Source organism: Caloramator sp. E03 (assembly GCF_006016075.1).
Classification (GTDB): domain Bacteria; phylum Bacillota; class Clostridia; order Clostridiales; family Caloramatoraceae; genus Caloramator_B.
Genome location: NZ_CP040093.1, coordinates 1,499,458 through 1,540,000 on the forward strand (window position 1 = coordinate 1,499,458; position 40,543 = coordinate 1,540,000).

The 40,543-nt window shown below is 34.7% G+C and carries 31 protein-coding genes, 6 tRNA genes, 6 rRNA genes and 2 other annotated features (2 of these 45 running past the window's edge); of the genes, 5 read left to right on the forward strand and 38 right to left on the reverse strand.

Annotated elements, in window-relative coordinates:
• From araD to ulaG, 7 genes are all read right to left on the reverse strand, one after another.
• Window positions 1–139 carry the start of an L-ribulose-5-phosphate 4-epimerase gene (araD, locus tag FDN13_RS07430; protein WP_138979630.1) on the reverse strand. It extends 551 nt beyond the left edge of the window, so only the first 139 of its 690 coding nucleotides appear in the window; it begins with the start codon at window positions 137–139; its stop codon lies off the left edge, out of view.
• Window positions 140–165: 26 nt separating this feature from the next.
• Window positions 166–1,020: an L-ribulose-5-phosphate 3-epimerase gene (locus FDN13_RS07435; protein WP_138979631.1), complete on the reverse strand. Its 855-nt coding sequence runs from the start codon at window positions 1,018–1,020 to the stop codon at window positions 166–168.
• Window positions 1,021–1,040: 20 nt separating this feature from the next.
• On the reverse strand, window positions 1,041–2,078 hold the full coding sequence (locus FDN13_RS07440; RefSeq protein ID WP_138979632.1) for a hypothetical protein: 1,038 nt from the start codon (window positions 2,076–2,078) through the stop codon (window positions 1,041–1,043).
• Between the two features lie 73 nt (window positions 2,079–2,151).
• Entirely contained in the window at window positions 2,152–2,445 is a 294-nt protein-coding gene (locus FDN13_RS07445) for a PTS sugar transporter subunit IIB (RefSeq protein ID WP_138979633.1), read from the reverse strand.
• Between the two features lie 28 nt (window positions 2,446–2,473).
• The gene (locus FDN13_RS07450; protein WP_138979634.1) at window positions 2,474–3,925 is read right to left on the reverse strand and encodes a PTS ascorbate transporter subunit IIC; all 1,452 of its coding nucleotides are present in this window, start codon (window positions 3,923–3,925) and stop codon (window positions 2,474–2,476) included.
• A 61-nt stretch (window positions 3,926–3,986) separates the two neighbouring features.
• Window positions 3,987–4,421: a PTS sugar transporter subunit IIA gene (locus FDN13_RS07455; protein ID WP_138979635.1), complete on the reverse strand. Its 435-nt coding sequence runs from the start codon at window positions 4,419–4,421 to the stop codon at window positions 3,987–3,989.
• 28 nt (window positions 4,422–4,449) lie between these two features.
• Complete coding sequence (gene ulaG / locus FDN13_RS07460; RefSeq protein WP_138979636.1) at window positions 4,450–5,514, reverse strand: L-ascorbate 6-phosphate lactonase; 1,065 nt, start codon at window positions 5,512–5,514, stop codon at window positions 4,450–4,452.
• Between the two features lie 375 nt (window positions 5,515–5,889).
• Between ulaG and FDN13_RS07465 the strand changes: the two genes are divergently transcribed.
• A complete protein-coding gene (locus tag FDN13_RS07465) occupies window positions 5,890–6,711 on the forward strand; it encodes a DeoR/GlpR family DNA-binding transcription regulator (protein WP_138979637.1) in 822 nt (273 codons plus the stop codon).
• A 95-nt stretch (window positions 6,712–6,806) separates the two neighbouring features.
• Here FDN13_RS07465 and FDN13_RS07470 read toward each other — a convergent pair whose 3' ends face one another.
• Genes FDN13_RS07470 through FDN13_RS07480 form a run of 3 tightly spaced genes read right to left on the reverse strand, consistent with a single transcriptional unit; the run spans window position 6,807 to window position 9,901 of the window.
• Complete coding sequence (locus FDN13_RS07470; protein ID WP_138979638.1) at window positions 6,807–7,655, reverse strand: acetyl-CoA hydrolase; 849 nt, start codon at window positions 7,653–7,655, stop codon at window positions 6,807–6,809.
• Window positions 7,656–7,690: 35 nt separating this feature from the next.
• On the reverse strand, window positions 7,691–8,515 hold the full coding sequence (locus FDN13_RS14540) for a methyl-accepting chemotaxis protein (RefSeq protein WP_138979639.1): 825 nt from the start codon (window positions 8,513–8,515) through the stop codon (window positions 7,691–7,693).
• A gap of 36 nt (window positions 8,516–8,551) precedes the next feature.
• Window positions 8,552–9,901: an LVIVD repeat-containing protein gene (locus FDN13_RS07480; RefSeq protein ID WP_138979640.1), complete on the reverse strand. Its 1,350-nt coding sequence runs from the start codon at window positions 9,899–9,901 to the stop codon at window positions 8,552–8,554.
• Window positions 9,902–10,113: 212 nt separating this feature from the next.
• Between FDN13_RS07480 and FDN13_RS07485 the strand changes: the two genes are divergently transcribed.
• A complete protein-coding gene (locus FDN13_RS07485; RefSeq protein ID WP_138979641.1) occupies window positions 10,114–10,995 on the forward strand; it encodes a LysR family transcriptional regulator in 882 nt (293 codons plus the stop codon).
• Between the two features lie 85 nt (window positions 10,996–11,080).
• On the opposite strand, the gene FDN13_RS07490 is transcribed toward FDN13_RS07485, so the two are convergent.
• Complete coding sequence (locus FDN13_RS07490) at window positions 11,081–11,995, reverse strand: branched-chain amino acid transaminase (protein ID WP_138979642.1); 915 nt, start codon at window positions 11,993–11,995, stop codon at window positions 11,081–11,083.
• A 60-nt stretch (window positions 11,996–12,055) separates the two neighbouring features.
• Window positions 12,056–12,328, reverse strand: a binding site (T-box leader).
• 515 nt (window positions 12,329–12,843) lie between these two features.
• On the opposite strand from FDN13_RS07490, the gene FDN13_RS07495 reads away from it, so the two are divergent.
• Entirely contained in the window at window positions 12,844–14,244 is a 1,401-nt protein-coding gene (locus tag FDN13_RS07495; protein ID WP_138979643.1) for an alanine/glycine:cation symporter family protein, read from the forward strand.
• 155 nt (window positions 14,245–14,399) lie between these two features.
• On the opposite strand, the gene FDN13_RS07500 is transcribed toward FDN13_RS07495, so the two are convergent.
• The 4 genes from FDN13_RS07500 to serS all read right to left on the reverse strand — a co-directional run bounded on the left by FDN13_RS07500 (window position 14,400) and on the right by serS (window position 16,119).
• Window positions 14,400–14,476: transfer RNA gene (locus FDN13_RS07500), tRNA-Arg, on the reverse strand.
• An 88-nt stretch (window positions 14,477–14,564) separates the two neighbouring features.
• A tRNA-Ser gene (locus FDN13_RS07505) sits at window positions 14,565–14,655 on the reverse strand.
• Between the two features lie 16 nt (window positions 14,656–14,671).
• A tRNA-Ser gene (locus tag FDN13_RS07510) sits at window positions 14,672–14,762 on the reverse strand.
• A 73-nt stretch (window positions 14,763–14,835) separates the two neighbouring features.
• On the reverse strand, window positions 14,836–16,119 hold the full coding sequence (gene serS / locus FDN13_RS07515; RefSeq protein WP_138979644.1) for a serine--tRNA ligase: 1,284 nt from the start codon (window positions 16,117–16,119) through the stop codon (window positions 14,836–14,838).
• A gap of 50 nt (window positions 16,120–16,169) precedes the next feature.
• Window positions 16,170–16,369 (reverse strand) — a binding site (T-box leader).
• Between the two features lie 91 nt (window positions 16,370–16,460).
• Here serS and FDN13_RS07520 point away from each other — a divergent pair.
• Window positions 16,461–16,640, forward strand: a complete 180-nt coding sequence (locus FDN13_RS07520) for a hypothetical protein (RefSeq protein WP_138979645.1) — start codon at window positions 16,461–16,463, stop codon at window positions 16,638–16,640.
• 272 nt (window positions 16,641–16,912) lie between these two features.
• Here FDN13_RS07520 and FDN13_RS07525 read toward each other — a convergent pair whose 3' ends face one another.
• Window positions 16,913–17,953 (reverse strand): IS6 family transposase, encoded by a 1,041-nt coding sequence (locus tag FDN13_RS07525; protein ID WP_138979478.1) that lies wholly within the window; start codon window positions 17,951–17,953, stop codon window positions 16,913–16,915.
• Window positions 17,954–18,075: 122 nt separating this feature from the next.
• Between FDN13_RS07525 and FDN13_RS07530 the strand changes: the two genes are divergently transcribed.
• The gene (locus FDN13_RS07530; protein WP_138979646.1) at window positions 18,076–18,954 is read left to right on the forward strand and encodes a DMT family transporter; all 879 of its coding nucleotides are present in this window, start codon (window positions 18,076–18,078) and stop codon (window positions 18,952–18,954) included.
• Window position 18,955: 1 nt separating this feature from the next.
• Here FDN13_RS07530 and FDN13_RS07535 read toward each other — a convergent pair whose 3' ends face one another.
• From FDN13_RS07535 to FDN13_RS07640, 22 genes are all read right to left on the reverse strand, one after another.
• The gene (locus FDN13_RS07535) at window positions 18,956–21,631 is read right to left on the reverse strand and encodes a UPF0182 family membrane protein (protein WP_138979647.1); all 2,676 of its coding nucleotides are present in this window, start codon (window positions 21,629–21,631) and stop codon (window positions 18,956–18,958) included.
• A 4-nt stretch (window positions 21,632–21,635) separates the two neighbouring features.
• On the reverse strand, window positions 21,636–22,157 hold the full coding sequence (locus tag FDN13_RS07540) for a transcription repressor NadR (protein ID WP_138979648.1): 522 nt from the start codon (window positions 22,155–22,157) through the stop codon (window positions 21,636–21,638).
• 97 nt (window positions 22,158–22,254) lie between these two features.
• On the reverse strand, window positions 22,255–23,109 hold the full coding sequence (locus tag FDN13_RS07545) for a GerMN domain-containing protein (RefSeq protein ID WP_138979649.1): 855 nt from the start codon (window positions 23,107–23,109) through the stop codon (window positions 22,255–22,257).
• Between the two features lie 14 nt (window positions 23,110–23,123).
• A complete protein-coding gene (locus FDN13_RS07550) occupies window positions 23,124–24,542 on the reverse strand; it encodes a sensor histidine kinase (RefSeq protein WP_138979650.1) in 1,419 nt (472 codons plus the stop codon).
• Window positions 24,520–25,203 carry a response regulator transcription factor gene (locus FDN13_RS07555; protein WP_138979651.1) on the reverse strand — a complete coding sequence of 228 codons (684 nt, stop codon included), beginning with the start codon at window positions 25,201–25,203 and terminating at the stop codon, window positions 24,520–24,522. Before FDN13_RS07555 ends, FDN13_RS07550 begins: the two co-directional genes overlap by 23 nt.
• A 73-nt stretch (window positions 25,204–25,276) precedes the next feature.
• Window positions 25,277–25,762, reverse strand: coding sequence for an HD domain-containing protein (locus FDN13_RS07560; RefSeq protein WP_168190109.1), 486 nt, complete (start codon window positions 25,760–25,762; stop codon window positions 25,277–25,279).
• Between the two features lie 249 nt (window positions 25,763–26,011).
• A 5S ribosomal RNA gene (gene rrf, locus FDN13_RS07565) occupies window positions 26,012–26,128 on the reverse strand.
• 234 nt (window positions 26,129–26,362) lie between these two features.
• Window positions 26,363–29,250 (reverse strand): 23S ribosomal RNA (locus FDN13_RS07570).
• Window positions 29,251–29,478: 228 nt separating this feature from the next.
• A 16S ribosomal RNA gene (locus tag FDN13_RS07575) occupies window positions 29,479–30,999 on the reverse strand.
• Together the 16S, 23S and 5S rRNA genes with 1 tRNA gene alongside form the textbook arrangement of a ribosomal RNA operon.
• Window positions 31,000–31,493: 494 nt before the next feature.
• Window positions 31,494–31,569, reverse strand: a tRNA-Lys gene (locus FDN13_RS07580).
• Window positions 31,570–31,680: 111 nt separating this feature from the next.
• Complete coding sequence (locus FDN13_RS07585; RefSeq protein WP_138979653.1) at window positions 31,681–32,124, reverse strand: VanZ family protein; 444 nt, start codon at window positions 32,122–32,124, stop codon at window positions 31,681–31,683.
• A gap of 99 nt (window positions 32,125–32,223) precedes the next feature.
• Window positions 32,224–33,606, reverse strand: coding sequence for a sodium-dependent transporter (locus tag FDN13_RS07590; RefSeq protein WP_138979654.1), 1,383 nt, complete (start codon window positions 33,604–33,606; stop codon window positions 32,224–32,226).
• A gap of 180 nt (window positions 33,607–33,786) precedes the next feature.
• The gene (gene murD / locus FDN13_RS07595; protein WP_371414809.1) at window positions 33,787–35,154 is read right to left on the reverse strand and encodes a UDP-N-acetylmuramoyl-L-alanine--D-glutamate ligase; all 1,368 of its coding nucleotides are present in this window, start codon (window positions 35,152–35,154) and stop codon (window positions 33,787–33,789) included.
• A complete protein-coding gene (locus FDN13_RS07600) occupies window positions 35,144–35,743 on the reverse strand; it encodes a uracil-DNA glycosylase (RefSeq protein ID WP_138979656.1) in 600 nt (199 codons plus the stop codon). Before FDN13_RS07600 ends, murD begins: the two co-directional genes overlap by 11 nt.
• A gap of 151 nt (window positions 35,744–35,894) precedes the next feature.
• Complete coding sequence (locus tag FDN13_RS07605; RefSeq protein WP_138979657.1) at window positions 35,895–36,110, reverse strand: DUF3892 domain-containing protein; 216 nt, start codon at window positions 36,108–36,110, stop codon at window positions 35,895–35,897.
• An 8-nt stretch (window positions 36,111–36,118) separates the two neighbouring features.
• The gene (locus tag FDN13_RS07610; RefSeq protein ID WP_371414843.1) at window positions 36,119–36,334 is read right to left on the reverse strand and encodes a DUF3892 domain-containing protein; all 216 of its coding nucleotides are present in this window, start codon (window positions 36,332–36,334) and stop codon (window positions 36,119–36,121) included.
• Between the two features lie 93 nt (window positions 36,335–36,427).
• Window positions 36,428–36,979, reverse strand: coding sequence for a uracil-DNA glycosylase (locus tag FDN13_RS07615; protein ID WP_371414810.1), 552 nt, complete (start codon window positions 36,977–36,979; stop codon window positions 36,428–36,430).
• Window positions 36,980–37,581: 602 nt separating this feature from the next.
• Window positions 37,582–37,698, reverse strand: a 5S ribosomal RNA gene (gene rrf, locus FDN13_RS07620).
• 6 nt (window positions 37,699–37,704) lie between these two features.
• A tRNA-Ala gene (locus FDN13_RS07625) sits at window positions 37,705–37,780 on the reverse strand.
• A gap of 17 nt (window positions 37,781–37,797) precedes the next feature.
• Window positions 37,798–37,874: transfer RNA gene (locus tag FDN13_RS07630), tRNA-Ile, on the reverse strand.
• A 4-nt stretch (window positions 37,875–37,878) separates the two neighbouring features.
• Window positions 37,879–37,995: ribosomal RNA gene (gene rrf / locus FDN13_RS07635) — 5S ribosomal RNA — on the reverse strand.
• A 30-nt stretch (window positions 37,996–38,025) separates the two neighbouring features.
• Window positions 38,026–40,543 (reverse strand): 23S ribosomal RNA (locus FDN13_RS07640) (it continues 375 nt past the right edge of the window).

The window sequence follows — 40,543 nt, forward strand, 5'->3', positions numbered from 1 at the left end:
CTACTCCACTTGGCTTTATTACAATTAGACCTTTTTCTCTATCTATTTCACTTACATTTCCCCATGTATAGATAACAAGATTTCTCTTTGGCAATTCAAGATTAGCTTTCAATACTCTCTCCTTTATATGCTCAAGCATATTAATGCCTCCTTAAATTAATCTTTTTAAGCATATTCCTTTAAAGCTCTTTTAAACTTTTCATCCATAAATCTTCTTGCATTTTTAATATCATCCATCCAATTCTCATTTCCTGTATACCAAAACTCTGCAACATATTTTCTAACTCCTAAAGCCCATGAAGTTTTAATTATATTTTCAAAATCAACATGGCCTGTACCAAAAGGAATCTCTCTAAATTTATTAGGTATAGTTTCTTTTAAATGCACAGCAGCAATATGCCCTTTTCCAGCTTTTATATCTTCAAATACACAATTGTTGTATAATACTGCTGCATTTGTTATATTGCCTGCATCAGGATATATCTGCAAGTATGGAGAATTTATTTTATTTACATAATGCATCGCTTTGCTAACAGTATTCATAAATTCCGTTTCCATGGTTTCAAACGCAAGTATTACTCCTTTTTTTGCTGCCATTTCAACGCACTTTTCAAGATTTATTAAAAAATATTCCTTTGTCTTGCTGTTTGATTCCTCATAGTATACATCATAACCTGCAATTTGAATTATTCTTATTCCTATATCACAGGCAAGATCAATTGCTTTTTCCATTATTTCAATGCTTTTTTCTCTTACAGCTTCATTAGAGCTTCCAATGGGATATTTTCTGTGACCACTCAAACACATAGTGCGTATTGGAATTCCAACCTCATAGATATCTTTTATAATTTCAAATCTTTCACTTTTTTTACTATCAAGTCTTGCAAGTTTTTCATCGGTTTCATCTATGCTCATTTCAACAAAATCAAAGCCTGCTTCCTTTGCACAAGTAAGTTTTTCTTTCCATGAAAGATAATTTGGCATCGATTTTTCATAAAGTCCAAGCAAGTAATCCTTCATAGTACCACCTTCTATTCCAATTAATCTGTTACAAAGTATAATGCTGCTTCTCCTATTTCACGATTTGCAGAAACTATAATATCTCTATCCTTATCATTTATTACATAAATATTACTTGGGCCTGTCCCAGCCTCGATAACACCTGTTTTAAAGGTCAATGGATTTTTGCTTTCACATTGAATATAGAAAAGCTCCTTTTCAAATCTTCTATATCCACCTATTATCGTTGGAATTCCTCTTAGCATTCCACCCCATACTACATGTCCAAAATCCATTTCCTTTGGGTATTTATAAACAATCTCATATTTGTCTCCAATTTTCTTATTTATAACGAAATTTCCTCCATGAAAGGGCTCAATAGTTACAAGCTCATCAATTCCATCACCATCTATATCAATTACTGCAATATCGCTTACAGGCCTTTCTAATACAGTTTCAATAGTCCACCCTTCTCCTTTTGATTTTGGAGGAATAACAGCAAAAACTCCTTCTTCACATGTTACCATTCCTGCAGTCTTTCCATTCCAAACAGCCCTGCAATATCCATGGTTCTTTGTTAATCCTTCCTTTATAACCGTAAGCTCAATTGGCTGTGAAAGATCATCAGGAAGCACACCAACATATATTTTACCAGGATCTGACCAGTCATCCTTGTCCTTCTTTGATGTGCATAAAGTTGCTCCAATAAAATAATTAACTCCTCCCGATGTTAATATATCAAAACGATGAACATAAGGAAGATTAAGAACAGTTTTTACATCCCATTCTCCATTTTCTAATGGTTTTCCCCATACAATAGTTGCATTTTCTGACCTGAATGTTGGGAAAAAGTTTTGAACTGCAAGAAAATCTCCATTTTTCCCCGGAATAGGCACAATGGACATAGTTCCTCCTGGCCCATCCCATACTGTTGATTGTTTAAAATCAGAACCTGAGAACATATAGCATGGTCCCTCTCCCTCGGTTGCAAAAAATATTTTTCTTTCAGAATTTACATCAAAACTGCTTACAGCATAGCATCTATGAAGGTTTGCTAGAATTTTCTTCTCAAATTTCATATTGTCAGCTCCTTTTTATTTTATAAATGCTTCATCGGAACATTAAATGTTCCGATGAAGCATAAAGTAATAATCATTTTTTATTAACAATGTTTTCAATAATCTTTTGCTCTATTTCCTGTTCAGATAATAGATTTTTAAGTCCTATTACTATAGTTCCATTTGCAGCAGCATTCGCAAAATTTCCTTTTAGCGCCTCAGAGCAAAATACAACATCGTAATTTGATGCAAGGTTTTTTGCTTCACTAACACTGCTGTGATGAATTTGAACAGATATTCCAAGTTTCTTAAAAATCTTTTCTATTTTCATTTTTATAATCTGGCTTGATCCCATTCCGCTTCCGCAAGCTGCTATAACTTTTAACATTTTTATACCTCCAAAATAATTTTATATCTTACTTTGATATACTTGCTGCATAAGATTCATAATCTTCAGCAATTGTAAAATAATGTTCTTTATTCTTTCTATATTGGAATTGAGGAATAGCAAGAAGTAAAAGGATTACAACAGCAACACCTGCATATTTACCGTATTTCATTAAAACTCCTATAACTGGCCATACTGTATCCCAGTCAAAATTACCATGCCATCCTCCAAATTTAGCAAGTTCAAAGAAATATGCTGCAAATGCTCCTCCTAATACTTGTAATATACCAGATAGGAAAGGAATAATCGCTGCTGCCTTTAAGCCACCCTTTTTATTTGCAAATACTGCAAAGGTAGCGTTATCAAAGAATACTGGAACGAATCCTGTAATTATTAATACTGGGCTCTTGAATACTATAAGTCCTATTATCATTAAAAATTGTCCCAAAGCTCCAAATAAGAATCCTATTGTTATTGCATTTGGATGACCAAATCCATAAGTTGCTGCACAGTCAACGGCAGGTATTGAACCTGGAAGAAGTCTGTTTGATATACCTTGGAAGGATTCTGTAAGCTCTGAAACGAACATCCTAACTCCAAGCTGTAATATACATAAGTAAACTGCAAAATTAAAGGATTTTTCAATTATATAGAAATAGAAGTTTTGAGTCTTGCCAAAGGTATTATCTATTTTATGAAGCAGTTCAGGTCCTAATATGGTCATAATAATTCCAAAGAATAGGAGCATTAAAATTCCTGTTGCAACAACATTTTCATTAAATATTGATAAAAATCCTGGAAGCTCTAAATCCTCTATTTTCTTTCCTTTTTTGCCTATTTTGCCTGCTATCTTATCTGTAAGCCAAATTCCAAACATCTGCTGATGACCAACTGCAAATCCGCCGCCTTCAGTAAGCTCCTGACATGCCTCAACTGTAAGGTTTGAAGCAACTGCCCAGTATGTTCCAAGTAAAAGTCCAAGCATAGTTACAACACCAGCATTGCTAAGCTGTGGGAAACAGAAAAATACCATCCAAAGTGCTGTTGAAGACTGCTGTACCATTATATGTCCTGTAATAAACACTGTACGTACTTTTGTCCATTTTCTAAGAAGAACAAGTACTATGTTGAATATAAATGCTATAAGAAGAACTACCATCATCATGGAAAATGCTTTTCCAGACTTTTCAACTGCAGCCTGAGCAGCTGCCTGACCAAAATATGGGTCTATAACTGCTGCTGTTAAGTTAAATCTATCTTTTAGTGCTGCAAGTATTGGCCTGAAATTGTTAACAAGTCCGCCAGCTGCAACATTTAAAATAAGATAACCAACTGTTGCCTTAATAAACCCTGCTAATGCTTCGTAAAAAGGACGCCTTAAAAGAAGGTAGCCGATTAAAACTATAAAACCAACGAAAAAGGCCGGCTTTGTGAGGATATTATTCTGGAAAAATCCCCATACTGTCATAATAATGTTCATAAATTTTCCCCCTCCATTATTTTTTTATTTTGAAGTTATAATATAACTTTAATTAACATTTTTAAAAAAGATTTTTAATATCTTCAATAGATTCTGCTTCAAGAAGCTTTTTAACAATGTTTTCATCTGATAGATATTCAACAAGTTCTGCAAGGTTTTGCAAGTGAATACTATTATCTGTTGAAGCTAATACGAAAAACAATCGAGCATCATGTTCAGGGCTGTCGCTAAAATGCACAGGTCTTTTAGTTTTCATAAAGCATACAGCTGTTTCATTTACTCCTTTTCCTTCCTGTGCATGAGGAATGCAAATATCAGGGGCTATTACTATATAAGGTCCATACTCTTTTACATTTTTTATAATTAAATCTATATATTCTTCAAGTATTGCACCATCCTTTATAAGAGGCTGGCATGCTGCTACTATTGCTTCTTCCCATGATTCAAATCCGTCATGAAAGGAATATCTTTTTTTCTCTATTAGTTCCTTAAACATTTTATCCTCCAATCAATTAATATTTCTATTATAGGAATGAAGTAAAAGGAATGTTTATATCGTTTTCAAAGCAATCATCAAAACCTCTTGGATAATGGTACTCTCTATTATCTTTATCATCTGGGAATACAAACTTTCCTCCAACCTGCCATATAAATGGTTTGAATTTATATTGAAGTCTGTGCTTTTTCATCTCATAAAGCATAGTTATTTCAGCTGGATCAGCCTGAAAATTAGACCATATATCATGATGGAAAGGAATTATTACCTTTGTGTTTAAAGCTTCTGCCATTCTCAAAATATCAGATGCAGTCATTTTATCTGTTACTCCTCTTGGGTTTTCTCCAAAGGAACCTAAAGCAACATCTATCTCATAGTCATTTCCATGTTTAGCATAATAATTTGAATAATGGGAATCACCGCTGTGATATATATTTCCTCCAGGAGTTTTTATAAGGAAATTAACTGCCTTTTCATCCATATCATCAGGCATTCTGCCTCTTATATCACCATCTGGAGGTGATGTAATAAGTGCTGTACGGTCAAAGGACTCTAAAGCTACTATCTCAATGTCTTTTATTTTTACAACATCACCAGGCTTAACTGTTATGCAACGTTCCCTTGGTACTCCCCATTCTATCCATTTTTCAACTGAATACTTTGGTCCTATAAAGGGAACATCCTTTGAACAGTTTTTCATAACTGCTGCTGCAACATTAACATCTATATGATCATTATGATAATGAGTAGATAATACCGCATCTATTTCTTTTATTGCAAAAGGATCAAGTACACAGGGTGAAACCCTAAGATTAGGCTGAAGTTTTTTTCCTCCGCACATTCTTGCCATCTGGTGCTGTGGATCTATATATGGATTTGCTTTTGTTTTTTTGCCGCTTCCACACCAGAAATCAATACATATATTAGTATTTCCTTCTGTTTTTACCCAGATACCTGTACATCCAAGCCACCACATGGCAAAGGTTCCTGGTTTTACTACTTCCTGTTCAATCTCTTCATTTAGCCATGTACCCCATTCTGGGAATGTACTTAGAATCCATGATTCTCTTGTAATTTGATCAATTTTAGCCATTTATTATCCTCCTTAATCGTTCATATAATTTATTTTTTGTTCTTTTACACATTGTTCCTAACATACTTAATTTTAAAAGTTGAATTTTAGTTCTTGCGTGTAAAACAATCATAAATTATTTGATATATGAATGATTTATATGTTTTATGATTGTTTACACTTCAATAATAACTAATTTTTTGAATTATTTCAATATAAAATTTTCATATTATTATTAAATATTTTTAAAAACTATGATTTTTGTTTATTTTATGTTTGAAATCAATCATAAAATAAAATATAATATAAGTATAAGAGATCATTTGTTCATTTTATGTATTGAAAAATTACTGTATTAATGTTTTAGTTTATTTAATATTAATTATGGAGGGCATTATGAAAAATAGTAAAGGTGTAGTATGCAAAAGGCAACAATTAATACTCCAATATTTAAATGAGCACAAAACAGCAAAGGTAGAAACTCTTTCCGAATTGCTTAATGTATCTCCTATCACTATAAGGCGCGATCTTCAGATATTTGAAGAAAAGGGAATAGTAGAAAGGTTTCATGGAGGTGCAACCTTAATCGAAGGTGCGTTAGGAGATGATCCAAGCCTTAGCGATTCATCAAAAAACTATATTCTCCAAAAGCTTGCAATAGCAAAAATGGCTGCAAGTTTAATTAATGATGGTGATACTATATTTATGAACTCAAGTTCAACAGCATTACTTGTACTAAAATATCTGCATAACAAACATGTAATAGTAATTACAAACAATGGTAAAGCACTACAAGTACAAAAAGATCCAAAGGTTGAACTTGTTTTAACCGGAGGAGAAGTTTATGAGAGAAAACAATCAATGGTTGGAGAGTTTGCAACTCATATACTATCAAAGGTTGTTGCAAATAAGTGTATCATGGGTGTAAGTGGTATAAACATTAAAACTGGTATTACAACATCTGTACTTCAAGAAACAGCAGTAAATCAGATGATGCTAAAAAGGTGCAGCGGCCCTGTAATTGTCCTTGCTGACAGCTCTAAGATAGGAGTTGAACACAACTTTATAAGCGGAGATTTAAATAAAGTATCTTACCTTATTACCGACTCTGGAGCAGATCCTAAGCAGTTAGAAATGCTAAAAGAAAAGGGAATTGAGATTATTACAGTCGATCCACTTGATGCATCTGAACTTAATGGTTTTAATAGTATAACTTAATAAATATAAGGATATATTTTGCATCCAAAATCGTCAGGCAATTTAGACTTTTAAAGAATCATAATAAAGCCCTATCCTTTAGGATAGGGCCATATTTATCGCATTGTTATATATCCATGATATTGTGTATAGTTATCACTTTCAGCAATATCTGTTAAGAATATGCTTGATATTTCAAACCTTGGCTTTAAATATGGAAATTGATCATATTTTGCCCAAGATGGTTTTTTAATATCTTTTGCCTTTACTACAGCTGCTTTATACCACTGAGATGGGCAATCAAACCACATTTCAACTACTCTTTGATATGGACATCCATTAACCTCCTGAATAATTTTACTCGATAACATTCTTAGTACTTCTGGCATAGCTTGGAATTTAGGAACAACTTCTTCATAAAACCACTTGTCCCCTTCTTCCATAGAAACACCCTCTGGATATTTCATAACAAATTGCCATCTATAGTTTGGACCATCTTCTGCTGTTCTTTTAGAACCTTTGAAATCTTCTTCCCAGCAAATCGGTACAAAAGCAAATATAAATGGAGGCATCCCGTTATCTCCACCTGTAGATCTTGCATCGTCCCCTTCTATATTAACTGTTTTTCCATTACTTAAATCTTCATCATCTGGAATATTTCCCTGCCATTTTAATACATCTACTGGAAAATATTCTGTAAAAGCCTTATTTTTAAATTCCTCTGTCATTGGATTAACCAACCAGTAATGTTCTGTTAACTGCATTCTACATGTTCCAAATCTTTCTCCTTCTGGTGGAGTTGGCAAAGCTGGATAAAATGCATACTTAGCTACGTAAGGTCTAAATTGTGAAATACTATCTGCTATATGGTAGCGATATAACCAATGTTTTAACTTATGCCTATAATCCTCTTTTACAACATCAACATATATAAGACTTCTCATAGGTTTAAACTCTATAGACATTATAATCTCCTCCTATTTATTTTAATTATAACTTTTTAAATGTTTATATTTAAATTATCAACTAAAACTTTTGAACTTGTTGCTATTTGTTCAATAGTGGCAGCTATCTCTTCTACAGAAGAAGCTTGTTCTCCTGCAATTTCGCCTATAGTACTTATAGAATTAGAAATAAACTTACTACCCTTATCAATATCCAAAAGAACTGCAGACATTTTCTCAGCAGTTTTTTGACTTAACAGAGCTAATTTTCTCATTTCATTTGCAACAACTGAAAATCCTCTCCCATTTTCACCTGCCCGTGCTGCTTCTATAGAAGCATTTAAGCCTAAAAGATTAGATTGTTTAGATATGTTATGAATCAAATCAACAAATTGATTGCTTTCACTTATGTTTTCTTCAACCTGTTTAATTTTTTCAATCATAAAATTCAATTGTTCTGATAGCTTTAAAGCATCATCGGCAATCCCATTAATAGTTTCGCTCACCTTTTGCAAGGAACTCATCAAATTGATAGAATTATTTTTTATTTCTTCTATCTTTTCTGTGCTTTGTGAAATTCCAAGTGTTCCAATTACTTCTCCATCGTCACCAAATATAGGTACTGCAATAATCTTCATATCTAAACCATCAATTTCTTTCTTTAGTACCTTGTATAATTTCTTTTTCTCCTTAATGATTTGTTGTATTCCTGTCATTTCAATACTATTTAAAGGCCCCACCTTAAATGGTGCTTTTACTGTATTTCCATCCTCAGAATATATACATTCACTTTTATTTGTAACAGTTAATGAAAAATCCCCTTCAATTATATCCTTTATTATTGAAATAACATCTATAAGGTTTTGAAGCTTTTTTTCCATTGTAATCCTCTCACTTATTAGATTATATTTTTATATCTAAACGGTACAACGTAAAATGTACAAGCCGTCTTGGAAAGTATCAACATAAATATAGCCTCTATCATCTACAAGTACATCTTCTGTGATTGCCACCTTAGATCCTGGAAGCAAATCTCCTGTTGGATTATTAAATAAATCAGCTTCAGGATCAGGAGGGATAAAGTAAGCAATCTCCTTTGGTACGAAAGGATCTGATACATCATATATGCGAAGCCCCGCATTAAAATAGCAACAGTAAACTCTATCATCTCTCTTTTCATAAACGTCAGGACCAAATGCGTCAAAAATATTATGTGGTCCAAATGGTATACGTACGCCATCAACAATATTAAAGTTTGTCCCATGTGTATATCCTTCAGGTACTTCTGGATATGGGAAAATAGAAATTAAGCTTGGGTTACTGATATCTGTTATTTCAATAATGCCAATCATGTTCATCGGCTGGGTTACAATCTTTTTGAATAAGCCTTCAGTTGCTTCATTACAAAAATATCTTGCTCTTTCACCTTCTGTTGTAACAACAACATAAGGACGGTTTCCAAGGGGAAGTACAGAGTGAATTGGTGCCCCTGCAGCTCCTCCACCAAAAGGAGGATTAAGATGTAAACAATTAAGCATTTTAGGATTAGCCTTATCTTTTACATCAAGCATAATAAATCCTTTATTTGCATAAGCCATATAAACGATATCATCTTTTGCTACACAAGCATGCAAGAAAGGTGAAGAAAGTGCTTCCGCTGAACCGTAACGTGTATTTTTAGCTGTAATCTTATCGTTAAGATATTGTTCCGATGCCCACCATCTTCCAACTTCCACTGGATTTTTTGGATCTTTTATATCTACTATCCTTAAAATAAATCCATTATATCCTTCACAGCTTCCCGTCACATAAACATACCTTCCGCCATTATAAAAAAATCTGTGTACACCTGCACCTCCTTTACATTCGAATTTAGATAAAAGAATCGGGTTCTCTGGATCAGTTTTTACATCCCAGATCATAATGCCGCCCCAAAATGGCAGACCTACTTCCGTTCCATGTAGTTCTTTCAATGTTCCCCCATGGGCTGTTATCATTATTCCATCTGCTATCTGAATTTTAGGAGTTCCTTGTCCATCATGCACACCTTCAAAAAACCAAGGTCCTTCCATCCATTTTACATTTCTTGGATGTTTAGGATCTGTAACATCTATAATATTCCATCCATTGTGTCTAAAGGAAGCAGTATATAAATAATATCTGTCTTGTACTTTTTGCATAGCCATTTGAAAACCTGGTTTCCCATTTAAATCATTAAAAGCAACCAATTCTATATTTTTTGCCAAAGGTTCTTTACGTCTACACATCCTTATTAACCTCCATCTGTACCTTTTCATTTTGATTCATAAAATTAATCCTTACATTTTCATAATAGTATGATAATTTTTAAAAGTATAATATCCATATTGCATGGTTGTATAACCTATGAGTTATAAAAAATTTCAAAATATTTAATTTTAAAATACTATATGCTATATTATTTATAGTACAAAAATTTTTACTATAAGAAGGGAACCCTATGAACGAAATACAAATACAATATTTTATGGAATTATGCAAAACTTTAAGTTTTACAAAGGCTGCTCAAAATTTATATGTTTCACAGCCCGCTATTAGCAAACAAATAATATCATTGGAAAAAGAATTGGGATTTCAATTATTCGAAAGAAGCAATAAAAGTGTATCCCTTACCCCTGTTGGAAAATTATTTTATGAATTTTTTCAAAGAACAATAATCGACTATGAAAAAACAATAAAAAATGCCCAAAAAATAATTAATGAAAAAAATACATATATAGTGATAGGTTTTTTAGAAGGTTGGGATATGTCAAAATATCTACCTTATATTACAAAAGCACTTTTCTCAAGTTATCCAAATATCTCTATTGAATTTGTCAGCTATAACTATAAAGATTTAAGTAGTAAATTAGAAAATAAAGAAATTGATTTAGCAATCAGCCTTTCACCTAATTTTGAGGATTTACCAAATATAAAGATTAAAGAGATAACGACCATACCGAGCTTGTTGTTTTTTTCATCATTTCATCCTTTAGCAAACAAAATAAATCTTTCATTTAATGACTTTAAAGACGAAACTTTTTTCGTCTTTTCTGATAAATCAAAAATAACTTCAAGGGATATAGTAATTAAAATATGCAATAGCTATGGATTTACTCCAAAAATCTCAGTTGTACCAAATATTGAATCGATGATTCTAAATGTTAAAAATGGTTTAGGCGTTGCTATATTTGATGACTGGATACAATACAAGCATAATCCTGTACTAAAATATATACAGACAAATCATAAGCATAAAATAATTGCTGCATGGAATAAAGCTAATGAAAATAATATTATTGATTCTTTCATTAAAGAACTTGTATCCATTTTAAATGAATAAGAAGAGACGGTTACTAAATCTTTCTATGAAACAAAAGCAATTACAAAAACTATTAGTAACCGTCTTATTTAATATTCATCTTTTATCAATAAACAGGTGTACACATATATATATATTTTTCAATGTTTCCCATTGCAGCATTCATTAAATATTCTCTAATTTTTAATGATACCTCTCCTGGTTTCCCATTTCCTACAATCCTTCTATCTACTTCAATAACTGGTGCAACCTCCATAGCTGTACCAGTAAAAAAGACCTCATCTGCAGCATAAAGCTCTGTCCTTGAAATACTTCTTTCCACAACTTCTATGTTCAAATCATTCTTTGCAATTTTCATAACCATATCCCTTGTAATGCCTTCAAGTATATTATCTGACGCTGGAGGGGTTATAAGTTTACCATTCTTATATATGAATATATTTTCTCCTGGGCCTTCACAAACCTTTCCATCCTCAGTTAAAAATATAGCTTCATCATAACCATTTAAAGCTGCTTCTAAAGATGCAAGGGCTGAATTTAAATATCCTCCTGTTGGTTTAGTTCTTGCAGGAATCATATTGTCAGATATTCTTCGCCATGAGGATATACAAACTCTAAAAGCTTCTTTCTCAATAAACCTCTCTAAAGGTTGGCAATATATTAAAAAGCTATTATCATCATCATAAAGAGAAGGAGATAGATTTTCTGAACTTTTATATGCAACAGGCCTTATGTATACAGTGGTTTTAAAATTGTTCCTCTTTAAAAGTTCAACAGTAGCATTACAAAGCTGATCAATAGTAAATGGAATATTGATATTAAGAGCTTTGCATGACTGCAAAAGCCTTTCATAATGCTCTTTTAGCCTAAAAACATAAAGCTGCTTTTTCTCCTCATTCCAATATGCTCTAATACCCTCAAAGCATCCTAATCCATAATTAAAAGCTTTACTTCTTATACTTATTTTTATACTGTCTTCCTTTACAAACTCCCCTTGATAAAACGCTAAATACTCACTCATTTTCAAATCCTCCTTTTATTTATTATAAAAAAATCCTTCGTCCCTATAGATAATATTATCTATAGGGACGAAGGATATATTCTCCGTGGTACCACCCTAATTTGCATATAAAATATGCCTCATTATATCAGGTCGTATATAATACTGCTAATACAATATTATATTTCAACCATATAGCCCTGTATCGGAGGCATCCGCCCAAACCTACTTGCTTAACAACTTTCAGTTGGAAGCTCCGGAGTGATTATTACATGTCACTAAACATCAGCTCGCACCAACCGCTGACTCTCTTAAGTTTATACTCGACATCTTTCTCTCCATCAAAGCCGTTAAATGTAATTTTAACTTTTCTAAAAATTATATTACCATAAAATTCATTTGTCAATGCTTTTTGTAAATTTTTAAAAAATTTTTGTATAAAAATTCAATAATTTATAATCTAAGTACATTACTTATAAATCAGTAAAAATATAAAAAATTAATTTAAAAGTGGGTATAATATTAATAGTTTAAAAGCAAAGCAAACGATAACAGTCTTCATTTTTTAAGGTATTGATTTTTTTGTCGATATATTATAAACTAAAAAATTAGTGAGTAATTATTTAAATCAAATTTTGCTCATTATATAAGCATCCTTTTTATGTTAAGAACTTACTTAAAAATGCTATAAATGGGATGCTTTTGTTTTGTATTTTGTTTATAACCTCCGCCAAAAGTTAAAATTATCATGTCCATTTGACTAATCATTAATGCTTACAATTCTGAGGGTTATTGTCCAAAATCTTTAGTGCAAAATCTACAAAATTATTACTGCCAAGTCCAAATAAAATAATAAATGGAGGTATAATATGAGCCAAATTTTATCAAATTTTATTAACACAATTAACACTCTACTCTGGTCTTATGTAATAATTGCTTTATTAATTGTAGCTGGGCTTTACTTTTCATTAAAAACTAAGTTTGTACAGCTAAGATACTTCAAGGAGATGTTTAAACTTTTAACAGAAGGCACAGGTAGTGCAAAAGGAACAAGCCATGTATCATCTTTTCAAGCGTTTTGTATAAGCACAGCATCACGTGTTGGAACAGGAAACCTTGCTGGAGTTGCAACAGCTATTACTATTGGCGGACCAGGGGCAGTATTTTGGATGTGGGTTATAGCACTAATTGGTGGGGCATCAAGCTTTGTAGAGAGTACATTAGCTCAAGTTTATAAAGTAAAGGATGGGGAAAACTATCGTGGAGGACCTGCATATTATATGGAAAGGGCTCTTGGAAAAAGGTGGATGGGAATATTATTCTCAATACTGATTACTATATGTTTTGGCCTTGTATTTAATTCAGTTCAAGCAAACACGATATCACAAGCCTTTGATAAGGCATTTGGTATTAAAACTTATATAACAGGTTTAGTTATCTCTCTTTTAACAGCATTTATTATATTTGGTGGAGTAAAGAGAATTGCAAAAACAGCTGAAGCAATAGTTCCTGTAATGGCCATAGCTTATGTTGTAGTTGCATTATTTATAGTAATTAAAAATATTACTTTAATTCCTCATGTATTTGAAATGATTTTTAAAAGTGCCTTCGGTATTAAACAAGCAGTAGGTGGAGGAATAGGTGCTGCTATTATGATGGGAATAAAGAGAGGCCTTTTCTCAAATGAAGCTGGTATGGGTAGTGCTCCTAACGCTGCTGCTACAGCCCACACATCTCATCCAGCAAAGCAGGGACTTATTCAAACACTTAGCGTTTTTACAGATACGCTTTTAATATGCAGTGCAACAGCATTTATAATTTTAACTTCAGGCGAATTCGCTAAAAGTGGATTAACTGGTATAAAGCTTACTCAAAGTGCACTGATTTACCATGTTGGGGGATGGGGAGGCATATTTATTGCTGTATGTATTTTCCTGTTTGCTTATAGTTCTGTTATAGGAAATTATTACTATGGAGAAACAAACATTGAATTTATAAATTCAAGTAAAACATATTTAACTATTTACAGGATTTTGGTTGTAGCAATGGTTATGTGGGGTTCAATTGCATCTCTTCAAATAGTTTGGGATTTAGCAGACCTATTTATGGGACTTATGGCTATTCTTAATATAATAGCTATATTGATGCTTGGAAATGTAGCCTTTAAAGTATTGAAAGACTATGAATCTCAAAAACAGCAAGGCCTTAATCCTAAATTTAAAGCAAAGAATATAGAAGGACTTAAAAACGCTGATTGTTGGGAAGAATAATATTTTATATGTTTACCCATTCTTAATTACTTTATAAGAAGGCTTTAAATTGCCTTCTTTTTTTCTCATGTTGTCATTTTGTTGTCATTGGCTTATTTGTTATCAGATTCAAAAAATATTAAAAGCCTTGAAGTTAGATCTTTCAAGGCTTTACATGGTGCGCCGGACAGGATTCGAACCTGCGACCTACTGATTCGTAGTCAGTTACTCTATCCAGCTGAGCTACCAGCGCATATTCACTTAAGTTATTCTAACATAGAAAAGCATAAAATGCAAGTTAGACAAAAGTTTAAAATAATAGCCGCACAATGTGCGGCATTTGGCGGAGAAGGCGAGATTCGAACTCGCGCTAGAGTTACCCCTACTAACGGTTTAGCAAACCGTCCTCTTCGGCCACTTGAGTACTTCTCCACATTAAAATTATATATGGCGGAGAGGGTGGGATTCGAACCCACGGTAGGGTCACCCCTACGCCGGTTTTCAAGACCGGTGCCTTAAACCAGCTCGACCACCTCTCCATGTCGGAACATTTTATATTATATCAGCTATATCAGCTGATGTCAACATAAAATGTTCCTATTTTTTTAATTTCTACTTGGTAATTTTATCTATACCTCCCATATAAGGAATAAGAGCCTTTGGAATAGTTACACTTCCGTCTGCTTCTTGATAGTTTTCAAGAATTGCTGCAACAGTCCTTCCAACTGCAACCCCAGAACCATTTAGAGTATGAACAAGCTCAGGTTTTGCTTTTGGATTTCTTCTAAATTTTATATTTGCCCTTCTTGCCTGAAAATCTTCAAAGTTAGAACAGCTTGAAATCTCTACATATCTTCCGTAGCTTGGCATCCAAACTTCAAGATCATAAGTCTTTGCCGAAGAAAATCCAAGATCTCCACTACAAAGCTTAACAACCCTATATGGAAGTCCAAGAAGTTGAAGAACTTCCTCTGCATCATTAGTTAAAGCCTCAAGCTCCTCGTAAGACTTTTCAGGATCAGCAAATTTCACAAGCTCAACCTTATTAAACTGGTGCTGCCTTATAAGACCCCTTGTATCACGTCCTGCTGAACCTGCTTCGGCCCTAAAGCATGCTGAATATGCAGTATGCTTTATTGGAAGCTTTTCTACATCTAATATTTCATCCATATACATATTTGTAACAGGAACTTCTGCTGTTGGTATAAGAAAATAATCAAGGCCTTGAAGCCTAAACATATCTTCTTCAAACTTTGGAAGCTGTCCTGTTCCTGTCATAGCCTTTCTATTTGCCATATATGGTGGAAATACTTCAACATATCCATGCTTTTGAGTGTGAAGATCAAGCATAAAGTTTATACATGCTCTTTCAAGCCTTGAACCAAGACCTTTATAGAAAGTAAATCTTGCTCCGGTAACCTTTGCTCCCCTTTCAAAATCAAGTATATCAAGATCTGTGCCTATATCCCAGTGAGCTTTTGCTTCAAAATCAAACTTTCTTGGCTCTCCCCATCTCCTAACTTCAACATTATCTTTATCGCTTTCTCCAACAGTAACATCTTCATTTGGAATGTTTGGTATTCTAAGAAGTACTGCTGTTATATCTTCTTCAACCTTTGAAAGCTCATCATCATATTCCTTTATTCTATCAGACAGCTCTTTCATCTCAGCCATAAGAGCATCTACTGGTTTACCCTCTTTTTTTAATTTAGGTATTTGCTGTGAATCAGTATTTCTTTTGCTTTTTAAAGCTTCAACTTCAACTAATATCTGCCTTCTTCTCTCATCAAGCTCTACTGCCTTATCGATTAAGCTGACATCAAAAGTTTTACTTCTGTTTAACATAGCCTGTTTTACCATATCCGGATTATTTCTAATTCTTTTAATATCAAGCATTATAACCCTCCTCATTTATATATAAATTAAAAAGCCCTCCGCACCCATATAAAAGGGGCGAAAGGCTAACTTCCGTGTTGCCACCCTAATTGACCATAAGGTCCACTCTAACGTGCTTAACGTGCACAGCCGTTTTGCTCATCGCAAACCCTCAAGGGTGGATTCAATAGGATAATACTACCTGTTCACACCATCCACAGGCTCTCTTTAAGCATTTGTCCTACCTACTATTCCCTATCATAGGTTTAATTATCAATAATTATATCACTAATATAAAAAAATGCAACTGCTATGTATAGAATTTATTATAATGTAAATAATTCTAATAGGGGAGGGGTAATATGAATGAAACTAATATATTTTATCAGCTTCTAAATTTAAAAGAAATAGATTACAAAACTATGCTTACTTTAACGAGCCTTATTGAGCTTCTAATAAATAAAAATATAATCTCTAAAGAAGAACTTTTAAGAAAAATTAAAAACCTTGATAGTATTGCTTCCCAAAGCAGTGGCATATAAACCTTCTTTAAAGTTAGGTAATATATTTACCTAACTTTTTAATTTGATATAAGTAAATCTTTGTAATAAAATAATAGAGTACTGATTGTGTTAAGTAAATATGAAAAAATAGCGTAGCTACACGTATAATTACACAAAATTACACAGTTTTTTTATGTAATCTAAATTAATAAAATTTGATAATACTGGATTTATCAAAAAAAGGCATGCCGAAGGCACCTACTTAAAACTTAAAATGTAGGTGTGTTAAGAATATATGGTTTATTTGAGAATTAAGCAGACAGAAGCCAGTTATTAATATTTTTTTCATCAACTAAAATACCAGCAACTTGTGCAGGAGTTAGATTGTTTAAAGAATAGTGAGGTCTTAAAAAATTATAATGGAAAATAAACATTGCTATTAGAGTGTTTGCACTTTCAAATGATTTAAAACCTCTTTTACGTTTATACCAGTCTTTAAATGTATCATTAAAAGCTTCTAGCAAGTTGTTGGATATATCATCTTTAAATGATTGAACTTTTATGTGTTTTGAAGAATTAAAAATAGTTTTAGTAGCAAGATTATATGAGCCTAATCTATCGGTCACAATAGCCGATGGACATCCAAACTTACTTGCAGATTTAAACAAGGAAAAAGCTTGAGAAGCATCTCTTGAAGGAGATAAATTAAAACCAAGAACCATTCTGGTTTCTGAATCTATAATTAACCAAAGATAATGTTTTTTACCATTAATAAAAACGACAGTTTCGTCGGCATGCCATTCATCAGATGCACTTAAATCAAGATTTTCAGTAAGTTTATTAGCTATACTTAGAAAAATTGGAGCAAATTTTTTGCACCAAGATGCAATAGTTACATGAGAAACTTTGACATTGTAGGTTAGTTTAAAAAATTGAGATATTCTTCTTGTTGAAGAACCATTTAGATAATAGAGGTTAAGTGCAGTAAGAATTAAAAATAATGGAAATCTCATTCTTTTAAAATCTGTCTTTCCTTTAATTAATTCACAAGATGCAGAGGGTATATTAATAGGTTTTGCAACATAAATAGAATGACCACATTTTTTAGAGTTGCAAGTATAATGGGAATAGTACTCATAATCATGGTGCAAATAAGTACCACTACCACAAACAGGACAACGAGGATACCCTCTCAATACACGATTTTTCTTACCCTTATAATCTTCAAGAGTAAACTGACGTCTACAGTCTTTACATTGATATTTTTGATTACCTGCTTTGTCTTTCCCAAAGCGATAGAGATTTTGACTATGGCATCTTGGACATGAAATTTTATTCAATGACTTGCACATAATTTCATCTCTCCTTCGGAGGTATTTTGTTTTTCGCTATATATAAGATAACTCAAAGGAGAGATGAAATTCAAATATCATATAACTTAACAAAACTAGAGTACTGCTTGGGAGGTGTATCTATGAAAAAAGGATATATTTATATATTTTTATCTGCCTTTATTTTCAGCACTATGGAAATAGTATCTAAATTAATTTCTAATAAAATTAGCCCTTATGAACTTACCTTTATAAGATTTTTAATTGGAGGATTAATACTCTTACCTTTTTCAATAAAAGAAATTAAAAATAAGAAAATAAAAATAGATTTTAAAAGTTTTTTATATTTTGCATTTACTGGTTTTTTGTGTGTTTCAATTTCAATGATATTTTTTCAATTAGCAATAATATATACTAAAGCTTCAACTGTTGCTGTAATTTTTAGTACAAACCCCATATTTACTTTACCTTTTGCATATTTTATTTTAAAAGAAAAGTTCAATATTAAAACAATATTATCTATGGTACTATGCATAATAGGGGTAATAATAATATTTAATCCCTTTAGCATAAATCCAGATATAATAGGAATTATATTATCTTTATTTGCAGCTATCGCATTTTCCTTATATAGTGTAATAGGAAGATTAAAAATAGATACATACGGTAGCACAACTTTAACATGTTTTTCATTTTTAATAGGAGATATCCTACTTCTTATTTTGTTATTAATTTTTAAAGTACCTATTAGAGAAATATCAAGTGATATTATTCCTCACATTATATATCTTGGTATTATTGTTACTGGCTTAGGATATCTACTATATTTTGCTGCAATTAAGGAAACTTCTGTTGTGATATCTTCCATAGTATTCTTTATAAAGCCTGCATTAGCTCCAATCTTATCTTTCATATTACTAAAAGAAGAAATACCTCTAAACACTATAATAGGTATTGGATTTATATTAATTGGTGCCTATATTATGATATTATCAAAGAAAAAAGCCTATATAAAATCATAGGCTATTTTACTACATTATTGAGCTTATTTATAATATCTTCAAGCTGCTTTAAATACTCTCCATAGGCTGCCCAATCGCCATTCCTTTGAGATTCTTTCATTTTATTAAATATATCTTCAGCCTGTTTAGCAAAGGATTTTGCATCACCTTCTTCTGTAGGAGTTACAACAGAAGGTTCAGTAATATTTGTATTAAAAAGTTTTAAGAAAGCCTGCTGAATATTATCTTCCATAATAATCCTATCACCATATCCAACTATAATCTTTTTAAGTTCAGGAAGGCTCTTTCCTGACTGTGCCCTTATATAAAGAGGTCTTACATAGATTATAGAATTTTTTATAGGTATTATGTTTGTTTCTCCAAGCACAACCTCTGATCCTTGCTGTCCCCAAAGAGTTCTTGCACTGGATATTGTTGTATCTGTATTCAGCTTAGAATTAAACTGTTGTGGGCCATAAACAGCCTTATCTTTAGGAAATCTTACAAGAACAAGTTGAGATAAATTCTTATCCATTCTTGCGGCAAGAATGGATACCATATTTTCCTTTTTTGCAACAGTAAAAGGTATTGTTAAAAGGAACTCTTCTCTATCTTCCCCTGGAAGCCTCATTATCTGATAAACCGTATCAACATTTACATCCTGACCATTTTTATCTTTATATTTTGCAATACTCCATAGATCTTCACTATTATAGAAAGTTATAGGATTTTTTATATGATATTTTTCAAAAACACTTGCTTGAATTAAAAATACATCCTCTGAATATCTTATATGCCTCTTTAAATCTTCAGGCATTTCATTAAAATCTTTAAAAATTCCTGAATATATAGAACCAATCGTTTGTGCTATTGCATCATTTTTATCTGATATATAAAAATCAACATCTCCATTATATGCATCTACAACAGTCTTTATAGAATTCCTTATATAGTTAACTCCATTATAGGGTTCTGAATATGGAAATCTATTAGTTGATGTATATCCATCAATAATCCAATAAAGCCTTCCCTCCGATAATACAAGATAAGGATCATTATCATAGTTTATAAATGGAGCAATCTTTTTAACCCTGTTTACTATATTTCTATTTAATATTACCCTGCTTTTAGATGTGATATCATTTGATAATAGAAAATTTAAGCTCCATTGATTTACTGCAAATAGCATCCTATTTAAAGGATTTAGATATATTCCTGCTCTTCCATCATATCTTGTTTCTTTATTATCATTTCCTGAAGGATAGTCAATTTCATTACTCTTTGCATCAACTATTATATAATCATTGTTTATCTCTCCAAAATATATTTGTGGCTTATCAATTTTTAGCATACCTGTAGAAGGTATATCCTTTAATATAAAATCAGGAAGCCCTGATACATTAACAACATTAGTAAAGGATGCAACAGCACCATAACCATGGGTATAAAAAAGATGTTTGTTTTGCCATGTTTGAAATTTTTGCTCTCTGTTTGAATTATCAAGTTCCCTTGCAGAAATAAATATCTGCCTTATTTTACCGTCTATATTATATCTATCTATGTCTACATCATTAAACCTATAATAATTTCTAATTGCCTGTATTTGATTATATACATCAAGTACCTGTGAAAACTCTGCTACCCTTATATTTTCAATGGTATCTTTATAATCATCTAAATCCTTTTGCGTTAGAGAATTAGTTACTGAAAAATCCTTTTCAATTAGGTTGTTAAGGTTAAATGCAATTCGTGTTGCATCTATATTATAAGTAAGATAAGGCATCTCCTTGTCCCTTGCATTGGGAGATACTATAAATTTTTCAACTATACCTGAAAGTAAAGCTTCAAATATTATTAAAGACACTATAAACACAGCCGTAGCAATTATTATTTTTACTTTCTTTTTAATTATGCAAAAGGCTATTACAATTGAAGATATAATACAAAATATTGATATTATCTTATACATAGGAAGAGAAACATGAACATCAGTATAACTTGCTCCAAAAGCAACACCCCTTGGTGAGTATACAAGGTTTAACCCTTTTATATAAAAATAAGCTGACAAGAGCAAAAGAAAAATCGCTCCAAATATAGCAAGCTGCTTTCCTATAAACCTTGTAAGTATACTATTTCTAATATCTATAAACCCTTTTAAACCCACTATACCTTCCTTTGCCTTTATTATAGAATAAAATACTAAAGTTATGATGATTAAAAGAATAATTACAGTTATTAAAATGCTTAAAATTCCTTCAATCAATGGTAGTTTGAAAACATAAAAAGAAGCATCAAGTTTGAAGATAGGATCTTTATAGCCAAAATCCTTACCATTTAAAAATTCAAGTATCTCATACCAAAAAGCTCCTGTAAAAGCTAAGGATATAAAAAATGATATAATTAAAGAGATTAATACAAATAGTCTATTTAATCTTTTATTTTTAATCTTATCATAAACAATTGACTCTATATTTGTATAGCTGTTTTTAAGATATATCGTATATGTCGCAATTAAAATAAATAAAGATAAAAAAGTAGGTATGAATATAATAATCTTTGCCTTAAAAGATGTTAAAAATACATTTAAATACCCAACCTCTGAAAACCATTGAATATCAATAATAAAATTTGAAAAAGAGAGTATAATTGTAATTAGTATAATTAAACAAATAAAAAATTTAACTACACCTTTTTTCATTATATTAAACCTCCGAAGGAATTATATATCCCTTTAATTTTAGAACATCTATTATCCTGTCCATAATTTCTTCATTATCTGCCTCAATAGTATGAATGTGAACTCCATCAGTTAGGTAAGATAATGGCTTTGATTTATTGCTCTTTAACTTCTCCATAAATTCATCTACATCATACATGGATTTTAACATAAGCCTGCCAGTAATTTCTCCATATATTTTATGTTCTATTGTAACGTCCAAAACTTTTCCACCCATACATACTATAGTTTTAAGTTCATCCTCTATATCCTTTTCTTCATGCTTCACTGCAATTATTCTTCTTACAGTATTTTTAGCATTTTGTAAAAGAAGATATCCTTGAGGAGTTGAAATTATATCTGCACCTTCTGCCCTTAAAAGTGCTATATCCTGAACAATTACCTGTCTACTAACTTTTAACCTGTTTGAAAGCTCTCCTCCTTTTACAGGCTCTTTAGCATCCTTTAATAAAGATAATATATAATTTCTTCTCTCTTCTCCTCTCACAATATCCCTCCTTTTAATAATTTAACTATATTATACTATAATTTGTTACCTAAAACATCAAAATGCTATGACATTTATAGTCATAGCATTTTAAAAGTTATTGTGGAGGAGTCCAATCTACCAACCACGCATCATCAATTTTAACCATTCCAATCTTAAGTTCCCTTCCAGTATCATTAAAAATTACTTTAACCAAGGCATGTTTTCCAGTGCTATCAATAGTATAATCTCCAACGGTAAAATTCTTAGATATAAATCCTTGAGCTGCTGCTTCTTCATTTTCTTTTACATAATAATCAAAATACTTTCTATAGGTATTGTTCTCATCATCAGAATAAAGAAGATAAGCCTCAAGATACTTGCCTTCAGCTTCTAAATCCATCTGCTTTTTTAATATTTGACTTGGATTTGAAGTTTTATCCCTTTTAATTAGACTTCTATTTCTTTTGAAAGGAGATGTAAAGGATAAATTCCCTATACTTGGAGTATTACCTTCTACCTTTATCAACACATTCTTTACACCTGGTATTTCAGTTAAAGAATTTACAATTGAATAAATAGTACTATTTAAAAGAAGAGAGTTATCTGTACTAATAGTACTAAATTCCTTAGAAAGATCTAATATAATTGTATCTTCTTTTTTCAGTATAGACAAAAGCTTTGTTCCTTTGGGAATTATATATGAAACATCCTTTGAAACAGGTTCCTTTAAAAACTCTTCAACAATTGTTCTTTCTAAAGAGCTATTAAAGGTTGCTTTAGTGGAAATTGGAATAAGGGTATTTGCCTCTTTAGAAGGAAAATATAATATTATATTAACTTTGTTTTTCTTATCTTCAACTTTTGTTTTTACAGACTCTGTAGATGGTTTAGAAATTTTAGGGGTAGTTCTACAGCTTGAAAAATTAAAAAAAACAGCAAGAAGAAGAATAGCCAAAAATATCTTTCTCATAACAACAACACTCCTTAATTTTGTTTATAAGGAAGAGTTATAACAAAAAGACTACCTTCACCCACCTTGCTGTAAACCCTTATATCCCCTTTATGTAGTTTTATAATATCATAAGCAATAGAAAGCCCAAGACCACATCCTCCAGTCTTCCTATCCCTTGTCTTATCAACTCTATAAAATCTTTTAAATATATGTTCTATTTCCTCGTTTGGTATACCTATACCATAATCCTTTATATTTATTTTAACCATATCCTCTTTATTAACCCATAAATCTATAAAACTATTCTCCTTTGAATATTTTATAGCATTTTCAAGTATATTATACATGGCTCTAAAAATATTATCCCTATTACCTTCAACAACAATGCTTTCTAATTTTAAACGTATATCAATATTTTTAAGCTTTGCTAAAGGAATTAGTTTTTTAACAACATCATTGCATAAATCTAATATATCAAATTCAATAAAAGAATTAGTAACAATAGTTTTATCACTTTCAAGCTTTGCAAGTTCTAAAAGGTTATTAACTATTGCAGTTAGCCTGTCTACCTCATTATTTATACTCTCAAGAAACTCTATCGATATATTTTTATCTTCAATTCCACCTGATAGGAGAGATTGAACTAAAACCTTAATACTTGCAAGAGGAGATTTTAACTCGTGAGATGCATCTGCTATAAACTGCCTCCTCGTTTCATCCATCTTATTGAGCTTTTCATTCATATTATTAAATACATAACAAAGCCTTGCTATTTCATCATTTCCCTTTACATAAACTTTTTTGTTAGTTTCACCTTTAGCTATCTCTTCAATTGCCTCTATTACATCTTCAAGAGGTTGAGTCATGGCAGATGCTTTAATATAACTTAACATTAATCCAAGTATAAGTATAAAAAAAGAAGCAATAATAAAATGAGTTTGGACTTTTTTAACAGTATCATAAACACCATTTAATGAGTGTATTAATAGGACTGCTCCTAAAATAGTATTACTATTATTAAAAACAGGACAGGAAATGTATAATAAGTCCTCACTTTCTGTAGTATGCTTACCCCAGTTTTCAACACCTTTAAATGCTGTTTCAACTTCATCTAAATTTCCGAATTTAAAACCACACAACAAATTAGATGTATCAAATACAACAGTTTTATTTTTATCAACTATTATAACTCTTGTTCCTGACTTTTTTGCATTATCTATAATTCCACTATTGATATAAATAAAATTACCATAACTTGTAATTAGGGTTGATATGCCTTTAGCTCGCTCCATGAGCTCATTTTTAAATGATGCAAAATATGTTTTTCTTAAAATATAATTAGTTGTAATATTTATAATAACAAGAAAAAATATAATAAGTACTGAATAAGATAAAAATATCTTAATTCTAAAGGCTTCTTTAAAAGCTTTATCCTTTATAATAATAACCAACTCCCCACTTTGTTAATACATACTGGGGATTTCCAGGATCCTTTTCTATTTTTTCTCTTAGCCTTCTTATATGAACATCAACTGTTCTTGAGTCACCATAATAATCATATCCCCATATTATCTCAAGAAGTGTCTCTCTACTATAAACTTTATTTGGATTTGTAAGAAGGAGAAATAATATATCAAATTCCTTTGAAGTTAGATCAACAGGCTTACCTGCAACATTAACTTTTCTTGAAGGAACATCTATCATTATATCTCCAGCTTTAATTATTTCAGTTTTATTTGCAACTATATCATAAGTTCTCCTTAAAAGTGCCTTTATCCTTGCTCTAAGCTCTAGTATGTTAAAAGGCTTTGTCATATAATCATCAGCTCCATACTCAAACCCTATTATCTTATCTTCATCGTCTCCCTTTGCAGTAAGCATTATAACAGGTATAGAAGATCTTTCTCTTATCTTTCTTAAAAGTACAAAACCATCTGTTTTAGGAAGCATTATATCGAGTACTATAAGGTTATAGATATTATAGTCCATCTTCTTTAGTGCTTCTTCTCCATCATAAGCAACATCAACTTCATATCCATCAAGTTGAAGGTTATATTTTATACCTTTTACTAAATTTTCCTCATCATCTATGATAAGTATTCTATACTCCATATACTCTCCTCCTCTATTTCCATACATCCTACAATTTATCTATTTATTATAGCATCTAATCTTTAATTTTTCATTAATTTTTACAGTCACATCTTTGTAATATTTTAAGTTTTTCATCCCCCTTTATAAAATAATTATGGTGATTTAATATAAGATATTTAATATAATAATCCTCATAATCTATATAAGATATAGCTATTTCAGGATGATTAAAATATGAATTTACTATCTTTATTTTCTTACTTCTTTTTAATATTGAAGGAAAAAAACGTTCAACGATTACAAGTATTGCATTAGTAAACATATTAAATCCTGAATTTATCTTTCCTATATCATGAAGCAAGGCCGCTTTAATAAGGAATATATCATATAATTCTTTTTTTAAACTCTCATCAAGAACATCTCTTGCAACCCTTATACTATGTACTTGACAATACTTAGGTAGCTTATAAAAGAGCTCTAATTCACTATCATTAAGATAGCTTTCAATGAAAATTCTATCGTCGTTAGTTAGCCTATAAAAAGCTGCTCGATAAAATTGCTTTATTCTATATATCACCTTTACCAAACCCTTTAAAATAATAAATATAAATATATTATATACTACAAAATTAACATTTTGAACTATATTTAATATTTAGCATATATTTCCTTAGCAGAAATATTTACATACATAATAAACAAATCATAAATATCGAACAATAAAAAAACTCCTAAGCTTTTTTCTTAGAAGTTTTTTCAGGAGATTATATTTTTAGATTTATAAAAATATAAGAAGGTACGTTTACACATACCTTCTTGCAAAACAATCTGGCAGACACCTACTTTTCCAAGCCGTCTCCAGCTCAGTATCATCGGCGCACCCGGGCTTAACCTTCGTGTTCGGAATGGGAACGGGTGTTACCCCAGATGCCTAACCACCAGATATTATTTTTAATATTTTTCTCCTTGCTATATGATTTCTTCTTTAGTTCTAAGCCTCGCTTCCTTGAAAATTAAGAACTTTTGCAAACTCGCTTCTCTCAAACAAGCAAAAGTTCTAAAATTTTCTGCGTCAGACTCGGCAAGAACTAATACGAATAAATCATAATGCTTCGTCGTAAAATATTAAAAATCTCAACTACTTAATGTAGTTTTTTCAAAACTGCACAGCAAATTATTGATCAAGCCCTCGACCTATTAGTACCAATCAGCTGAACGCCTCACGGCGCTTACACCTTTGGCCTATCAACCTTGTGTTCTTCAAGGGGTCTTACCCTTACGGTGGGAAATCTCATCTTGAGGTGGGCTTCGCGCTTAGATGCCTTCAGCGCTTATCCCTTCCGAACATGGCTACCCAGCTGTGCTCCTGGCGGAACAACTGGTGCACCAGAGGTTCGTCCATCCCGGTCCTCTCGTACTAAGGACAGCTCCTCTCAAATTTCCTACGCCCGCGACGGATAGGGACCGAACTGTCTCACGACGTTCTGAACCCAGCTCGCGTGCCGCTTTAATGGGCGAACAGCCCAACCCTTGGGACCTACTTCAGCCCCAGGATGCGACGAGCCGACATCGAGGTGCCAAACCTCCCCGTCGATGTGGACTCTTGGGGGAGATCAGCCTGTTATCCCCGAGGTAGCTTTTATCCGTTGAGCGATGGCCCTTCCACTCGGTACCACCGGATCACTAAGCCCGACTTTCGTCCCTGCTCGAGATGTCTCTCTCACAGTGAAGCTCCCTTCTGCCTTTGCACTCTCCGCGCGATTTCCAACCGCACTGAGGGAACCTTTGGGCGCCTCCGTTACTCTTTAGGAGGCGACCGCCCCAGTCAAACTGCCCACCTAACAATGTCCCGTGACTTGATTCAAAGCCTCCGGTTAGAGCTTCAGTATCATCAGGGTGGTATCCCAAGGTCGACTCCAGCAAAGCTGACGCCCTGCCTTCTCTGTCTCCCACCTATCCTGTACAGACAATACCGAAACTCAATGCTAAGCTACAGTAAAGCTCTACGGGGTCTTTCCGTCCAATCGCGGGTAACCGGCATCTTCACCGGTACTACAATTTCGCCGAGTCCCTTGTTGAGACAGTGCCCAGGTCATTACGCCATTCGTGCGGGTCGGAACTTACCCGACAAGGAATTTCGCTACCTTAGGACCGTTATAGTTACGGCCGCCGTTTACTGGGGCTTCGGTTCAAAGCTTCGCTTGCGCTAACCTTTCCCCTTAACCTTCCAGCACCGGGCAGGCGTCAGCCCCTATACATCATCTTGCGATTTAGCAGAGACCTGTGTTTTTGCTAAACAGTTGCCTGGGCCTATTCTCTGCGGCTCTATCTCTAGAGCACCCCTTCTCCCGAAGTTACGGGGTCAATTTGCCGAGTTCCTTAACAAGGGTTCTCTCGCTCGTCTTAGGATTCTCTCCTCACCTACCTGTGTCGGTTTGCGGTACGGGCACCACATCCCTCGATAGAGGCTTTTCTTGGCAGTGTGAAATCAGCTGCTTCACCCTTACGGGCTCCCCATCAAGCCCTGTCATTAACTTCCCGGATTTGCCTTGAAAGTCTGACTCAGCCCTTGGACGCACTTAGCCAAAAATGCGCTCAGCCTATCCTCCTGCGTCACCCCATCTCTAATAACGGTCTATGGTGGTATCGGAATATCAACCGATTGTCCATCACCTACGCCTTTCGGCCTCGGCTTAGGTCCCGACTAACCCTCAGCGGACGAACCTTCCTGAGGAAACCTTAGGCTTTCGACGAATAGGATTCTCACCTATTTCTCGCTACTTATGCCAGCATTCTCACTTGTATGCAGTCCACATATCCTTTCGGTTATGCTTCGCTCCGCATACAACGCTCCCCTACCATCCTTGCGGATCCATAGCTTCGGTGGCATGTTTGAGCCCCGGACATCTTCGGCGCAGAACCTCTCGACCAGTGAGCTATTACGCACTCTTTGAATGAATGGCTGCTTCTAAGCCAACATCCTGGTTGTCTTAGAGATCCCACATCCTTTTCCACTTAACATGCACTTTGGGACCTTAGCTGATGGTCTGGGCTGTTTCCCTCTTGACTACGGATCTTATCACTCGTAGTCTGACTCCTAAGGATAATATTACGGCATTCGGAGTTTGATAGGGTTCGGTAACCTTGATGGCCCCTAGCCCATTCAGTGCTCTACCTCCGTATATCTTACCTTAAGGCTAGCCCTAAAGCTATTTCGGGGAGAACCAGCTATCTCCGAGTTCGATTGGAATTTCTCCGCTATCCACAGCTCATCCCATGGTTTTTCAACACCAACGTGGTTCGGGCCTCCAGTAAGTTTTACCTCACCTTCACCCTGTCCATGGATAGGTCACCCGGTTTCGGGTCTACAGCATACAACTTTACGCCCTATTCAGACTCGGTTTCCCTACGGCTCCGGACCTTAAGTCCTTAACCTCGCTGCATACCGTAACTCGCTGGCTCGTTCTACAAAAAGCACGCCGTCAGGCCTTAACGCTCCGACTGCTTGTAGGCACACGGTTCAGGTTCTATTTCACTCCCCTCCCGGGGTTCTTTTCACCTTTCCCTCACGGTACTATGCGCTATCGGTCATTAGGTAGTATTTAGCCTTGGGAGGTGGTCCTCCCTGCTTCCCACAGGGTTTCACGTGTCCCGTGGTACTCTGGATGACAGCGAAAGCTTTAGCTTTTCACCTACAGGGCTGTTACCTTCTGTGGCGGGCCTTTCCAGACCTCTTCGATTAAACCTCTGCTCCCTTTATGCTGCCTCCTCACCCCAATCCCGAAGGAATTGGTTTGGGCTCCTTCCCTTTCGCTCGCCGCTACTTAGGAAATCGATTATTCTTTCTTTTCCTCTGGGTACTTAGATGTTTCAGTTCCCCAGGTGTGCCTTCATATACCTATTGATTCAGTATATGATACATAGCGTTAGCTATGTGGGTTCCCCCATTCGGAAATCTGCGGATCACAGCCTATTTGCGGCTACCCGCAGCTTATCGCAGCTTATCACGTCCTTCTTCGGCTCCTAATGCCAGGGCATCCACCGTGCGCCCTTATTAGCTTGACCTTTATTTTTCTCGCGATTGTTTTTGCTGTGCAGTTTTCAAAGAACTACTTGAAGGTGTTTGACCCTTCAAAATCAAACAGTGGATTAGCGATACGCTATTAAGCCTCAAATGCTCTTACAGAAAAGTTAACTATTAAAGTTACTTCCCCGGGGAAATTTAGCCTACGAAGTATTCCTCTTGTGGTCAAATTTCCCCATAAAAGCCATTTAGGCTTTTATGCCCCATAGAAAGGAGGTGATCCAGCCGCAGGTTCTCCTACGGCTACCTTGTTACGACTTCACCCCAATCATCAACCCCACCTTCGGCAGCTGCCTCCCTTTCGGGTTAGCCCACTGACTTCGGGTGTTGCCGACTCTCATGGTGTGACGGGCGGTGTGTACAAGGCCCGGGAACGTATTCACCGCGGCATGCTGATCCGCGATTACTAGCAACTCCGGCTTCATGTAGGCGAGTTGCAGCCTACAATCTGAACTGGGACCGGTTTTAAAGATTTGCTCCGCCTCACGGCATCGCTGCTCTTTGTACCGGCCATTGTAGCACGTGTGTAGCCCAGGGCATAAAGGGCATGATGATTTGACGTCATCCCCACCTTCCTCTAGGTTAACCCTAGCAGTCCCTTTAGAGTGCCCACCCGAAGTGCTGGCAACTAAAGGCAAGGGTTGCGCTCGTTGCGGGACTTAACCCAACATCTCACGACACGAGCTGACGACAACCATGCACCACCTGTCTTACCGTTCCCCAAAGGGGCACTCCCGTATCTCTACAGGATTCGGTAGATGTCAAGCCCTGGTAAGGTTCTTCGCGTTGCTTCGAATTAAACCACATGCTCCGCTGCTTGTGCGGGCCCCCGTCAATTCCTTTGAGTTTTAATCTTGCGATCGTACTTCCCAGGCGGGGTACTTAATGTGTTAACTGCGGCACGGAAGGCTACGCCTCCCACACCTAGTACCCATCGTTTACAGCGTGGACTACCAGGGTATCTAATCCTGTTTGCTCCCCACGCTTTCGTGCCTCAGCGTCAGTTACAGTCCAGAAAACCGCCTTCGCCACTGGTGTTCCTCCCAATATCTACGCATTTCACCGCTACACTGGGAATTCCGCTTTCCTCTCCTGCACTCTAGCTCTCCAGTTTGGAATGCAGTTCATGGGTTAAGCCCATGGATTTCACATCCCACTTAGAGAACCGCCTACGCACCCTTTACGCCCAGTAATTCCGGACAACGCTCGCCACCTACGTATTACCGCGGCTGCTGGCACGTAGTTAGCCGTGGCTTCCTCCTCCCTTACCGTCATTATCGTCAGGGAAGACAGAGCTTTACAACCCGAAGGCCTTCTTCGCTCACGCGGCGTTGCTGCATCAGGGTTTCCCCATTGTGCAATATTCCCCACTGCTGCCTCCCGTAGGAGTCTGGGCCGTGTCTCAGTCCCAATGTGGCCGATCACCCTCTCAGGTCGGCTACCCATCGTCGCCTTGGTGAGCCGTTACCTCACCAACTAGCTAATGGGCCGCGGGCCCATCCCAAGGCGGATTGCTCCTTTGGCTAACGCCTCATGCGAAGCATTAGCTTTATGCGGTATTAGCACCAATTTCTTAGTGTTATCCCCCTCCTTGAGGCAGGTTACCCACGTGTTACTCACCCGTCCGCCGCTAAGGTTCAAAAAGCAAGCTTTTATCCCCTCCGCTCGACTTGCATGTGTTAGGCACGCCGCCAGCGTTCGTCCTGAGCCAGGATCAAACTCTTAAGATAAAATCTTATTTCAATGTGGTATCCACATTTCAATCCTGTTTTATTTGAATTACTTCTCGGTACGTTCGCTTATCCACTGTTCAATTTTCAAGGTTCAAACTTGCCTCTCATCAAGGCGCTCAATTATCATATCATGTCATTTCTTCATTGTCAACATATTTTTTATTTCTATTTTTTAGCTTTTAGTTTGCTGCTTCTTAGCGACAGCACTTGTTATTTTAGCATCAGCTTTTTATTATGTCAACAACTTTTTTATTTTTTGTTGCCGCCGCATCGCAGCGACTTTTTATATACTAACACATACCTTTAATAGATTACGATTTTATTATTAACTTATAGAGCAAATTATATTCATAAAACTATTTTTTTCTCTTTAATTCTTTTTTTTATACTTATCGATATACCTGGTAACGTTGATATAATACAATAGGGATTACCCCTAAAAAAAAAAAAACGGCCTAACATATCAAAATGATATGTTAGGCCATCTATCTTGGTGAGCCACCGGGGAATCGAACCCCGGACACCATGATTAAAAGTCATGTGCTCTGCCGACTGAGCTAGTGGCTCAAATGTTTAGCACAACGAAATTAATTATAACATAGGAAATTTTATATGGCAATATTTTTTTTTAAGAATTTATATATGAATATATTTCCAAAATATTTAACATCACATTAACTATATATCAATAAATCTTCTTCTTTTTATTTCTCTAAAATGATTAATGATTAAATAAAATACCCCTCCAAAAGTATCAATCATTACATCCTTAAAGGAAGGACCTCTACCTGCTACAAACATTTGATGAAATTCATCACTACAAGCGTAAAGAAAAGTAAATAATAAAGATAATAGCAAACTCTTTTTACGGTCTAAATCTAAATATAGTGCTTTAAATATAAGATAACAAAAAATAAAATACTCCGTAAAATGTGCCGACTTTCTTATTATAAAATCAGTTTTATTTTTAAATATATAATCTATATTTATATTTAATAATTTTAAAATATGTATTATAAATTTATTATTGTTAGAGGAATCATTTCCATTTTGATTTGAAAACATAAAAATAATCAATGCCCATAAAAATACATAAAGCCATCTCTTATATTTTTTATTCATTTTATATTACCTTCCAAAAATTTTATAGGATTTATTTTAACATACTACATAGAAAGAATAAAGCCTTTAATAGAAAGCTATCAAAGGCTGTATTAATCTTTATTTTATTTTGATTATACCTATAGAATTTAAAAATACAATAATAAGCAATATTGGTGTTACAAATCTTAATATAAATAAATATATATTTATTAATTTATTATTATTTAATGTGCCTTCGTTAGAAAGTTCATTTACAATATTTTCTTTTTTATTAAAGTATCCAACAAATAAAGCTATTAAAAGGCCACCCATTGGAAGTAATATATTTGAAGAAATATAATCAAATAAATCAAAAAATCCTTTTCCTAATATATTAACTTTACCTAATACACTTGCCTTATCTACAGAAAGAGTTGCAAGTATGCCGATTATCGCCATTATCACTGTTGTAGTAATAACAGCTTTTTTTCTATCCATTCCCTTTTCTTCAGTAAAGTAAGCAACAGGAACTTCAACTAATGACATCATAGCAGTTGTTGCAGCTATTGATGTTAAAAAGAAGAAAGCTACAAGAAGTAAATTTCCAAGTGGAATTTTTGAAAAGACAAGTGGTATCGTTATAAATAAAAGCCCTGGACCTGCACCTGGTTTCATTCCAAAGGAAAATACAGCTGGAAATATTGCAATTCCTGCAAGAAGGGATACTATTGTATCAGAGAGAGCAACCTTTGCTGAAGTTGCAATCAAATTGTTATCCTCTGTAAAATAACTCCCATAAGTCATCATAGTTCCCATACCAAGTGAAAGCTTAAAAAATGCAAGACCTAAAGCTGTCAATATTCCTGCTGCTGTTAAACTTGAAAAATCAGGTTTAAAAAGAAATCTAAACCCTTCTGCAGCACCGGGAAGAGTTATTGCTCTTATATCACATACTATAATTAATATAAATAATACCGGCATAAGTGTTTTTGTAATTCTTTCTATTCCTTTTTGAACCCCTGCAATAAGTATTATTGAAACAACTATTAAAACAATCATTTGCCATAAAATTGGAGGTATAGGTCCAAGAATTGTTTTAGTAAACATTGCTCCCGACGCATCAGGATTTATTCCAGCAAAGTCCCCATTTATAGCTCTAAATAAGTATGAATAAACCCACCCAGCAACACAACTATAAAAAAACATTATTAAGAAAGCTGACCCTATACCTGCAAACCCTATAGTTTTCCATCCCTTTGAAGCACCTATTTTATCAAAGGCACCAACAGCATTTTTTCTTGTTTTTCGTCCAATATAAAACTCACATACCATTACTGGAATTCCTACAAAAGCAATGCATACTAAATAAATAATTAAAAATGCAGCCCCTCCATTTGCACCTGTTAAATAAGGAAATTTCCATATATTACCTAAACCTACTGCTGAACCCAGTGTTGCAAAAAAAACAGCAATTCCCGATGAAAATTTTTCTCGTTTTAATGGTGTTTTACTATCATCCATTTTCGTACCCCTTTCTAAGAATATAACGTATAAATTATCAATAATTTATCATAATTAATCAAGTTAATCAATAAAAAACACGATAAATAAATTAATCTTAATATTTTTAAATATTTTTAATAAATTTATTTTTCATTCAAAATCTGTATATAATAAAGCCTTTGCTTTTATACAAAGGCTTTATAATCTCATTACAATTTCTTTAAACTTCTTTCCTCTTTCTTCAAAATTTCTAAACATATCGAAACTTGCACAAGCAGGAGATAATGTTATAATATCTCCACTTTGTGCTAAATTATAAGCTTTCTTTACTGCTTCCTCAAGGGTATCCACTTTCAATATTGGAATATTTATATTTCTCTTTTCCATTTCATCTTCAAAGGCTTTTTCTATTTTCTCCTTTGTTGCACCCATTAAAATTAGTGTTTTTATTTTATCTATTCCTTCTACTGCAAGCTCATCAAAAGGTATTTTTTTATCATAGCCCCCTGCAATAAGTATGACCTTCTTATTAAAAGATTTTAGCCCAGCCACTGTCCTTGTGGGACTTGATGCAATTGAATCATTATAAAACTTAATTCCATCAATTTCTCTAACAAACTCAATTCTATGCTCAACTCCAGTAAAATTAGTTGCAACTTTTCTCATACTATCTAAGGATACAAATCCATACACCGCTGAAAAAGCTGCTAAAAGGTTTTCAATATTATGCATTCCTATGAGTTTAACATCTTTTACATTGCAAATTACATTATTATTGCATATAAGATTTTGTCCATCAAAATATGAAAAAGCATTACTATCTTTCATACTAAAAGTTCTTATGTTGCTTCTTATTTCACCTTTCATAGAATTGGTTATTTCATTATCTTCATTCAATATTACAATATCATTTAACTTTTGATAAAGAAATATGTTTTTCTTTGAATTAATATACTCATCCATTCCCTTATGTATATCTAAATGGTTAGGACTCAAATTGGTAATTACAGAAACATTAGGAGAATAATCAACATCCATTAATTGAAAACTTGAAAGTTCAACTACAACATAATCCTCCATATCAATTTCTTCAATCCTATTTAATAAGGGATTTCCGATATTTCCTCCAAGAAAAACTCTATATCCCTCTTCTTTAAGCATTTCATATATAAGAGTTGTTGTAGTAGTTTTTCCATCACTCCCTGTTACTCCAAATATTTTTGCTGGACAATATTTTAAAAACTCTCTTATTTCTGAGGTAACATAAGCACCTTTTTCTTTAGCAATTTTTAAATATTCATTATCCGGTCTTAAGGAAGGTGTCCTGAATATTATATCAGAATTTAAAACACCTTTTAGATAGTCTTTACCAAGAAAAAATTTTACATTTTTATTTTTAAATTTTTCCTCTAATTCCCCAAAGTCTTCTTTTTTATCACAGGCGATAACCTCAGCTCCATAATTTAAAAGCATTTCTATTAATGGAGCATTACTAACACCTATACCTACAACAGCTACTTTTTTCCCTTTTACACTCTCTTTAAATTCTTTTATATTATAATTCAATTTCATTCTCCTCTCTATTTTTCATTAAAGATTTCAATGCTAATACATCATCATGGTATACCTGTTTTAAAGATCTATTATAAATTATACTGGCAGGATGGTATAGAGGAAAAACAATAAACTTATCAAATTTAATAGCTTTTCCATGATATTTACCTATTGATGCTTTTTTATCATTTAAAACTGCCCTTAAGGGAATATTCCCAAGAGTTACAATAATTTTAGGTTTTATAATTTCAATTTCTTTTTTTAATGTTTCTATAGACATTTCAATTTCAAAACTATTTGGAGGTCTATTTGATTTTCTTTTAGTTTTTTCATTAATCTTAAATGGTCTAATTTTAACCACATTAGTTATATATATTTCATTTCTACTAAGTCCTAAAATATCTAAAAATTCATCAAGATTTTTTCCCGCTTGCCCAACAAAAGGTCTTTGCATCTCTTCCTCCCTTTCCCCAGGTGCCTCACCTATTAACATAATTTTAGCATTAATACTTCCTTCTCCAAATACTACTTTATAATTTTCTCCTAACCTATTTTTAACAAGTTGCATGTATTCTTCTTCTATCTTTTTTAATACTTCCATCTAATTTCCTCCTAAAATCTATTAATAAATGATTTTTCCTATAAAAACATATTTCCTTCCTTTATTTTATTCACTTTTAATTTAATTTTATATATCTATTTTACAATAAGTAAAAATATTAAAAAAGTGAAATAGGTGGTTTGTTTTCCACCTATTTCACTTCTGGTAAGTTTTCTATATTAAAACCTATTCCCTGTATTTTTTCTTTACCTTTTTCATCACAAATTATTTTTACATTTCCCAATTCACCTTTTTTAATCATAAAAACTGCTTGCTCATTATCAATTATAGAACCTGTATTTAGTTCATAACCTATTATGTTCTTTGTACCATCTTTTATTATCTTTTCTACTTTTAAGTCTTTCAAAAAAACACCTACCTTATCTCTGGTAAATTATCTAAATTATTTTCTTCATTACCATCAGGAAGACTTCTTAAATACTTTTCACCTTTTTTTGAAACCCCAACTCTCACATTAGCTATCTGACCATTTTCAGCATAAATTATACCTTCCTCCTTTGATATTATTTTACCATTATCTAATTTATAAGCTACTATTTCTCCTTTATCATCATGTTTTACACCTATCACTTTATACAATATCATCCCTCCTATTTTATTTTTAACTATATTTATCAAAATATACTGCATTAAAAAAACCTTTCACATAATATGAAAGGCATATCACAATTTTTTAAGTTTATCCCTAATATTTTTAAAATCTTCCCATGAATCCTTTTTTTTACTTGGATCCCTTAAAAGAGCTGAAGGATGATATGTTGGGATTATATAAAAATTACCTTTTTGATACCAAACTCCTCTATCTTTAGTTATTCTAATTTCCCTGCTTATTATATACTTTGCTGAGGTTGCACCAAGACAAACTATAATCTTTGGTCTTACAATTGCAACTTGATATCTTAAATATGGTAGGCACTTTATGGCTTCTTCTTCTAAAGGAACTCTATTATTAGGAGGCCTACATTTTACTATGTTTGCAATATAAACATCTTCCCTTTTTAGTTCAATTGCCTCAATCATTCTCGTTAAAAGCTGACCAGCCCTACCTACAAAAGGTCTACCTGTATTATCCTCCTCTTCCCCTGGCCCCTCACCTATAAACATTATTTTTGCATCTATGTTGCCTTCTCCAACAACAACATTTTTTCTTTTACTATGCAAAGAACATCTTCTACATTTATTTATTATCTCTGTTAATTCATTCATATTATACACATTTTCACCTTCTAATAAAGCTTAAACTTTAATATATTTTTTTGGGGTGAAATTATGATAATCCTTACATGTCTTATTGCTATAACTTTTATTATTGTAACAATTATATCACAAAAATATAAGAGATCTGAAGAAGAATGTTTCATAATAAAAATATTTGTGTATTTTATATTATCAGGTATTTTTGTTTATATAAATAACAAAGTTCCTATTCCAATAGGCTTTATAATATCATTGCTTATAATAAATAACCGTAAATCTAATAGAAAATCAAAATATATTTGTATTTTCATTGGATTCATAAGCAGCATTATATGTGTTATGCTATATTACTATTTTTGTTTATAATTATTTATAATTTGTAATAGGATATAATATTATAAAGATTTTGAACTTTATATATTGCAAATATAATTTTAAATATGATATACTTATAGTAGTTAGAAGTTTATTTAGCAAATAAGAGCCCTTTCATATAACATATCCCCATGATTGAACCCTATTAACTGACCTTAGCCAGGTGAACCCCCTGGCTTTTTTTCTGCACTTTATAACATTTATATAAATAAAAAATACCCTAAGAAAATCTTAGAGTATTTTTTATTTGGCAGACACCTACTTTCCCAAGCCGTCTCCAGCTTAGTATCATCGTCGCACCCAGGCTTAACCTTCGTGTTCGGAATGGGAACGGGTGTTACCCCGGATGCCTAACCACCAAATTAAAATGGTGGAGATAAAGAGATTCGAACTCTTGACCCCCTGCTTGCAAGGCAGGTGCTCTCCCAACTGAGCTATACCCCCACGAAAATATATAAAATTGGTGGGCCTTCAGGGATTCGAACCCCGGACCGACCGGTTATGAGCCGGTTGCTCTAGCCAGCTGAGCTAAAGGCCCAATTATCTGGCAGACACCTACTTTTCCAAGCCGTCTCCAGCTTAGTATCATCGGCGCACCCGGGCTTAACCTTCGTGTTCGGAATGGGAACGGGTGTTACCCCGGATGCCTAACCACCAGATTAATTCTTTCAAAACTGCACAGCAAATTATTGATCAAGCCCTCGACCTATTAGTACCAATCAGCTGAACGCCTCACGGCGCTTACACCTTTGGCCTATCAACCTTGTGTTCTTCAAGGGGTCTTACCCTTACGGTGGGAAATCTCATCTTGAGGTGGGCTTCGCGCTTAGATGCCTTCAGCGCTTATCCCTTCCGAACATGGCTACCCAGCTGTGCTCCTGGCGGAACAACTGGTGCACCAGAGGTTCGTCCATCCCGGTCCTCTCGTACTAAGGACAGCTCCTCTCAAATTTCCTACGCCCGCGACGGATAGGGACCGAACTGTCTCACGACGTTCTGAACCCAGCTCGCGTGCCGCTTTAATGGGCGAACAGCCCAACCCTTGGGACCTACTTCAGCCCCAGGATGCGACGAGCCGACATCGAGGTGCCAAACCTCCCCGTCGATGTGGACTCTTGGGGGAGATCAGCCTGTTATCCCCGAGGTAGCTTTTATCCGTTGAGCGATGGCCCTTCCACTCGGTACCACCGGATCACTAAGCCCGACTTTCGTCCCTGCTCGAGATGTCTCTCTCACAGTGAAGCTCCCTTCTGCCTTTGCACTCTCCGCGCGATTTCCAACCGCACTGAGGGAACCTTTGGGCGCCTCCGTTACTCTTTAGGAGGCGACCGCCCCAGTCAAACTGCCCACCTAACAATGTCCCGTGACTTGATTCAAAGCCTCCGGTTAGAGCTTCAGTATCATCAGGGTGGTATCCCAAGGTCGACTCCAGCAAAGCTGACGCCCTGCCTTCTCTGTCTCCCACCTATCCTGTACAGACAATACCGAAACTCAATGCTAAGCTACAGTAAAGCTCTACGGGGTCTTTCCGTCCAATCGCGGGTAACCGGCATCTTCACCGGTACTACAATTTCGCCGAGTCCCTTGTTGAGACAGTGCCCAGGTCATTACGCCATTCGTGCGGGTCGGAACTTACCCGACAAGGAATTTCGCTACCTTAGGACCGTTATAGTTACGGCCGCCGTTTACTGGGGCTTCGGTTCAAAGCTTCGCTTGCGCTAACCTTTCCCCTTAACCTTCCAGCACCGGGCAGGCGTCAGCCCCTATACATCATCTTGCGATTTAGCAGAGACCTGTGTTTTTGCTAAACAGTTGCCTGGGCCTATTCTCTGCGGCTCTATCTCTAGAGCACCCCTTCTCCCGAAGTTACGGGGTCAATTTGCCGAGTTCCTTAACAAGGGTTCTCTCGCTCGTCTTAGGATTCTCTCCTCACCTACCTGTGTCGGTTTGCGGTACGGGCACCACATCCCTCGATAGAGGCTTTTCTTGGCAGTGTGAAATCAGCTGCTTCACCCTTACGGGCTCCCCATCAAGCCCTGTCATTAACTTCCCGGATTTGCCTTGAAAGTCTGACTCAGCCCTTGGACGCACTTAGCCAAAAATGCGCTCAGCCTATCCTCCTGCGTCACCCCATCTCTAATAACGGTCTATGGTGGTATCGGAATATCAACCGATTGTCCATCACCTACGCCTTTCGGCCTCGGCTTAGGTCCCGACTAACCCTCAGCGGACGAACCTTCCTGAGGAAACCTTAGGCTTTCGACGAATAGGATTCTCACCTATTTCTCGCTACTTATGCCAGCATTCTCACTTGTATGCAGTCCACATATCCTTTCGGTTATGCTTCGCTCCGCATACAACGCTCCCCTACCATCCTTGCGGATCCATAGCTTCGGTGGCATGTTTGAGCCCCGGACATCTTCGGCGCAGAACCTCTCGACCAGTGAGCTATTACGCACTCTTTGAATGAATGGCTGCTTCTAAGCCAACATCCTGGTTGTCTTAGAGATCCCACATCCTTTTCCACTTAACATGCACTTTGGGACCTTAGCTGATGGTCTGGGCTGTTTCCCTCTTGACTACGGATCTTATCACTCGTAGTCTGACTCCTAAGGATAATATTACGGCATTCGGAGTTTGATAGGGTTCGGTAACCTTGATGGCCCCTAGCCCATTCAGTGCTCTACCTCCGTATATCTTACCTTAAGGCTAGCCCTAAAGCTATTTCGGGGAGAACCAGCTATCTCCGAGTTCGATTGGAATTTCTCCGCTATCCACAGCTCATCCCATGGTTTTTCAACACCAACGTGGTTCGGGCCTCCAGTAAGTTTTACCTCACCTTCACCCTGTCCATGGATAGGTCACCCGGTTTCGGGTCTACAGCATACAACTTTACGCCCTATTCAGACTCGGTTTCCCTACGGCTCCGGACCTTAAGTCCTTAACCTCGCTGCATACCGTAACTCGCTGGCTCGTTCTACAAAAAGCACGCCGTCAGGCCTTAACGCCCTTCGACTGCTTGTAGGCACACGGTTTCAGGTTCTATTTCACTCCCCTCCCGGGGTTCTTTTCACCTTTCCCTCACGGTACTATGCGCTATCGGTCATTAGGTAGTATTTAGCCTTGGGAGGTGGTCCTCCCTGCTTCCCACAGGGTTTCACGTGTCCCGTGGTACTCTGGATGACAGCGAAAGCTTTAGCTTTTCAC

What these genes read in the sequence shown, in the direction of transcription:
- FDN13_RS07465 (WP_138979637.1), top strand. Translation starts at nt 5,890, where the DNA reads ATGAAAAATAGTAAAGGTGTAGTATGCAAAAGGCAACAATTAATACTC.
- FDN13_RS07495 (WP_138979643.1), top strand. Translation starts at nt 12,844, where the DNA reads ATGAGCCAAATTTTATCAAATTTTATTAACACAATTAACACTCTACTC.
- ulaG (WP_138979636.1), bottom strand. Translation starts at nt 5,514, where the DNA reads ATGGCTAAAATTGATCAAATTACAAGAGAATCATGGATTCTAAGTACA.
- FDN13_RS07450 (WP_138979634.1), bottom strand. Translation starts at nt 3,925, where the DNA reads ATGAACATTATTATGACAGTATGGGGATTTTTCCAGAATAATATCCTC.
- FDN13_RS07545 (WP_138979649.1), bottom strand. Translation starts at nt 23,109, where the DNA reads ATGAGAAAGATATTTTTGGCTATTCTTCTTCTTGCTGTTTTTTTTAAT.
- FDN13_RS07530 (WP_138979646.1), top strand. Translation starts at nt 18,076, where the DNA reads ATGAAAAAAGGATATATTTATATATTTTTATCTGCCTTTATTTTCAGC.
- FDN13_RS07555 (WP_138979651.1), bottom strand. Translation starts at nt 25,203, where the DNA reads ATGGAGTATAGAATACTTATCATAGATGATGAGGAAAATTTAGTAAAA.
- serS (WP_138979644.1), bottom strand. Translation starts at nt 16,119, where the DNA reads ATGCTTGATATTAAAAGAATTAGAAATAATCCGGATATGGTAAAACAG.
- FDN13_RS07535 (WP_138979647.1), bottom strand. Translation starts at nt 21,631, where the DNA reads ATGAAAAAAGGTGTAGTTAAATTTTTTATTTGTTTAATTATACTAATT.
- FDN13_RS07440 (WP_138979632.1), bottom strand. Translation starts at nt 2,078, where the DNA reads ATGAAATTTGAGAAGAAAATTCTAGCAAACCTTCATAGATGCTATGCT.
- FDN13_RS07585 (WP_138979653.1), bottom strand. Translation starts at nt 32,124, where the DNA reads ATGAATAAAAAATATAAGAGATGGCTTTATGTATTTTTATGGGCATTG.
- FDN13_RS07520 (WP_138979645.1), top strand. Translation starts at nt 16,461, where the DNA reads ATGAATGAAACTAATATATTTTATCAGCTTCTAAATTTAAAAGAAATA.
- FDN13_RS14540 (WP_138979639.1), bottom strand. Translation starts at nt 8,515, where the DNA reads ATGGAAAAAAAGCTTCAAAACCTTATAGATGTTATTTCAATAATAAAG.
- FDN13_RS07490 (WP_138979642.1), bottom strand. Translation starts at nt 11,995, where the DNA reads ATGAGTGAGTATTTAGCGTTTTATCAAGGGGAGTTTGTAAAGGAAGAC.
- FDN13_RS07480 (WP_138979640.1), bottom strand. Translation starts at nt 9,901, where the DNA reads ATGTGTAGACGTAAAGAACCTTTGGCAAAAAATATAGAATTGGTTGCT.
- FDN13_RS07445 (WP_138979633.1), bottom strand. Translation starts at nt 2,445, where the DNA reads ATGTTAAAAGTTATAGCAGCTTGCGGAAGCGGAATGGGATCAAGCCAG.
- FDN13_RS07470 (WP_138979638.1), bottom strand. Translation starts at nt 7,655, where the DNA reads ATGTCTATAGAGTTTAAACCTATGAGAAGTCTTATATATGTTGATGTT.
- FDN13_RS07600 (WP_138979656.1), bottom strand. Translation starts at nt 35,743, where the DNA reads ATGGAAGTATTAAAAAAGATAGAAGAAGAATACATGCAACTTGTTAAA.
- FDN13_RS07590 (WP_138979654.1), bottom strand. Translation starts at nt 33,606, where the DNA reads ATGGATGATAGTAAAACACCATTAAAACGAGAAAAATTTTCATCGGGA.
- FDN13_RS07525 (WP_138979478.1), bottom strand. Translation starts at nt 17,953, where the DNA reads ATGTGCAAGTCATTGAATAAAATTTCATGTCCAAGATGCCATAGTCAA.
- FDN13_RS07485 (WP_138979641.1), top strand. Translation starts at nt 10,114, where the DNA reads ATGAACGAAATACAAATACAATATTTTATGGAATTATGCAAAACTTTA.
- FDN13_RS07455 (WP_138979635.1), bottom strand. Translation starts at nt 4,421, where the DNA reads ATGTTTAAGGAACTAATAGAGAAAAAAAGATATTCCTTTCATGACGGA.
- FDN13_RS07435 (WP_138979631.1), bottom strand. Translation starts at nt 1,020, where the DNA reads ATGAAGGATTACTTGCTTGGACTTTATGAAAAATCGATGCCAAATTAT.